Genomic DNA, 57,671 nt, shown 5'->3' on the forward strand with positions numbered 1-57,671 from the left:
TAAAAATTATACCTGTAAAGTTATTATTACTATATGATTGAAAATTCTCTGTACCTGCAGTAGTTAAACTTGTATTTGTTGTAGAACCTCCAAAACGTGGGTCAAAATTACTGTCTGTTGCATTTGTGTATGTATCGCTAAATATTGAAAGTACATTTTTAGCATCTTGAGTAGGTACTGGAGCTTTTGGAAATTCTCCTAAAGAGTTTACCGTTAAAGAACCTTTAGCATCTTTATCATTTAGCTTAGCCGTAATTTTAGCAGATCCTTTACCTACAACAGTAATAATACCATCTCTTGTTACAGTTGCTACAGAGGTTTTTGAGCTTAAAAATGTATAATACCCACCTGCTGCATCAATAGATAAATCTTTTCCATTGGCTAAATTAACGGTTTGCGTTAAGCCAGTAATTGGTATTTTACTTTTATTAAAACTAGTTACTACTTTATCTTCTCCATTAAAAATGAAAGGTCTAGACTGAGCAATAGTACCTAATTTTTCATATTTTAATTCATCAATCCAAAAAGTGTTTACAACATTATCATCTTTATCTCTTGCTCCCTCTGCATACCAAAACATTCCTTTTGCAGCGGTTAATTTTGAAGTATTAGGAATAGGTATTGTATATTTTACCCATTTGGTAGTAATTGGCAAATTCTTTCTAGTTACCCTGTATTTGTTTTTGTTTTCTCCGTTTAAACCAAATCCAATTTCATTGATATCACCAGCAGTAGAAGCTTTTGCCCAAAAGGTAAGCGCATCATATTCTGATAAATCTCTAGGAGAGCTAACTGGAAAGTTAGCACCTCCATAACCTACACCAAAAGCAGGTATGTCAAATCTCATAGAAGCAGAACCTAAATATTTGGTTTCTGTATCTACACTAAAAGCTTCTTGAAATGAATCTCCAAAAGGTTGATAATCTAACCCTGCACTAAATGTATCCGTAAACACATTTGGGTTATTAGAAAAAGTTGCTGGCACTGCATTATCAGAAAGTTCTCTTTCGCAACTTATTGCTGTAAAAAACAACAGGACTAGCAGGAAAGTAATTTTTGAATCTATATATTTTCTTGTTTTCATGTTCTTGGTATTTATTATTTTCCAATATTTATATGAATGTATGTTCTAATTTCCCACTCAGAACCATTTGGAAAACCAACTGAACTAACTGTGGGAGAAGTTGCAAATGCACTAGAAGTACTATTTGGTGTATATCTTGGAGAATATTGATCTAATGACCTCCATATTCCTCTAATACCCATTTTTGTATTCGGCAAAATAAACCAGTTTGGTTTGCCTAATGTTGTAGATAAATCTAACATTAATTGTGCTGGATATGTTAAGTTAAAATCTCTATGATAATCAAAAGGCCCCCAATCATTAAATTTTGCTTGGGCAACAACTTTTAATTTATTGTAAATTAATCTTACATCTCCACCACCTCTATTAATTAACCTAGAGTTACTACCATTAGATTGTCCGTTTCCATAATATAGGTTTGCAATAAATCCAAAATCTGGACTCATTTTAGAAACAATTCTAGAATTAATTTCCCATAAATCTTCAGCAGGTACAGAATTAGGAAATGCAAATGAAGTACGATTGCTTAAGAAACCAATCCAAGCATCTTGTGTTGTTGGTAAATGACGATACACAAAACCTAAATTGAATGCAAATTTTGCATCTTCTGCTCTGTCATTATCCCAAGCATACATCCAAGAACCTGGTGTTGGATCGTAAGAAAATAAAATCTCTCCTGCTGTTGTTTCTCTATTTCCTCTTACTGCAAAAGGATCTGATTGAATATTTCTTAACGGAACACCAACTGTTTGTCCTTGGTTATTTACATAAGAAAATCCGTTAGGAATTGCACCAACTAAAGGTTTTTGCCATAAGAAATTAGGTGCAATTTGTAAATTGCCAGTATTAAAAGTAAAACCTGTTAAAAAGTTAACTTGATTTCCACTACCAGAATCTTTTAATTTCCATCCTGTAAAAGTGGTAGTTGCATCTGCCCCACCATTGGCAACTAAGCCCATATAAGCAGATTGTGCGTACCAATTAAAGGTTCCTTTTGTATATGTTACTTTTAATTTACCACCCCAGTTATCTGTAGATTGAATTAAATCTTTATACCCTTTATCAAAACCTTTAACATTCTCTACCATATGAAATTCTCTACCATTTAAAGGTTGACCTCCCCAAATAGCACCAAGCTGCCATCCGAAACTACCATAATCTCTTTCTATAGCTAAAGTAGCTCTTCTTGTTTTTGGTAAAGGAACAAATCCTGATGTTTGTGCTTCTGTATTTTCTGATACATCTTCATGATAAATACCAGTAACATCGTAATGACCCAATTTCTTTCTATATTTTAACAATATTGCTGGGTTTGCTCCCCACCATAATTGCGGCCCAAATGCAGCTTTTAAACCTTTTAAAGCACCTTTACCATCTGCTTCTATTCCTAAAATTTCTCCTCCATAGATATCAAGGTTAGGTCCGTAATTTGCTTCTGGATAAACACCAAAGAAGTCGCCTTCATATTGCCAATGATAATGACCTGTTCTGTAAAAACCTCTAACATCTGCAATGTCTGTTTTCCAGTCGAAAGATGCATTGTACACATTTATTCTGTTTACGTCTGTTAAAGTAGCATTGCCATTATCTGTTTTAACTGTAACAGGGCGTGCTCTGTTTTCGTAAAAAATTTCATCAATAGGATTATCAGCAACATTGCCAATAATATTAAAATTTACTTCTGCTCTCATATTAGCACTTGGTTGTCCTTGCACACCAACATAATACGATTGCATATGGTCAAAACCTGTTCTACTTGGATATCCTGTAGAATTTGCAGCGGGTTTACTAGGCGTTTTTAATAGAGTTCCGCCGGTATTAAAAGTTGTAAACTCTGCTCTTAAATTGCTTAAACGAATTTTTTCGTTTCCTCCCATTGCAGCTTTATCTCCTCTTGCTCTTAAAACACCGTCCATTAAGCTAATATTAGAAAAATGATTGTTTACATCTGATAATGAAGTTCCTTTTTTATAAGGATTTATACTGTGTGCTTCTTTTAGAGAATAATAAGCAGCTCTAGGATATAACGTATATAAGCCTTCAGAATTCGTTGGTCCTTTTGCACAAATACCAAACCATTCTTCGTTCATATTATTACTTCCGTCTTTTGTATCTATATAATATCCTCCATTAGACCAAGAAGCTCCATTATCATGAACTTCTAAGTTTTTAGTTTGACCAAGTTTCCACCAACCATCACTAAATTGAAAAGTAAAACCACCAATAGAATTGTTTGTTTTGCCTAATCCAGCAGCATTTTGGTAAATTTCTTTCCAGTTTTCTACCATAAAAAATGATTGCATTTTCTGATCTTCTTGATTCGTTAAAGCATTAAAAGCATCTGCACCAAATTCAGTAAACATTACTGGTTTGTTCAGTTTATTTTTAATTTTTTCAAAAGCATCTCCAAAAGATTTACCACGATACATATTAGTACCATAGATATCTACATTCTTACATTCTTCTGCAACAATATCAATAAATAAAACATCGCCATTACAAATTGCTACAGGATGATTTTTATCTATACTTTTCATTAAAACAGCTGCTTCATCCATCAATTTATACATTGGTCTTCCTCTTTTTTCTCCAACAGCTCTTTTTTGTTCTTCGCCTTCTGGAAAATCTTCAGTTTCTGCACCTGCCCAAAATAACCCGTAGTTATTTTCATTACCTAATAAAAATAAAAGTAGCCCTGAAGTACCTTTATATTTAGTAGCCATTTCTTTAGCATCAGAAAGTAAAAGTTTTTTAGTTTCTGGATCTCTATAATCTGTAACAGGTGTCCAAACACCATTTATTGTTAAACCATATCTACCAAAAGAATGGTTTAGCATTGTATAAATACCATAAGTTTCATAAATATATGTAACCCATTTTGGTTGAATACCAGTATATACTCTAATTGTATTTACTCCCATATTTTTTAGTAAACCCATTTCTGCATCTAAAGCTGCTTTTATTACATCTTCAGATTGATTCCATAAACTATAATTAAAGTTTGTACCAATTGGAAAGTAATCCCAATTCATACCATTAATCATAAATGGCTTACCATTTACCTCTAACCACGTTCCTTTACTTTCGTTAACAACAGAAACTTTACTAGCCTGTGCATAGAAATTTAAAGTACATAAGAAAAGTAGTAATCTTAAAAAATTGTTCTTCATAATTTTCTTTATTTAATTATGATTTAGCTTTACTAAAAAGAAAAACAAAACCGAATGTTTAAATCTCATACTTTTTAATGAAAAAATTAAAGCACTATAAAAGCATAAAAAAGCACTCTAATTAAATCTACAACTTTCTAATTTTGAAAGTTTTTTATATTAATTAAATTGAAATAACTCTTTTATTGCCTAGCCAATTTAAATGACCAGTGACCACCACCTGCAACTTCAATATCAATTTCTAAAACATCACCATCTAATTTAGCTATATAAGTAACCGAATCTGGAGCTGCAGAAGGACTTGCCAATTCCGCACCATTTATTGCTTTTGGTAATCCTAAATAAACTCCTTTTCCTTCAATTTTGATTGTACCAGCTGTTGCATCGTAAGTATATTTCCCTTTTGCAGATCCATTATGAGGAAAAACAGGAGTAGCACATCCTTCTGGGTCATTACCTTGCCATTTTTCTACCCAAGTTTCTGATCCTAATTTATTTTCGAAAGATCCATCTGCTTTAAATACATATTCATCATCAAATAAACAAGCTCTTGTTGTTACATCTGCTTTACTATTTGACCACCAAGAAATATTATTTAATGCTGGTCCTACACCTAAAGCTCCTGCTTCTGGAGCTAATTTCCAAGTACCGACAATTGTTGGAGCAGCTTCTTTAACCAATTTAAATGACCAGTGACCACCACCTGCAACTTCAATATCAATTTCTAAAACATCACCATCTAATTTAGCTATATAAGTAACCGAATCTGGAGCTGCAGAAGGACTTGCCAGTTCCGCACCATTTATTGCTTTTGGTAATCCTAAATAAACTCCTTTTCCTTCAATTTTGATTGTACCAGCTGTTGCATCGTAAGTATATTTACCTTTTGCAGATCCGTTATGAGGAAAAACAGGAGTTGCACATCCTTCAGGGTCATTACCTTGCCATTTTTCTACCCAAGTTTCTGATCCTAATTTATTTTCGAAAGATCCATCTGCATTAAATACATATTCATCATCAAATAAACAAGTTCTTGTTGTTACATCTGCTGCACTATTTGACCACCAAGAAACATTATCTAATGCTGGCCCTACACCTAAAGCTCCTGCTTCTGGAGCTAATTTCCAAGTACCTTCTAATGGACTTGAACTACCTCCTCCTGGTGGTGGAGCAACAACATAAGTTACTGTGTGTTCTTTTGTAATACTTACATCATCTACGCCTTCTAAAGAAGCTGTTACTTTTATTGTATACGTTTTTGTTTCTTTTGGATAATCGTAAGTTACCATTGGTCCACTTGTTTTAAACATATCTGTATCTGAATCTGGAGTTGCTCCGAAATCTACAGTATATACAATGTTTCCATTTCCGAAAGCGGTTGTAGGTACTACACCTGCTTTTGTTCCGTCTGAGTTTAATGTAGCTATTACAAAATCTAAGCCTGTAATTGCTGCTATTTCGTTATTATCTTCATCACAAGAAACTGTAATGCTTAAGAATAATAGTAATAGGAAATATGATCCTTTTTTTAATAAATTCATTTTGTTTTGTTTATTATTTATTTTAAAATTTTTTAATAATTTGGGTTTTGCCCCCATCTATCAACTGCATTCGCTAATTGTAATTCAATTAGTGGTATTGGAAAAATTTCATTTTTATTTTCTGTAAAAGTTACGCTATTAAATGCTGCTGGTTTAGAGGCATTAAAAGCTTCAAAAGCTGCTTTAGCTTTACCTGTTCTTACTAAATCGAAAAAACGATGTCCTTCTCCTGCTAATTCTTTACGTCTTTCTAAATAAATAGCATCTAATAAAGAGCCTTCTGCCGCTTTATAATCTTTACTATTATCACCAAAAGCCCTTGCTCTAACTTCGTTTAAATACTTTTCTGCATTTGCTGTAGAACCACCACTCTGAACTTCTGCTTCTGCAGCCATTAATAATACATCTGCATAACGAATTGCTCTATAATTATTTGGATGATTTAATGGGTCTGAACCAGTTCTAGTATCTGCTTTACGTGGCAAATATTTACGGTTAAAGAAACCTGTATCATCTCTACCTTGAGAATACTTATCTTGAGCGTTTCTTAAGTCTAAAAAAGTAACTTCTCTTCTTTTATCATTTGCATCAAACAGATCATATAATTGTTGTGTTGGTAAATTAAAACCCCAACCTGAGCTAAAGTCTGTTCCATCATAAGGGGATCTTGGTCCGTTAAACTGTACAAAATAAGAACCTTCACTACAAGTAATGCATTTCCAACCTGCTGGTTCTACACCTGTATATTGAATTTCAAAAACTGCTTCTACACCGTTTTCTCCACTAGTTTCAAATAAGTTCATATAATCTGCACCTTGTACTAAACTATATTTACCAATTACTTGCCCTAAACTTTTTACTGCTTCTGCAAACATAGCATTATCAAAAGTACTATGATATAAATAGACTTTACCTAAAAGTGCTTGTGCAGCTCCTTTTGTTACCTTGTATTTAGCACCTTGTACTGCTGGTAAGTTTTTTATAGCTTCTTTTAAATCTTCTTCTATTAAACTATATACAGCAGCAATACTACCAACTCTATTCATTAATAAATCATCTCCTGCTACAACTCTTTCATCTTTAATTCTTTTTACGCCATTTCTTTCTTCTACTTTTAAAGGGATGTCTCCAAAGAATTTAGCCAATTCAAAAGTATAATACGCTCTTAAAAAATAAGTTTGTGCTATAATTTCTTCTTTACCAGCAAAATCGGTTTTATCTTTAAATTCTAATATATAATTAGCTCTATTGATACCTGTGTACATTAATTTCCAAACCTCTCTTAACTGTTCTGCATCTGCAGGCGTATGAATCATTGAATTTATATTTTGTAAAACAGGTTGATCATAATTAAATGAATCTCCACCTGCAATCATATCATCAGAAGCAACAACACCTACTAATACATTTTGAAAAGTTGCTTGTAATATATCGTAAGCACCAATTAATGCTGCTTTATATTCTTCTTCTGTATTAAAATAATTATCAGAATCTGGTCCTGCTGGTTTTAACTCTACAAAATCATCACATGCTGAAAATGTGAGAAGCAGTATAAATAAATATTTAATTGTTTTTAAATTTTTCATTATCTATTCTTTAAAATTTTATATTAACACCCAATAAATAAGAAGTAGCAACAGGATAAAAACCTCCATCAATTGCTCCTCCTAAAGGAGCTCCTGAATTTGCAGAAGGATCAAAACCCTTATAGTCTGTAATGGTGAATAAATTATTACCTGTTACATAGATTCTTATTTTATCTAAACCTGTACCTTGCAATTGTTCTTTTTGTAAAGTATACCCTACTTGTGCATTTTGTAAACGAACAAATGAAGCATCTTCTACATAAAAATCAGAAAACAAGTCTGTATTTACTGAACCTCCTGAAGCTGCTCTGGGTACTAAGTTACTAGTACCTGAACCTTGCCATCTATTTAGCATATAAGTGCCTCTATTGGCATATAAATCTACACGTTCATAATTTCTTATCATATCGTTACCTATAGAAGCAAATGCATTTGCGTTAAAATCTATATTCTTGTAGGTAAAACCAATATTAAGTCCCATAGTTAGCTCTGCTATTGGGTCACCAATATTTGTTCTATCTGCATCTGTTATTACTCCATCACCATCTGTATCAACAAATTTTAAATCACCTGGTTTAACACCGTTATGATATTTCTTATCTTTATTATCTATTACACCATCTTTATTTGTATCTGTATTTAAAGCATCAATTTCTGCTTGTGTTTGATAGATTCCAGCTGTTTTATATCCATGGAAATATCCTAATGGTAAACCTGGTACCATACGCGTAATATCTGTTTGACTAATTCCTACTCCGAATTCTCCTAAAGCTGGCGCTTTTCTACCATTTAACGATAGCACTTTATTATCTAAAGCTGTTAAATTAAAGCTCATATTAAAGTTAAAATCTTCTGTAATGTCATCGTTATAAGCAATTAGAAATTCAAAACCTTCGTTTTCTACTGACCCTGCATTTTCTAATGGGTCTCCAGAACCAGGACCTCCAGAACCTAGCACACCTGCAGCTTGAGGTGTTATTAATAAATCTTCAGTTTGCTTATTAAAATAATCGAAAGAAAAACTTAGTTTATTATCTATAAATTTTGCGTCGAAACCAACATTTAATGATTTTTGTTTTTCCCATTTAATATTTGAGTTTCCAAATTTTCCGAAAGCAGCACCAAATAATAAATCTTTTATAGCCAAGGCATTACCTGGAGCATATACTCCTTCTCCATCTAATAAAGTTATATAAGCAAAATTTGGAATTCTATCATTACCAATAACTCCATAACTAGCTCTTAATTTTAATGAATTTATAACCTCATTATCTTCTAAAAATGGTTCATCCGAAACATTCCAACCAATAGAGCCTGAAGGAAAATAACCAACATTATTATTATTTTTAGGCGAAAACTTTGAAGATACATCTCTACGCAAAACAGCTGATAACAAATATTTTCCTTTATAGCTATACTGTAATCTTGTAAACAAAGAATATAATCGTTCTTCAAAACGATCTTTACCTAACTCAACTTCTTTAGGGTTTATACGAGGCTCTACTGTTCCATCAATTTTATCTCCTAAATAACCACTTGCAAAAGCATCAGAAACAGAATTGCTATTGTTTTTTAATTGTTCACCTTTAACCCCATAAAAACTTCCTTTATTCCTAAAAATTGAAGTTCCTAATAATATTATAACATTATGATCTTCATTAAATGTATTGTTATAATTGATATAGTTATCCCAGGTATAATCTGTAAAAATATCGTTATAATCTTCAACAAAATTTTTCTTTCTAGAACCTTGTTTAGCATAGTTATTACCATAATTAACAATAGGCTCAAAACGATCATACAACACTGTTGCATAGTTTATCTGGAATTTAGAACTTGCTGTAAAATGCTCTAAAAAAGTGTAATCTAAACCTAAAGTACCACTATACTTATCTATTTTTGTTGTATTGTAAGTATTTGCAATTTGCGCTAAAGGGTTTCTAATTTCTGTTTGTGAAATATCTTCTGCTAAAGAAAAATCTCCTTTTTTATCATAAACCAATAAATCTGGATTCATATTTACAGCATTATACAACACTGCACCAATACCACCTTCTAGTAAATTATTTTTTGTTGAATTTGTAAATAAACCAGTTGTTGATAATTTTAAGTTTTTTAAAATATCGTAATTAAAACCTAATCTAGCAGTATTTCTAGTATAATTAGATTTACCACCGCCTACAATACCATCTTGATCTAAGCGTGAAATACCAAAAGTATACGTTGCTTTTTCTGTACCTCCGTTAGCACTAAAGTTAATATCAGAAATTATTGCTTGTTTAAAAACTTCATCTTGCCAATCTGTTCCTTTATTTGGATACACAAAAAACTTTGTTTTATCAGCTGCATCATTTACATATAAAGCAAAATCTCTTGGATTTAATAAATCAATTTTTTTACTAGTAGTTTGAAAACCTGTATAAGCATCTAACTGAAACTTTAATTCAGATTCTTTTCTACCTGTTTTAGTAGTAATTAAAACCACACCATTTGCAGCTCTTACACCATAAATACCAGCTGTTGCATCCTTTAAAACATTAATACTTTTAATGTCGTTCGGATTTAATACTGATAAATCTTCAATAACATTACCATCTACTAAAATTAATGGTCTACTATCTCCGTTTGTAGATATACCACGAATTCTAATATTAGATCCACTACCTGGAGAACCAGAAGCCGATGTGATATTAACCCCAGAAATTTGCCCTTGTAAAGCTTGCTCTACTCTTGTTGGATTCAGTTTTTCAATAGCTTTAGAATCTATTACAGAAACTGCTCCTGTAACTTCTTTCTTCTTTTGAGTACCATAACCAACAACAACAATTTCATCTAAAGATTCTGCAGATTCTTCTAAAGAAACATTAATTGTCACTTTATCTACTACAACTTCTTTTACAGCATATCCTAGATAATTAAAAACTAGAATAGCTCCTTTTTTTACATTAGAAAAACTATACAATCCGTCAAAATCTGTTTCAGTTCCTGTAGTAGTCCCTTTAATTAAAATACTAACTCCCGGGAGAGGATCTCCTGTTTTAGCATCCTTAACAACTCCTTTTACATTTAGGGTCTGAGCAACAGACATAAACCCTATAAACAAAAAGAGTAATACTGTGATTTTTTTCTTCATTTAATTAAGTATTTTTGTTTGATAGGTAAATTTAGAGTTAAATATTTGTTAAGTCACGAAAAAACACCTCAACAAAAAACATACAACACACAACATTCTTAAAACACCTATAAAGCTTAAGAAAAAATTAACAATTGCAGTAGAAAAACTTACCAGTAACTCACTTTGTTGTGGCAATGTTGTGTAGAAAAGAAGAACTGATGAGATGCTAAATCTCTAATATGTAATCTGTTAAGTTAGAATTATGAGATAAATTCATCTTTTTTCTTAGCCTATACCTTTTAACTTCAACACTTCTTGGCGATATATTTAACAAAGGAGCAATCTCTTTTGAAGACAAATTAAGCCTTAAATACGCACACAAACGCAAATCATTTGGAGTTAATTTTGGATGCTTATCTTTTACTTTTTTCAAGAAGTTTTTATCAGCGTTGTTAAATGCTTCTTGAAACATTTTCCAATCATCTGTATTGTTAAGGTTTTTATCAATAATTTTTACAACATTAGCTATATTCTTTTCTCCACCACTAGCTAACTCATTTTTTATTGTACTTAAAAACTCATTCTTCTTAATGATATTCATAGTAGAAGTTGCCAATTCTCTATTTTTACTCTCAATATCACTTCTTAGCTTATCATTATTTAATTTAATGATTTTCTGATTACTTTCTAACTCCTTTAATTCAGACTCTCTCATTGCCTTATTCAGCATATCTTCCCTTTGTTTCTTATAATACCTTTTAGATAAAATATGAACCATATAAAAAGCCGCTAAGAACAACAATACATAAATAGTAATAAAAGTGTTTGATAAATACCAAGGTCTATTAATTTTAAAACTATAAATGGCTTCATTAACACTTAATTTACCTCCAACAACTGCTCTTACTTTAAATTTATAACTTCCGTAAGAAAGGTTTTCAAAAAGAATAGAATTTGATTTTACAGGTTTACTCCAATTCTTATTAACACCCTCTAACTGATATTGATATTTTGTAGTAATTACTTTGTTAAAATTTGGTGTGCTATAAAAAAACTCAATGTTATTGTGCTGAGAATCAAAAGAACCTTTATTAGACAAGCTTAAATATTGTCTAGATTCATCTCGTTTAAAACTATTTATTTTATTTATTTGAATTCTAAAACCCGAATACTCTTTAAGTTTTTTTAAATCAACTTTTATATATCCTTTTGATGTTCCTAATAAATATATGTCGTTATTGATATGAATAATGTTTTCATAACCAGAGGCTGCTTTTGGAATATCCTCAGAAATTGTGATTTTTTCAATTTTTGGTTTATCACTTAATTTACCTGGCGATAAATATTTCATATAATCTTTAGAAAAAAACCACAGTTTATCACTCGAAGTATTATGCACCAATTTACCAGAAATATAAGTATCTTTAGAAATTAACTCACTATAAAGACTATCTCTTTTAAATAAATCTAACTCTTTATCATAACGAAAAACACCTTTATTTATAGCATATAAAACTTTATCTTGATATTTTATGATACTAGAATGCACTCCCTTTGAGAGCGTTTTTTCAATTTCTAAATTAACAACCTCTTTTAACTGATTATCGATAGTTAACTTAAAAACCCCCTTATATTCATGATTCACAAAAAACCTATTTTTACCTATATAAACAACATCTTTACTTGAATTATTAAATCCTTTTATTTTATTACTTAAACTCCAACTTAAAGCATTTTTTTTCAAAACATACAAACCATCATAACAACCTTGAATTATAGTGTCATCAGCAATTTTTAGCAAACTCCATGTTCCTTGTTTATTAAAAATGCTTTTTACCGTATTTTTATTTATAATTAAAGTTCCTGAATCATGACCACAAAACAATGTACCATCAATTTCCTTTAAGCTCCAAACCTGACCTTGAGTTTTATCTATAAATTGAAACGGATTATCTGAGCGAACCTTCTTAAAAAACAATCCTTGATTTGTACCAATATAAATATTATCACCATAAACTATAGAAGTATAAATAGTTCCTAAAAAATCATTTTTAGTATTATAAAATTTAAAAGGCGATGTATTATTAATGCAATTAATACCATTATCTAAGCCCAACCAAATATTACTATTATCATCTTCAAAAACAGACAGAACAGTACTATTTGCTAAGCCCAAACTTTGATTAATTTGATAATTAAGATTACCTTTTTGATTTAGACAAATTATACCGTTAGAAATAGTACCAATAGCAAAACTTTTATCTTTTAATTGCTTTGCACTATAAACGGTTTTCCCTTTTAAAAGACCATCTGCTAAGGTTTTCCATTTTTTAGGTTGATGATTCTCTAAAATAAAAAACCCATTTTTTTGAGTTAACAAGAGAAGCTGATTATCTTTCTTAAAAACATTTACAATAAAGTTATCTCTAACTAATTGATGATCAGAAACCAGTTTTGGCTTACCATTTTCTATTTTAAACAAACCTTTATTATTTTCGTGAAAATAGATAACATCTTCAACTTTTGATAAACTATTAATTTTATTTTCTGTGGTAATAATTTTAATAGATTTAGAATCTAAATTATACAAATAAATTCTTTGCAAAGATTTAAAAAGCATCCAACCATCTACTTCTACAATACTCCAAATTTGCTCATCTTCTAGCATTTTAATGTCAAAATCTTTTACTATAGAATTGTACTCAAAAACACCAAAATCATTTCTTTCCCAATAACCAAACCCCATATAAAAACCTGTAAAAACTTTACCTTTAAAAGCTTTTACTGACCTCATAATAGTTTCATTAGGAGTTTTATACAATTCCCAGGAAGAACCATTGTACTCTAGTAAACCTTTATTATTTGCTATGTAGATGTATTTATTTTCTGATTGGGATATAGACCAATTTTGATTTTCTGCTCCAAGATCTTTAACATTAAATGTATTAATAGGTGGCAATTCTTGCGAACTAACAAACCCTTGAACAAGAAACAATACACCTAGAATAAAATAATTAGTTTTTCCCATACCTGTAGAATTACACAATTGTAGGGTTCTAATTTACATTAATTTGAACAAAATAAAGACTATAAAATGTTTTTGTATGGTTTTTGTATAGGTTAAAAACTATTTAAAAAACCGCAATATAAAAAACATAAACACTAAAAAAAACAGTTAAAACCCAACACAACACTATATAAAAACGCTTATGCTTACTTCTTAAAATAAACTCTTTTACTTGTTTCCTTTTTTGTACAACAATATAGTTTTACCAAATAATAAAACAGTAGAATATCAAAAAAAAAGCTATCTACACCATTTCTTTATCTAAAATAGAAAAATAAAGTTTATCCTCAGTTATGATTTCTTTTTATGTTAAAATAGAAAGGAAAAGAAGGAGGTTTTATTACAGCCATTTTTATGAAGAAATGGTATTAGATTTCCGATTTCTTGGGAATAACAATTTCAACAGAAATCTCGACCTAGAAACACAAGAAATTCTTTTCCTTTAAAAAATGATCTATGTTATTTAACCTTCTTTAGACTTATTGCAAATCCACCACCTGCTGCTAAGTTAAATTTTAGTTTGGTGTTTTTATCAACTTTAATAGTTTTTATACTAATATCTAAAGGATTATTATTCCAATGAGCAGTATCACCATCCTTGTAGATTTTAGCTTTATATACTTGATTTTCATCTAAAAAATTGAAATCAATTTCTAATTCTCTTGCATTTTCATCAGTAATACTTCCTAAAAACCAATTCCCTGTTTTGCGCTCTTTTCTTGCAATAGTCACAAAATCACCAATTTCGCCATTCAAAACTCTTGTTTCAGACCAATCTACACCTACATCTTTAATAAATTCTAAAGGCTCAGGATTTGCTTCATAATGTTCTACCAAATCTGCTGCCATTTGTACAGGACTATAAATAACCACATACAATGCCAATTGATGCGCTAATGTTGTATTTACTTGGTTTTCCTTTTTATATTCATCAAATTTGATGTTAAAAATACCTGGAGTAAAATCTATTGGACCTGCTAACATTCTTGTAAATGCTACTATTGATAAATGTTCTGGCGGATTTCCTCCATCTTGAGACCACGCATTAAACTCTTGTCCACGCAAACCTTCTCTAGAAATAATATTAGGATAGGTTCTTCGTAAACCAGTAGCTTTTATTGGTTCATGCGCATTTACAGCTACTTGGTATTTTGCTGCTTTTATAGCTGCGTTGTTATATTGATTTACCATATACTGCCCATGATGATATTCGCCTTTTGGTAAAATCTTACCAACATAACCAGATTTTACAGTATGCATACCATATTTTTGCATTAAAGCATAAGCAGTATCTTGTTGCTTTTCATAAGTTTGTGTTGCTGCTGATGTTTCATGATGCATAATAATTTCTACACCTTTTTCTTTCGCATATTTAGTAACTTCCTCTAAATTATAATCTGGATATGGAGTAACAAAATCGAAAACACCTTCTCTATCTTCAAAACCAATCCAACGTTCCCAACCTGTATTCCAGCCTTCAACTAAAACGCCTCCAATATTATTTTTTGCAGAAAAATCTATAAAACGTTTTACATTTTGGGTTGTTGCACCGTGTTTTCTGTGGGCTTTTCCTGTGTCTTTCCATTTGCCATCCACCATTTCCATTCCATAATCCCAAGAAGATTTTCCTAAATGCATTTCCCACCAAATTCCAGTATATTTCATTGGTTTAAACCAAGAAACATCACCTAATTTATTAGGCTCATTTAAGTTTACAATTAAATTTGATTGAATTAAATCTGGCGCATTGTTTGTTATTTGTATGGTTCTCCAAGGTGTTGTAAAAGGCAGTGTTCTTTTTACTTTATAAGCTGTATTTCTAGAACCAACTAAATGGCTTTTTAATAAAAGGTTTTTAGTATCAACCTTTAAAGTCATTCCTGAATAATCTACCAAAGCTGCTTCATGAAAACTTAAATGAGTGCCGTCTTTACCAACCAAAGTTACGGGTGTATTTACAGCATTTTCTGGAATATAAGATTGTGCTAAATTTGTTTTAGAAATGTACGATTTTGCATCTATTGCCGATAATTTTGTTGTACTGTACAAGTGTTCGTAAATATCCCAATCACCAGGAATCCAGAAGGTTTTATAATCTTCTGTTAAATTAAATTCTGTATTTTCTTCTTTGATAAAAACTTCTTTTAAGTTTTCTTGTTCTGGAAATTCATATCGAAAACCAACACCATCATTATAAATCTTAAAAATGATGTTTAATTTTCTTTTTAAATCGTTTTTTTCTTGAAGTTTTACTGTTATCTCTCTATATTTATTTTCAACATTTAACTGTTCTCCCCAAGGCATTTGCCAAGTTTCATCTACTGTTTTTGGCTTTTTTACTTGTGCTATAAAACCTTTGTCTAAAGCTGGCGCATTTGTGAATTCGAACCCAACATAAGAAGTATCTATTATTGATTTTTCTTTATAGTTGATGGTATAAAAAAACCGTCCTTCTTGGTCTAAATGAAATTGCACAGCAATGTTTTCATCTAGAGATTTTACTCCTGATGATTTTACAGCACAAGAAATGACAGTTAAAACAAATACCCCATAAAACAATAAAATTTTACTTCTTTTCATTACTATATTTTCTCTAATAAAACAATATCAAATTTCGAATTAACAATAACTTTTCCATCTTTGACTTTTACAGTTTGATCTGAATAAAAATCGTTTAATTGTTCGCCATTTTTAAAGATTGATGATACATTAATTCGTTTTTCTCCTTTTGGCAAATTGATGCCTGCAATGATTTTATCGTGATTTCTAACTCTGGAAAAGACGAGTCCATTATCATCTGAAATCAATTGATGTTTTCCTGCACCAACAGCCATATGATTTGCTCTAAACTGCCCTAATTTTTGCCAATGTTTTAAAACCTTTTTTGTTTCTTCATTTTTTGCAATATCATTCCAATTCATAAAAGAACGTAAAGTTGCATCTCCTATAGCTCCATCAATAGTTAAATCTCTTGCAGATTCATCTCCATAATAAACTTGTGATGTTCCTGATGTTAATAACAACATTGTAGCTGTTTTGTAAGGTATTTTTCTTTCTTTATCAAAAGGATTTCCATCATCATGTGAAGTCATATAATTTAAAACTCCATAGCCTTTTAAATTGGTATTAAGCAATGAATCGTATTTGTAAAAAACATCTTTTTCTGCCATTTGTTTGGCATTCCATTTGATTTCAAAATTGATAAGACTGTTAAAAGCTTTGTCAAAATAGTTGACTTTTTTATCGCCAAAATCAAACGCTTTTCCGTGAGAAATTGCATAATTATACACTTCGCCCACTAAATAAAAATCATTATCATCTAACACTTTATCTGCATTATTTTTCTTGTATTGTTCAAAAGCAAAATCGCATTCTTTTTTAAATTCCTGCCATACAGATTCTTCTGTATGCTTCACTGTATCAACTCTATAACCATCAATTCCGAATTCTGTAATATAATCTGTCAACCACTTTATAATGTAAAAACGTGGCGCTTTTGGGTAACCTGTTCTCTTAAAAAATGCATCCAATTCTTTGAGTTCTTGTTCATATCTACCTTCTGCTTTCCATTTTGATATCAATTGTGGAGGCAATTCTACATTTTTATTGCTTTCGGTTTTAATATCTGGTAAATTCTTAACCAAGGTACAAGAAACTGTATTTTCGTAATTATCATATTTACATTGCGGCTCTGTTCTTACCCAATCTACTGGCCAAACTGGGTCTTTTTCTGTAACTGGACCTGTGTGATTGATAACTGCATCTAACAAAATTCTAATTCCGTTTTTGTGTGCAATAGCAACCAATTTTTTTAAATCTTCTTTGGTTCCAAAATTTGGATCAATTTTGGTCCAATCTTTCGTCCAATAACCGTGAAAACCGTAGGTTAAACCTGTTCCTTCATCTGTACCACCGTGAATTTGCTCAACAATTGGCGTCATCCAAATGACGTTAATTCCTAATTTGGTAAAATAACCCTCCTTTATTTTTTGGGTAATTCCTTTAATATCTCCACCTTTAAACCCACGTAGTTTCCCTGTTTTTTGAGTTCTATTAAAGTTGATATCATTGGATCTATCTCCATTATTGAATCTGTCTGTCAATAGAAAATAAATGTTTGCACCTTGCCAAACGAATTCTTTTTTAACAGTTGGTTTTGTCTCTTTTTTTTCTGTAGTTGTTGGCTTACAGCTTATTATTGTTGATAGTATGATATAAAAAAAGATTTTTTTCATATGTATTTTTAAGTTTAAAACCTCAAAGGTTTTAAAACCTTTGAGGTTTGATTAGTTATTGTATTTGAAGAATAAAAGATTCTAGTGACTGTAAATTGATATTCACTTTTCCTTGATTATTAGAAACTTTAAAATTAAAAGATTTTTTTTGATACAATTGGTCTTTTAGTACATAAGTCCCATCTTTTAAATTCCATTTATTTATAATTTCTGATGGAATTTTTAGTTCAAATTCATAAGATTTTTCAGCATCAAAATTAGAAATTACAACCAATTTTTCGTCGTCAGAAAAACGAATAAAGGACAAAATTTTGCTAGTATAGTTTTCTGTATTTTCTCTATTATATTGATGTATATCTTGATAATTTCCCATCAAAGCATCAGAAGAAATCGTAAAGTTTAGTAATCGTTTATAAAAATCTCTTAATTCTAATTCTTCTTTGGTAGATTGCCCACCATCAAACGTTTTATTATTTACCCATCTTTGTAATGATGGCACACCTACATAATCGAAAATCGAAGTTCTTGACGGGCTTCCAAATCCTGCATTTTCTGAGCCATCTTCACCAAATTCTTGCCCAAAATAAATCATAGTGGGTGCTGTAGAAATTGTTGCAGAAACTACCATTGCTGGTTTTGCTTTTAAAGCATTTCCAGCAAATTCTGGACTTGCAATTCTTTGTTCATCATGGTTTTCTAAAAAATGAAGCATATTGTGCTCAATATCTTTTAGATCTTCTTGAATTGGAGGAATATTATCTGTTAAACCATATCCTTGCATAATATGTTTAATAGTATCATACAGCTGAACTTTGTCATATAGATAATCCATTTTTCCTTTTTTAATATAATCTCTATATAAAGAAGGATTATACACTTCAGCTAATAAAAAAGCTTCAGAATTTTTCATTTTAATAGCTGAATTCATAAAACTCCAAAACTCTACAGGCACCATTTCTGCCATATCATATCTAAATCCATCTACACCTTTTGCTAACCAATACAGTGCAATATCTCTAAATTTTATCCAAGAATTTGGTACGGTTTTGTCTTTCCAAAACTCAAAATGTTTTTTATAATCTTCGTTTTCAAAACCAGCTGGCAATTCATCAAAATCTTTTTTACCTTCGGGTGATACTCCATAATTTACTTTTACGGTTTCATACCAATCGTAAAAACTAGGTTTTGGAGAACGCGCTCCATTTCCTGTCCATTTTGCAGGGTTTTCATCAAATTTACCATCCGCTAAAGAATGTTTTTCTCCTCCTAAAGGTTTGTATCCGTTTAAAAAATCAGGAACTTCAAAAGGCGTATTTGGCACATAATAAAAGTTATTATCTTTATGATAAGCCACTGTTTTATCATCATCTGCACCAAAATCTTTTGTTCCTTCAGGATTAGACAAACTTTGATAATTTCTTGCCACATGATTGGGAACAATATCAATAATTACTTTTAAACCAGCTTTGTGAGAACGTTTTATTAAAGCTTCAAATTCTTGCAAACGATTTTCAACATTTACCGCTAAATCTGGATTTACATTGTAATAATCTTTTACTGCGTAAGGAGATCCTGCTCTCCCTTTTACCACATCTGGATCATCATTAGAAATGCCCTGTTTTGTGTAATCGCGAATTACATCATGATGCGGAACACCTGTATACCAAATATGTGTAATTCCTAAATCTTTAATTTCTGATAAGGCTTTGTCTGTAAAATCATTAAATTTACCAACACCATTTTCCTCTATAGTTCCCCAAGGTTTATTGGTGGTATTTGTATTACCAAACAAACGTGTAAAAACCTGATAGACAACAGTTTTTCTGTTGTTTTTAGAATGCTCTTGCATAGTCACTTTCTTTTCTTTTTTTTCTGTTTTACATCCTGAAATCACTAAAATGATTAACATACTTAAAATTTGTATTTTTTTCATAATTCAGGGTTATTTTGTGGTTATTTTAATTTTTAATTCTTTTTTAGGATTCCATTTTACAGGAATAGTCAATGTATTTTTTACTGTTGAAATTCGAACTTTTTTTCTACCTACTTTTACCTTTTTTGGATTCCAATTGATGTTATGAATGATAAGAGTAATTTCTTTTTCTTGCGGATTCCAATGCTTACCAAATTTGGCTTCAAAATTAATCTCTAAGCATTTTTTTGAAAACTCAGCCCCAAATTCTAACAACTCATATTTTCCTTTTTCAAAAGCATTTGCAGAAAGACCATCATCATTGTAAAAAGTTCTTTTGCTTTCTTTTTTTAAATCAGATAAGTAATAATGTAGCTCTAATTTATCTGCCTTGTAATTATCTGTAGTTTGTACTAAATCTGACATTAAAACAAATGCGCCTTCTCTTACATAGGTTGGAATTGACTTTTGATTTACTTTAACAATTTTAGTTTGTCCTCCTTCAACTTTTTTATCAGAATAAAAATTAATCCAGTTGGCAGTTTTTGGAAAATAAATTTCTTTGGTTGTTACTGAATCTTTTAAAATTGGCGTAATTAAAAAATCTTTTCCCCATAAATATGTTGATGAATTTGCTAACAATTTCTCATTACCTTCTTCAAAGAAAATAGGACGCATTAAAGGTGTTCCTTTCTGATTGTTTTCGAATGCCAAATTGTAATTGTAAGGTAATAATTTATAACGCAATTCAATAGATTTTTTTGCTAATCGTTTTGCTTTTTTACTTCTAAAAACAGGTTCGCTTGCCACATCTTCTTGCGCATGAGGTCTGTAAATTGGCTGAAAAACACCATATTGCAACCAACGTGTATATAAATTATCATCTAAGTTTGCACCTGCAAACCCACCTAAATCAGAATGCATATATGCCAAACCTTGCATTCCCATTTGTAAAGAAATTTCTGGTTGACTTTGCAAACCTCCCCAAGTTCTGTTTACGTCTCCAGACCAAGGAATCATTCCAAAACGTTGCGAACCAGAATATCCTGCTCGCATTAAAATAAAAGGTCTTTCATTCGGGAAATCTTTTTGATATCCTTCAAAGATTAATTTTGCCCAATTATGACCATAAATATTGTGAATTTCATCAGCCTTTTTATCATCGTTAAAAGTTACCCAAGAAGGCAAGACTTCGGGCTCACCTAAATCTCCCCAAAGTCCTTTAATTCCTAAGTTTAAAACATTGTTTTTGTAAATATTCCAAAACCATTTTTTTCCTTTTTGTTTAAAAATATCTACAATTCCTGTTTCGCCAAAATAGAAATTATATTTTGCGGAATTTCCTACAGAATCTTTTGCTAAAATTTGTTTTTTATCAGCATCTTCCCATTTTTTAGATTTGGTAACAACAAATGGTTCTGTTATTAAAACTGTTTTAACTCCTTTGTTTTTTAAGCGAGAAATCATTCCTTTCATATCTGGAAAAGAATCTTTATAAACTTCTAAATTCCCCATAGTTCCTTTTAGAGTTTTTCCAAACCAGTATAAATCTAGAATTACAGCATCTACAGAAATGTTTTCTTCTTTAAATTTTGCAATTGTATTTTCTGTTTCTTTTTGAGAATGATAGCCAAATCTACTTGAAAAATTACCTAAAACCCATCTTGGAGGTAAAGGTTGTTTGCCTGTTAAATTGGTGTAATTATCTATTAAATCTAACCAAGAATCCCCCACAATTATTTGATACGTTTTACGCCCAGAAATGGTTTCATAGGTTAAGGAATTGTCTTTTTTGCTATCTAAATCTAAATAACCAATAGGTGCGTTATCAAAATGGATTGCATATTTTTTTGATGATAATACCATTGGAATTGTAAAATTCATCAATTTAGAATGCGTTTCGTAACCATAATGTGCTTTGTTGTAAAGCCTTAAACGATTTCCTCTTCTGTTCATTCCTAAAGCTCTTGCTCCTGTTCCGTACAAAACTTCATCTTCTGTAAGACTAAATCTTATGGTTTCAAAATCATTGTTTTTTTGATAGCCATTTTTTTCTGAAGTAATTTCTTTTCCTTGATACCAATAAGAAATATGAAATGGTTTTTTATCAATTTTTATTGAAATAGCATCTGTAAAAAACTTTAGTTGATTGCTGTTTTCTTCAAATTCAATTTTATCATATTTAGACTTTAAAACTACTGCGTGAGATGCTTCTCTACTTTCTTTTTCTCCTTTTGGGACAAAGGTAGTTTCTGTAATTTTGGGTGTGTAAAAGTGGATTTTATAACGCCCATCAGAAACATTTATTTTAAGTTGATTATCATCAAAATTTGCATCAATAAAAGTTCTTTCTTTGATGGTTTCTTTGAACAACCACAAAATCGTTTCTTCAAAATTTGTTCTCCAAAGTTTTTCATTGTGTTTGCCTTCTGGAACAATTTTAGACTTGATGTTTTCTGTAGGAAAACCTTGATTTTTTAAAATATCAACAGCTTTATTCATATCAACAACAGTCTGACTAATTTCATCAAAACCTGCTTTATGTCCTTCTTTTCCACCTGCTAAAAAGTACATTTTGGTATCCTGTAAATTGCCGTGTTTTTTTGTAAAATCATTAATTTCTGGAGAGAACCAAAACGCTGGAGAATACACACCAATTTTACCAAAAACCTGCGGATGTTTTAAAGCTGCATAATGAGAGATTAAGCCTCCCATAGAACTCCCAATTATCGCTGTATTTTTTTTATCTGACAAGGTTTTAAAATTCTTATCTATATAAGGTTTTAAGGTATTTACAACAAAATCTAAATATGCATTTCCTTCTCCTCCTCCATATTTTTTATTTTGCCAAGGAGCATATTCGTCTAAACGTTTTTCTCCTCCATTATCTATACCAACAACAATGATTTTTAAGTTTTTGTCTTTAAATAATTTATCTAAAGTTTCGTCTACATTCCATTCTCCTGAATAGGAAGTATTTGTATCAAAAAGATTTTGACCATCGTGCATATATACCACAGGATAAGATTTATTAGAAACCTTATAATCTGAAGGTAAATAGAGCCAAATTCTGCGTTTTCTGTTTAATTGAGGAATGTAAAAATCTTTATTTAAAATTGATACATTTTTAGAAATTGTTGGTACTTTTTTCTGGTCGAATAAATGAATCCAACCAGCAATTTTTACACTAATTGTATCATTTGATTTTTTAAAAGTATAAGAACGATTATCTAGACTTCCTCCAGTATTATCAGATTCTGCTGTTTTCCATGAACCTTGCGTAAATTTAAACAGCATACTTTCATCTTTTTTTGGCAAAGTGATGCTGTAAAATCCGTTAACTAATTTTAGTTGGTAATCTTTTAAACCTCCTGACCAACCTTCAAAATCGCCTGAAATAAAAATTGATGCATTTTTGGGCGTCTCTTTTGGAAGCTCTTTTACAACAATTGTTACTTGTGCAAAAAGACTTAAACTGCAAAATATGAGTACTAAAAAAAAGAGGTTTTTCATTATTTAATATGATTTTTTTGGCAGCTTGAAAACAACTGTGTGAGGTTTTGATTTGCTACTTTCTGCTTTTGAGATAAAAGTAGTTTATAGTTTTTCATATTAGTTATTCTTAATCTAAAAAAACCTCAAAGGTTTTAAAAACCTTTGAGGTTTCTACGTGTATTATAATTTTGTTGTTAAAATAAGGCTTCCTTCTTCTTTTAAATCAATTGCATCATCCCAAATAAATTCTTTACCTGTAATTATATTTTTTAAGGTTTTTCCTTTTAAACCAACTTCTGCATAGCGTTTTAAATCGATGGTAATAGGTTTGTTGTTTTTGTTGATGATATGTACAACCGTTTCATCATCTTTTATTCTAAACAAAAAATACGTTTTCATAAAAGGTGCAAAATGAATTGTTTTTCCATCTTGAATAGCAGCACTATTTTTGCGATAATTCAACACTTTTTTGGTAAAAGATTGCATTTCTTTTTGTTGCTTTGTTAATCCTTCTCCTGTAAAAGCATTTACTTTATCACCTTTCCATCCGCCAGGAAAATCGGTTCGTATTAATCCGTGATCACCAGGATTTGCTGTATCATTCATCAAAATTTCAGTTCCGTAATAAACTTGCGGAATTCTTGGTAACATCAACAAATAACTCAATGCCATTTTTGCTTTTGTAGCATCTTCTTTTACTTCTGTATACAATCTACTTTTATCGTGATTGTCTAAAAAAACCATAATGTCTTTTGGAGTAGCATAGTGAAAATCGTTGGCTAAACCTTCGTACAATTTTACCAAACCTTTGTCCCAAGATTCATCTTCATTAATGCCATCTATAATGGCTTTTTGCATTGGGAAATCCATAGTAGATTTTAAATTAGATTGATAACCATCTTTGTTTTTTGCACCTTTTTGCCAATAACCAACTAACAAAGGATTGTAACTCCACTCCTCTCCAACAATAGAAAAATTAGGATATTCTTTCATTATTGCTCCTGCCCAATTGCTCATAAAATCTTTATCTGGATAAGGATATGTGTCTTGTCTTATTCCGCCTAAACCTAAAGTTTCTATCCACCAAATAGAATTTTGAATGATATATTTTGCCATAAACGGATTTCGTTGATTTAAATCTGGCATTGTAGCTACAAACCAACCTTCGTTATTTCCTTTTCTATCAGCTTCTGAAGCGTAAAAATCTTGATTGGTGGTTCTTCTATGATTAGAATTAATGTTCGTTTTCCAGTTCCAATTATCTATATTGTTTTCGTAGTTTTTTTGATGGTTTACCCAATCAGAAAAAGGCAAATCTTTCATCCACCAATGTTCTAATCCACAGTGATTAGCCACTTGATCCATAATGAGTTTTATTCCTTTTTTACGAAGTTTATCCGCTAATTCTTTATAATCGTCCATAGAACCAAAACGTGGATCTACTTGATAGTAATCTGTAATTGCATAGCCGTGATAAGAACCTTTTTGCATATCATTGGTTAACACTGGAGTTGGCCAAACTGCCGTAAAACCTAAGTCAGAAATATAGTCAATGTGATTAATAATTCCTTGTAAATCTCCTCCATGACGTTTGTATCCGTCAGTTCTATTAATGGTAGTTTCTTTTAATTTTTTGTTGATGTCATTGGTTTCATCAGCATTTGCAAAACGATCTGGAGTGATTAAATAAATAGCGTCTGAACTATTAAAACCAATATATTCATCAGCAGATTTTTCTCTACTTTTTAACTCGTAAGTATGTGTTTTTTTTGTACCATCTTCAAAGGTAAAAATGATGTCAAATTTTCCTTGCTTGGTAGATTTATCAATAGTTAAATCGATAAACAAATAATTTTTACTTCTTGCTTTATTTACTTTTTTAATAGTTACACCAGGATAAAAAATATTGGGTTTTGAGTTGCCAATATTTTCTTCTTTTACTAATAATTGTAATGAAAATTCTTTAAAATTAACCCACCAATGTGGAGGTTCTACTCTTTCTATAGAAGTATTTGAAACAGAAACTTCAGTAACATCTTTTTTAGTTTCCGTTTTTTTACAGGAAATTGTGGACACAAAACAAATTAGTAAAATAATCTTTAATAGTTTCATTATTTTTATGTTGAAACCTCAAAGGTTTTTAAAACCTTTGAGGTTTGAAATTAATTAGTCTATGTCATTATACTTTTTGTAAACTATTAGGCGTAAGTGTTATATACGCTCCATTTACAAGAATATTAATTTCTTGTTTCCCTTCTAATTCAAAATGAGTTCCTTTTTGACTCACATTTACAGTAATAACTTTATTTCTAAAGTTAATTTTAAATGAATAAGAGTTCCATCCTTTAGGAATTTTAGGTGCAAAAGAAAGTGTATTATTTAGCACTCTCATCCCTCCAAAACCTTCTACAATACTCATCCAAGTTCCTGCCATAGAAGTAATATGCAAACCTTCTTCTACTTCGTGATTGTAATCGTCTAAATCTAAACGAGAAGTTCTTAAATAGAAAGTATAAGCTTGTTCCATTCTATCTAACTTAGCTGCTTGAATACTGTGCACACAAGGAGATAATGAACTTTCGTGAACCGTAAATGGTTCGTAAAAATCGAAATGACGCTCTAATTCTTCTGTAGAAAAATCTTCTTCAAACATATAGAAGCCTTGTAAAGTATCTGCTTGTTTTATGTAAGGAGAACGCAATATTCTGTCCCAGCTCCATTTTTGATTGATGGGTCTTTGACTCTTATCTAAATTTGCAACTGTAATTAATTCTTTATCTAAAAAACCATCTTGTTGTAAAAATATATTATGTTTTTCTGAAAAAGGAAAATACATATTATCCGCTACATTTTTCCATTGAGATAATTCCTCTTCTGTGAAATTTACTTTTTCTTGAATTCTAATGTAATCTGAAATATGATCTTTTTTTACAATATCAATATTTTCTAAAGCGTAATTAATACACCATCTTGCAATGTAATTTGTGTACCAATTGTTGTTTACGTTATTTTCATATTCATTTGGACCAGTTACGCCCAAAATCATAAATTTATTTTTATCTGTTGATAAATTTGCTCTTTGATGCCAAAAACGAGCAATACCAATTAAAACTTCTAATCCTTTTTCTGGAATGTAAGAATAATCATCTGTAAAACGATAGTAGTTGAAAATTGCGAAAGCTATGGCTCCATTTCTATGAATTTCTTCGAAAGTAATTTCCCATTCATTATGGCATTCTTCTCCGTTCATTGTTACCATTGGATACAATGCTGCTCCATTAGTAAAACCTAATTTCTCAGCATTTTCTATAGCTTTATCTAAATGTTTGTATCTGTATTCTAATAAAGTTCTAGCTACAGACTGGTCTTTAGTTGCCATATAAAAAGGAATACAATAAGCTTCTGTATCCCAATACGTGCTTCCTCCGTATTTTTCTCCTGTAAATCCTTTTGGACCGATATTTAAAGTTGCATCTGTACCTAAATAAGTCTGATTTAATTGAAAAATATTAAAGCGAATTCCTTGTTGTGCTTTTACATCACCATCAATAGTAATATCTGATGTTTCCCAAATTTTAGCCCAAGATTGCTTTTGCATTTCTAACAAGGCATCAAAACCAAAACTTACTGCTTTGTCTAAAATATCTTTTGCTACTGCAACTAATTCATTTTTATTGTGATTTCTATCAACCACATAGCCACCAAATTTGTGGATTGTAATTGTTTGATTTTGTTTGATTTCTTGTTGATAAGAACACGAAACTGAATTATTTGTTTCTTGATTGTAACAATCGGTTAGAACTTCGTTATTATTAACAAAAAGTCTTGATTGCATAAACGTACAGGTATAAAAATGAGTTTTCATTGTACGTGCTTGAATAAATGATTGCTGATTGTTTTGAGCAACTTCTAAAACATCCCAAAATTTATCATCCCAGTTTGTGTCTTCGTTTGTAATACCAGCATCTAAGTATGGAGTAAAGGTAATTTTAGCATCAGCATTTAATGGAGTAACGCTATATTTTATGGCTCCTATTTCATCTAACTCTAAACTTAAAAAACGTTTGGTATCTACTTTAATTTTGATTCCATTTTGTAATTCAGCCTCAAAACTTCTAGACAACCAACCTTCTTTCATATTGAGTTCTCTTGTAAATTTTGAAACGGATTTACAGTTATGCAAATCTAAATCTTCATCATTAATCTGAACGTTAATTCCTATCCAATTAGGAGCATTTAAAACCTTTGCAAAATATTCTGGATATCCGTTTTTCCACCAACCAACTCGTGTTTTATCAGGATAATAAACTCCTGCAATATAACTTCCTTGAAAAGTGTCTCCTGAATATTTTTCTTCAAAATTAGCACGTTGTCCCATTGCTCCATTACCAATGCTAAAAAGGCTTTCTGAAGATTTTACCGTTTGAGTATCAAATCCTTGTTCGAGAATAGACCACTCATTTGGCTGTATATAATCTTGATTCATTTTTTTCTTTTTTAAGAGAAAAGAATAGAGTTAAAAAATATAGAAAAATCTAAGTTTTTTATTTTCTTGTTTCTATCTTCTCTTTTCTTACTTATCTATTAATTCTTTAATAAAATTGGTGCTGATTTCGGTAAAATCTGTAAAGTTGAATTTTGCTTCTGACAATACATTTTTATCACCAATACCTATACTTATCATTTCTGCTGTATTTGCAGCTTCTATACCTGCAACAGCATCTTCAAAAACCACACAATTATCTGCATTTACGCCTAACTGTTTTGCTGCTAAGAGAAATACTTCTGGGTCTGGTTTTGCTTTTGTAACATTATTTCCATCAACAATTGTATCAAAATAATGTAATAAACCAACTTTCTCTAAAATAGGTTGTGCATTTTTACTTGCCGATCCTAAAGCAATTGGAATTTTATTTTCTTTTAAAAATTGTAATATTTTAGGAACATCTGGTAAAATTTCTGATGCATCCATATTTTCTATGTACTCTAAATAATCAACATTTTTGTCAATCATCCAAGTATCAAATTGTTTTTGTGTGGCTTCTATTTTGCCAATGTCTAATAAAATTTCTAAACAGCGTTTTCTACTAACACCTTTAAATAATTCGTTTTGTGCTGTGGTAAATTCGAAACCTAACTGATTTGCTAATTTTTTCCAAGCTAAATAATGATATTTGGCAGTGTCTACAATAACACCATCCAAATCAAAAATAAATCCTTTTTTCATTTTAATTTGTTTGTACTACATCATCTACATCTTTTACTTTGTAGACTAAAGCTGCAGCAATTAAAAAACTAAATCCGCTAATAACCAAAGCAAAAATTGCTTCGTTGTTATAAGCGTACTTTACTAATGGACCACCAATTAAAGCGTTGATTATTTGGGGGATTACAATGAAGAAATTAAAAATCCCCATATAAACTCCCATTTTCTTTGCAGAAATTGAACCCGCTAAAATTGCATAAGGCATTGCTAAAATACTTGCCCAAGCAATTCCAACTCCTATCATAGATACAATTAACCAATTTTCATTTGGCATAATATAAATTGATAAAAGCCCTAAACCTCCAATAATTAATGATATTGAATGTGTTTTTTTTCTACCTATCTGTTTTGCTATATAAGGCAAAGCAAAAGCATAAAATGCAGATACAAGGTTATAAATTCCGAAAAGAATTCCTACCCAATCTCCCGCATTTTGATATGTAGAACTACTACTATCTGTGTGTGGCAAACCATAAATATGTTGCGCAATTGCAGGTGTAGCAAAAACCCACATTCCAAAAAGACCAAACCAAGAAAAGAACTGAACCCAACTTAATTGACGCATTGTAGTTGGCATTTTTTTGAAATCATCAAAAATATCCATCAAACTTGAATTCTCTTCTACAATCTCATCTTCAGTTTCGTTATCAAAACTTGCTAATTCTTCTGGTGAATATTCTGTTGTAGTAGTAACTGTAACTAAAATTGAGATAATTAAAATAACAGCTCCAATAATAAAAGACCAGATTAAGTTTGCAGGAACAACTCCTTCTGAGGTTTCATTAGAAACACCAAACCAGTTTGTTAACGCATATGGCAACCAAGAACCCACAACAGCTCCAAAACCAATTAAAGCAGTTTGCACGCTAAACCCTAAAGTTCTTTGATCTGTTCTTAAATTATCGCCAACTAAAGCTCTAAAAGGCTCCATAGCAATATTAAAGGAAGCATCCATTATCATTAACATTCCTGCTCCAACCCATAAAGCTGGCAAAAATGCAATAAACATATCTGCTTGTGGCATTAATATTAAACCAATAGATGCTAAAATAGCTCCGACTAAGAAATAAGGTTTTCTTCTACCAAATTTACCCCAAGTTTTATCGCTATAATGCCCAATTATTGGTTGAACTATTAACCCCATTAAAGGTGCAATTATCCAAAACCACGAGAGTTCGTGAACATCTGCTCCAAAAATTTGTAAAATTCTACTTGCGTTGGCATTTTGTAGGGCAAACCCCATTTGTATTCCTAGAAATCCAAAACTCATATTCCAGATTTGCCAGAAGCTTAATTTACGCTTTTCCATTATCGAATATTATTAATGAATATTACGATAAGTGTTTTAGACTTATCAATTACTAAAAGTGTGGAATGTAATTTACTGATAAATCTTTTAATGCATCAAAGGTAATTTATTTTTATAAATTGATAAAAATTAACGAAAAAAATCTACGACGACGGTTTCGTTAAAATAAGAAGTATTTAAAAAAGTTACGACGACGGTTTCGTAGATTCTCGTAGTTTTAAATCGCTAGAAATTACTATTTTTTTAGGTTTAATGTCTTCAGCCTCTTTTTCAATTCTTTCTATAAGAAGTGCTACAGATTGCTTGCCCATAGTAAAACCATGTTGTGCTATTGTTGTAATAGAAGGTGTAGAATATTCTGATATTAAACCATCTGTAAAACCAATAACAGCAAGGTCTTCTGGCACTTTTAATCCTTTTTCTTTAGCAACTCTCATTGTTTTTGCTGCATATATTTCATTTACTGCAAATACTGCATCTATATCTTCATTAAAAACTTTTTTTATTTGTTCTTTAATATTTAGTTCTTCATCAATTTCAACTATTAAATTTTCATCAGTTTTAATATAATCTTCTATTAAAGCTTTTTCATAACCTTGCCTTCTTAGCGCTCCAACATTTACGTGGTTTGGTGTAGTAATTAATGCTATTTTTTTTCTCCCATTATCTAATAAATGTTTGGTTGCTTTATAGCCTGCACCTACATCATCTACAACTACTTTATCACATAAAATATCATCTACAACTCTATCAAATAACACCAAAGGAATCTCTTCTGAAACCAAGTCTTTAAAATGATTAAAGTCTTTATTCTCTAAGGTTTCGCTGGCTATGGAAACGATAATACCATCTACACTTCCGTTAGATAAAACCTTTAATGTTTCTACTTCTTTTTTGTGTGATTCATTAGAAAAACAAACCATAATATTATACCCTTTTTTATTGGCTCCATCTTCAATCCCCATAATAACTGTAGAGAAAAAATGATGCACAATTTTAGGGAGAATAACACCAATAACTTTTGTTTTTTGATTACGCAACTGAAGCGCTAAACTATTAGGTTTATAATTGTAATGATTCGCAAAAGCCTGAATTCTTTCTTTAGTTTCTATACTAATTTCATGACTATCCTTTAAAGCCTTAGAAACCGTAGAAGTAGAAACCCCTAATTCTTTTGCTATTGTTTTTATCGTAATTTTTTGCTTCATTATTTATTAAAATACAAATTTAACTGTTTTTTATTTGATAATATAATGATATTCTAAGCAGAAAAGTTGTTAACACGAAAACGTTTTCGTGACTTTTGTCATATTAAAAATACCCTTATAAAACCTATATTTACATAGTGGAATGTAAATTTATTGTTAAACCTAAAATCAAATTTACAGTTATTATTTAACAAATTATACATGAAAAAATTTAAATTATTGTTAATTGGGATTCTTTTGACTTCGTCGTTTACTATGTTTGCGCAACAAACAATAAAAGGTGTTGTAAAAGAAAAAGCAACAGGCGAACCTTTGCCTGGTGTAAGTATATTGGTTAAAGGTACTACAAGAGGTACTCAAACCGATTTTGATGGAAACTTTTCTTTAGATCGAGTAAAAACTGGAGATGTTTTAGTATTTCAGTATTTAGGCTATGCCAACAAAGAAATTACAATTAGAACTAATTTTAACTTAACAGTAGAATTAGATGAATCTGCACAACAGTTAGATGAAATTGTTGTTGTAGGGTATGGTAGTGTTAAAAAAGAAGATTTAACAGGTACTACAGATTTATTAACAAGCGAAGACTTTAATAAAGGACCAATAGTGTCTGCTCAATCATTAATTAGTGGTAAAGTTGCTGGTGTAAATGTTGTATCTGGAAGTGGTGCTCCTGGTGATGGACAAAGCATTAATATTCGTGGTACAGGATCATTATCATTAACTACACAACCACTATATGTTATAGACGGAATACCATTAGACAATGGTGGCGTTGGTGGTTCTAGAAACCCTTTAAACTTTATCAATCCTAATGATATAGAAACTTTTGTGGTATTAAAAGATGCCTCATCTACAGCTATTTACGGTTCTAGAGCAGCAAATGGTGTCGTTTTAATTACAACTAAAAAAGGAAAAAACAAAGACTTTAAGTTTAATATTAGTTCTCAAACTACAGTTTATAGTTTAGTAGATAAAATTGATGTTTTATCTGCAAAACAGTTTAGAGGTTTAATAAACGATATTGGTACTCCTGCTCAAAAAGCATTATTAGGAAATGCAAATACAGATTGGCAAGATGAAATTTATACTACAGCAATAGGACAAGACCATAACTTTAGTGCTTTAGGTAGCCTTTATGGTGTACCAATGAGAGTTTCTTTAGGATACTCTGAACATGAAGGAATTTTAAAAGGAGATAACTTACAACGTACAACAGCTTCTTTAAGTTTAACACCTACTTTTTTAGATGAACATTTAACAATTCAATTAAATGCTAAAGGTATGTACACAGAAAACAAATTTGCAGATAGAGGAGCAATTGGTGGTGCTGTTAGTTTTGACCCAACACAATCTGTTTACGATTCAAAATCTAAATACGGAGGGTATTTTGCTTGGTTAGATTCAGGTACTGGTAATCAACATAACCTAGCACCTACGAATCCTTTGGCTTTATTAAACTTAATAAATGATACTGCAGAAATTAGACGTTTTGTTGGGAATACTAAGATTGATTATAAAATACATGGTTTTGAAGATTTGACAGCTACCATTAATTTAGGTTACGATACTTCTAATAGTCATGGAAGAAAGATTACATCAGAATTAATTCCTACATCAGATGCTACATTTAACGGATCGACAACAAGTTATACTCAACAATCTTACAATAAAGTTTTTGATGCTTATGTAACCTACAATAAAACTTTAAACGAGAAACATAATATTACAATTGCTGGTGGTTACGCGTACCAATCTTTTGAATATGATAATTATGACTTTGATAGTGAGAAAAAAGAAGATGGCAACACTTTTGAATTTATAGATAAATCTAAAAATGTATTATTATCTTATTTTGGAAGAGCAAATTACAATTACAACAGCAAATATTATTTAACTGCAACTTTAAGAGCAGATGCATCTTCTAAATTAAATCCAAATGACCGTTGGGGAATTTTCCCTTCTTTTGCTGCTGCATGGAGTATTCATAAAGAAGATTTTATGGAAGATTCTTTTTTTAACGAACTAAAATTACGTGTTGGTTATGGTGAAGTAGGTAATATTAATGGTTTAGGAGATTATCAATTTTTAACTCGTTATCAAAAAAGTGAAGATACTGCTGGATATCAATTTGGAAGTGGTTTCTTACAAACTTACAGACCAGAACCAATCAATAAAAATTTACGTTGGGAAGTTGGTAAAACAGTTAACATAGGTATAGATTATGCTTTTCTTGATAGAAGAATTTCTGGTTCAGTAAACGCTTATGTAAAACAAACCAATGATTTAATTGCTAGCTCTTTGGTAGATCCGTTTACAAACTTTGGTAATAGGATAGATGCCAATATTGGTAATATGGAAAATAGAGGAATAGAATTTAATTTTAATGCTACCCCAATTAGAACTGAAGATATAGAATGGTCTGTCAATTACAACATTTCTTTAAACGATAATAAAATCACCAAGCTATCTGTAGACCAACCTCAAGGTGGAATTTCTACAGGTGTTGGTAACAATGTTCAAGTACACAGACAAGGACAAACAGCTAATAGTTTTTATGTTTTCCAACAAGTTTATGACGCTAAAGGCTTGCCTTTAGAAGGTGTTTTTGTAGACAGAAATAAAGACAACATTATTAATGATAATGATAAATACATAAAAGGGAATCCTTTTGGTGATATTTTAATGGGATTCAACACAAATCTTAGCTACAAAAATTGGGATTTCTCATTACAATCTAGAGCAAGTTTTGGTAATTCTATGTATAATGATGTACAAGCAAATAGAGGCATTAGAGCAAATGCTACAAATAATAGCATTTTATCTAATATACATTCAGACTATTTTAATAGTGGTTTTAAAGTAATAAACGATAAAACTGCTTTGAGTGATCATTTTATACAAGATGCATCGTTCTTTAAAATAGATAATATTACTATTGGTTACACTCTAGAAAAGTTAAAAAACACAACCTTTAGATTCTATTCATCATTGCAAAATGTGTTAACGATTACAGATTATAATGGCTTAGACCCAGAAATTAATTTAGGTATAGACAATAATTTTTACCCAAGACCTAGATCATTTGTTTTAGGTGTAAACATTGACTTTTAATAAAAAATAAGAAAAATGCAAAATAAACTCAAATATTTAATAGTAATGATGATATTCTCTCTAGGGATTGTATCATGTCATAAAGACTTAGATCAAGATCCAATTGATCCTGACAGTTTTACTGAAAAAGATGTATTTGCTAATGCTACAGAAGCAAAAAGTTCTCTTGCTAAGCTTTATGCTAGTTTAGCATTAACAGGTCAAAAAGGACCAGCAGGGAAACCAGATATTTCAGATATAGATGAAGGTTTTTCACAGTATTCAAGAATGCTTTTCAATTTAAACGAATTAACAACAGATCATGCTGTAGTTGGTTGGGGAGATGCAGGTTTACCAGATTTACATGGCTTATATTGGTCTGGAAGTAATGATTTTACTGAAGCAATGTATTATAGATTAGCACAAGAAGTATCTTTCTGTAACTCATATATAGACAATGCCTCTGCTTTAACAGATGCTGAAGTAAGTAAATATATTGCAGAAGCTCGTTTTTTAAGAGCATTTGCTTACTATAACTTAATGGATTTGTATGGTAATGTACCTTTAGTAACTGCTGTAACTACAGAATTACCAAAACAAGCAACAAGAGTAGAGTTATTTAACTTTATTGAAAAAGAACTAATAGAAATTCAAGATTTATTAGCAGATAGTGGAGCTAATGAATATGGTAGAGTTGACAAAGTTGCATCTTGGGCTTTATTATCTAAACTTTATTTAAATGCAGAAGTTTGGACAGGTACTGCTAAATATAAAGAAGCAGTAACATTTTCTGAAAAAGTAATGTCATCTTCTTATAGCATCAACACTAATGATGTTAACGGAAATGGAAATGCTTATGATGAATTATTCTTAGCAGACAATAATTCAAATGGAGCTCAAAGTGGGTTTATCTTTACTTTAAACTTCGACGGTCTTAGATCTCAAACTTATGGTGGTAGTACTTTCTTAGTACATGCTGCAATCGGAGGTAATATGAATGCTAAAGACTTTGGTGTAAACGGAGGTTGGGGAGGTTTAAGAACTACTAAAAATTTAGTAAATAAATTTAAAGTAGGTGCTTCAACCATTACTGCATTAAATAATAATTTAGGTACACTATCTAAATGGGGGTTGGTTGGAGATGCAACCGTAAATGCTTGGGGTGGTCCAGATATGGAAATGTATAAAACAGGAGCAAACACTTTTGCTTTATACGCAGAATTAAAAAGTGGAGAATTAAAGTTTAGATTTGATGAAGACTGGGGTAATAATTATGGAGACGATAATGCAGATGGTTCATTAGAAGCAAATGGCAAGAATATTCCTGTTTCACAACCAGGCACATATTTTGTTACTTTAGATTTAAACACTTTAACTTACTCTATAAAACCTTTTTCAGCAGATAAAAGAGGAATGTTTCATAAAGATGGACAAACTTTAGAAATAGAAGAAATCCCAACTTTTGAAAATGGTTATGCAATAACCAAATTTAAAAACATAGATTCTAGTGGAAAACAAGGCTCTGATACAAGTGGAAATTTTGTTGATACAGATATTCCTTTAATTAGATTGGCTGAAATTTATTTAAACTATGCTGAAGCTTCTTTAAGAGGTGGAGGTGGAGATTTAGGTACTGCTGCTACTAAAATTAATGAATTAAGAAAAAGAGCCTATGGAAACACTAGTGGGAACATTACTAGTGGAGACATTACTTTAGAGTTTGTTTTAGACGAAAGATCTAGAGAATTATATTGGGAAGGACAAAGAAGAACCGATTTAATAAGATATAAACATTTTACATCAGATACTTATTTATGGCCTTTTAAAGGAAATGCTAAAGATGGAGTTAGTGTAGATTCTTTTAGAAATATTTTCCCTTTACCAAGTAATGCAATAACCACAAATCCTAATTTAACTCAAAATCCAGGATACTAATAAATAAAGAAATGAAAAAAATAATTAATTCATTATTCGCTCTAATTCTTTTCTCAATTGGGTTTACCAGTTGCGAAGACATTAGTGATCGAGTAATTATAAATCAGAATGTAGAAAAATCTACAGAACTTGTTATTAAAGAAACAGGTAAAATTGTACTTTTAAAGGCAAATAAAGATGCTAAAGCTCTTAATTTAAACTGGGCTAATCCAGACTTTGGTTTTAATGCTGCACCTACCTATAAAATTTTAATAGATTTAGCAACAGGTAATTTTAGCAAACCAGCAACTATAGATGTAGGCAATAAATTAGAAAAATCTTTCTTAACCTCAGAAATTAATTCAATTGCTTTAGGTTTAAAAGCTAAAGCTAATACTGCTACAGATATATCTATTAAATTACAAGGTTTTATAGGAGATCAATTATTAATTGATTCTGAAGCTAAAACAATTAATATTACACCTTATCCTGCTCTTGTAGATTTAAGTACTACATGGGGAATTGTAGGTAGTGCAACTCCTAATGCTTGGGATGGACCAGATGTTCCTTTTTTCAAAACAGATGCAGATAAAGTTTATGCAGCTTATGTACATTTAGCAGATGGAGAAATTAAATTTAGAGAGAATAACGATTGGTCTAATAATTACGGTGATACTGGTGTAGACGGAACTTTAGATGCAGCAGGCGATAATATTAAAGTAACAAAAGGTACATACTATATTACTCTAGATTTAAATAAACTTACCTATACTATAACAAAATCAACTAAAGACATTTGGGGCTTAGTTGGTAGTTCAACTCCAAATGCTTGGGATGGACCAGATTGGACTCTTTTTCCAGCAGGTAATGATATATATATAACTTATGTAACCTTAAAAAAGGGGCTATTAAAGTTTAGACTAAACAATGACTGGGGTAATAACTATGGGGATATAGGTGCAGACGGAACCTTAGATAATGCAGGAGACAATATAGAGGTAACTCAAGGAAAATATAAAGTTACTATGGATTTATTTAATAAAACCTATACATTAGAATCTAAATAATAACATATTCAAAGGCTATCTTTCTTATTAAGATAGCCTTTGTTTTTTTAATAAAAAACTAATGAAAAAAATTACTTATTTACTATTTCTTTTCGCTTCTATTTGTTACAGTCAAGTAACCATTAGTCCTAGCCCAATTGAAATAAATAAATCTATAACTATTAGTATTGATGCGGGTAGTTCTGCTACAGATTGTAACAAGTTTAGCAGTCCATCTAAAGTATATATGCACGCTGGTGTAGGAGATGAAACCAATGCTTGGGGAACAAAAGTTGTTGGTAACTGGGGGAAAGATGATGGTGTTGGTAAGATGAACTTTAACAGTTCTACTAGCAAATGGGAAATAACTATTGTACCAAAAACATATTTTGGTTTAACAGATGAGCAAGCTTCTAGTATTACTAAAATGGGAATGGTTTTCAGAAATGATTCTGGAAATCAAGAATTTAAAGACAATGGTTGTAAAGATTTTATTTTTAATGTTGGTTCTTTTCAACTAACATTAAACACACCAACTAAAAAAACTACCATTTTAAATTCTGGTGATGCCTTAAATATTACAGCATCTGCAACATTGAATGCAGATTTTAGCCTAAAAGCTAATGGTACTGTTATCGACCAAAAAACGAGCATCAAAAGTTATAGTTATGCTACCACTGTTACTCAAAGTACCACTTATGTTTTAGAAGCAACAAATAACGGAGAAACTAAAAGTTCTTCTTTTAGTATCATTGTAAAACCAACTGTAACAGTAGCAGATGTACCTTCTGGTATGAAAGATGGTATCAACTTAAATCCTACAGACAATACAAAAGCAACATTGGTTCTTTATGCTCCTGGTAAAGAGTATATACACGTTATTGGAGATTTTAGCAACTGGGGAGTTAACGACAATTATTTGTTAAAAAAAGATAGCGCTGGTAAAAGATTTTGGATTGAACTTACAGGTTTAACACCCAAAACAAATCATATGTATCAATACTTAATAAATGGTACTTTAAGAGTGGCAGATCCCTACTCTACTGTAATTCTATCAGAATACAATGATCAATATATTAACGCAACAACATATCCTAATTTACCAACCTATCCTAAAGGAAAAACAAATCACGCAGTTACTTTATTAAGAACTGGAGATGAAGCGTTTAATTGGCAAGCTACATCGTATGTAAAACCAGCTAAAACAGATTTAGTTATTTACGAACTTTTAATTAGAGATTTCGACGCTTTACATAGTTATGATGCCGTAAAAGCAAGATTAGATTACTTACAAGAATTAGGAATTAACGCAATAGAATTTTTACCTGTTATGGAGTTTGATGGCAATGAATCTTGGGGATACAACCCTTCGTTTCATATGGCATTAGATAAGTATTATGGCAATGTAAATTCTTTTAAACAATTAATAGACGAATGCCACAAAAGAGGTATTGCTGTTATTATTGATGTTGCTTTTAATCACGCAACAGGGCAAAACCCATACTACAGAATGTGGAATACAGACAATGGCGGTTATGGAGGTAAAGCAAGTACAGATAGTCCATTTTTTAATCAAACTGCAACACATTCTTATAGTGTTTTTAATGATTTTAATCATAGCAAACAAGCAACTAGGGATTATGTAAAAAGAGTATCTCAATATTGGATTGATGAATACAAAATTGATGGTTTTAGATGGGATTTAACAAAAGGATTTACACAAAACTGTTCTTCTGGTGATGCGTGTACAAACGGATATCAACAAGATAGAGTTGATGTTTTAAAACAATATGCAGATTATCAATGGGAAAAAGACCCCAATTTTTATATCATTTTTGAACATTTAGGAACCAATAACGAAGAAACGCAATGGGTAAATTATAAAAATGGAATTATGGTTTGGGGCAACCACAACCATCAATATAACGAAGCAACAATGGGTTTTGGTAGCAATGCTAACTTTAATTGGATTTCTTACAAAAACAGAGGTTGGTCTAAACCTGGTAATGTAAGTTATATGGAAAGCCATGATGAAGAACGTTTAATGTATAAAAACCTTAACTACGGTAATGCTAACGGAAGTTATAGTATTAAAAACCTAAATACAGCTTTAGATAGAATGGAATTAGCTGGTGCCTTTTACTTTACGGTTCCAGGACCAAAAATGATTTGGCAATTTGGAGAATTAGGATATGATATTTCTATAAATCAAAATGGTAGAACAGGTAACAAACCCATAAAATGGGATTATCTATCTAACCAAAATAGAAGAGACCTTTACAATACTTGGGCAAAACTTATTAAATTAAGACAAAAATATGAAATTTTTGAAGCCACAGATTTCACTTTAGATGTTGGTAATGCTAATGGTTTAAACAAAATTCATTTAACAAATCCTGCTGCTGCAGAAATACAAAACGTCGTTGTTATTGGTAACTTTGGCGTAACAACACAAAGTATTGCCCCTTACTTTCAGCAAACTGGTACTTGGTACAACTTGTTAGACGACAATGCAACCATAACTGTTACAAACACAACAGCACCTATAACATTAGCACCAGGAGAGTTTAAGGTTTATGCTAATAAACCAGCCTCGCTTTCTACAGACGATATTACTTTAGAAAAAAATATATTACAATTATATCCAAACCCTGCTTCTAGCTCATTTAGTTTATCTAAAGAAGTATTAGGAGTAAGTATTTTTGATATTACAGGCAAACAAGTTAAACAGTTCACTAAAAATAACACTAATTCATATTTAGTAACTGATTTAAACAAAGGAATTTATTTTGTAAGAATTAAAGAGAATTCAAATAAAACAATTACAAAAAAATTAATTATTAACTAATCTAAAATTAAACACATGAAAAAAAATTATTTATCATTCGTCATTTTTTATTTTTTTATTATGACATCTGCTTTTTCGCAATGGGGGCATAGATATGCTACAGAACAAGCAGACCAAAACTTAACTGTAGCTACTGCAACTCCATTTACAGTTTCTGTAGAATGGGGAGAAGGAGACTGGACTAGCTCAGAATTTGGATATGGTACAACTACAGATGGATCTGGTTGGACTTGGACAAATTTGCCTTGGTTTGAAAATGGATCAGGAAGTAATAAAAGATGTAAAACAGATATTACAATCAGTACATCTGGTGTTTATTATTATGCGTATAGATTCATAAAGGGAGGAGCAACTACATATCAACATGGTTCAGATGCTTGGTCTGCTAATGCTAGTACATTAAGTGCTGTAAGTACTATTTCTGCTTCAACTACAAAAACTTGGACAGGTACTACAGACACAGATTGGAATACTGCTAGTAACTGGAGTCCTTCAGGAGTACCTAGTTCTTTAGACAATGTAATAATTCCAATGGTTTCAAATCAACCTACTGCTTCTGGAGCTGTAACTGTTAATCAAGCTACATTAGCATCTGGTGCTTCATTAATAGCAAACTCAACTTTTGCTGGTAATATAATTTACAATCTAAATATTTCTGACACAAATTGGCATTTAATTTCATCACCAGTTGTTGGAGAACAATATGATAATGCTTGGGTTAGTGCAAACTCAATTGCTTCTGGTGTTAACAGTAATAGAGGTATTGCTACTTATGATAATGGCGCACCTGATACAGATACTGACGGAGGAGGTTCAGATACCGCAACTGGTCATTGGAGATATTTTCAAGCAGGTGGGGCTGCAACTACATTTGGAGCTGGTGTAGGCTATTCTTTAAAAAGAACTGCTTCTGGAGACTATACATTTACTGGAACTTTTCCAACATCAGATGTATCTCCTGCAATAAGTCAAGATGATAATAATTGGAATCTAATTGGAAATCCTTTTCCTTCTTATATTGATATTGCTGCATTTATTACAGCTAATAACGCAAATTTATCTGCAAGCTTTAAAGCTATTTACGTTTGGAATGCAAGTGGAAGTTCTTATACTGAATTAACTTCTGGTTATGTGCATCCAGGACAAGCTTTCTTTATAAATTCTAATGTTGCTAGCGGAAATGCATCAATAACAGAAGCAATGCAAAGTCATCAAACAGGTGTTACTTTTTATAAAAATGCAGCTCCTTCTATTAATTTAAAACTTTCTGTTGGTAAATTAAATAAAGAAACAAAAATTAATTACATCAATAATAAAACAGACGGATTAGATCCTGGTTTTGATATTGGTATGTTTGATGGTGTTTCTTCGGATGCAAGAATCTACACTTATTTATTAGAAAACAATAAAGGAATTGCTTTTGCAAGACAAGCAGTATCGAATTCTAATATTGAATCTAAAGTAGTTCCTGTAGGAATTTCATCTAAAAGTGGAGGAGAAATTACTTTTACTGCAGATGCTTTAAATTTACCAGCAAACTTAAAAGTCTTTTTAGAAGACAGAGTTAATAATACTGTAACACGTTTAGACGAAGCTAATGCAGCATATAAAACTACTGTAAACAGCGGAGAAACTAATGGTCGATTCTTTGTACATACTAAAGCTTCAAGTGTTTTAAGTACTGAAGATAGTTTATTAGAAAGCGTTAGTGTTTATGCAAGTAATAACAATTTAAAAATTGTTGGATTACAAAAAGGGAAAACTTCTGTTTCTTTATTCAATGTTTTAGGTAAAAAAATAATGAATACTACTTTTAATGCTGCAAATGTTAATACAATAGAACTACCAAATTTAGCTTCTGGTGTTTACATTGTAAAACTACAAGCTACTAACGGAAAGTTGAATAAGAAAATCATTTTAAAATAATTTACGAGAATAAAATTTTTATATCATGAAAAAACAAACAGAAAAACAAAATAAAAATCAAGAAATTACTCGTAAAGACGCTCTTAAAAAAATAGGAAATTACGGTAAATATGCAGCATTAACTGCATTGGGCACATATATGATTTTAAACCCACAAAAAGCACAAGCTCAAAGTCCAGAAGATCCTGGAACAGGGTTTTAAATAATTAATAGTTTTTTTTGAAAAGCCAGTGTATATATACACTGGCTTTTCTTTTTATTTTATTTTATTTTACTAAATAATCCATATTAAAAATCACTATTTGTAGTTTTTAAAAAAAAACAGTAGATTTGCTGTGTTTCCCCCTGCTTTATTAAAATTCTTTTTTATGAAAAAAATGTTTTTTCAAGTATTCGTATTTGGGGTAAATCGATACTTATCAACAGTAAAAATAACAGCAGTCTTTTTATTACTTTTTGTTATTTCGTTAAGCACAAAAACTTATTCGCAAACAATACCAAGTACTGGTTCTTCTGCAACAACTTGTGGTGATTGTACACCAACTGGTTGGATAGACACAGGTGGTACACCAGACATATCTAATAGAACAATTACAGGAGGTGAAGGTTCTACAGGTGGTGGTGCAACTTGGGTATCTAGCCCTTTACCTATACCTCCTACTGGTCATTCAACTTGGATAACCTTAAGAGATGTTGGCCCAGATTATCCTGAAGAATCTGTAACTGCAAAAATTGGCAACCTAGAGACTAATAAATATTACACTGTAACTATTTATGCAATGACAAGCATCAGTAATCAAGATGGTGGTACTGGAAATAATGTATATTATGCAGGTACCTATATGAATAAATTCGATTATCAAATAGATACAAATCCTAGACAAACAATCATATCTATTTCTAAAGAAAAATGGACTATTGCTAAAACATTTTTTGTAGGCACACCTGATGTAAATGGAGAAGTATCTATAACCCTATATCCTAGAAATGATGGTGGTTTTACTGCTGCAGGTCAAAACACTCAACTTTTAGAAGCAGTAAATATTGCCATAGAAGTAAATGCAGTAGATGAAGTAGATACAGATGGAGATGGAATTCCAGACACTATAGATATAGATGATGATAATGATGGTATTTTAGATACTGTAGAAACAACTGTTGGCGGAACAACTTATGACCCTTTAGGTGATGAAGATGGTGATGCCCTACCTAATTATTTAGATACAAGAGATGACGGTACTGGTGATGGAAGTACAACAAATTATGATGATATTAATGGAGATGGTGTTCCAAATATTTTTGATTTTGATAACGATGGTATTCCTAACCTTTTAGATTTAGACGCAGATGGAGATGGTATTCCAGATATTATAGAAGCACAATCTACAACAGGTTATATTGCTCCAAACGGAGTTGTAGGTGCAAATGGTTTAGATAGCGCCTATGAAAGCGGAAATGACACTGCTTCTGCTAATGGATTAGGTGGTGCTGGTGGTGCTGGTTTAATAAACTTCGAAAGTTCAGGCAATCCAGATTATTTAGATTTAGATTCTGATGGAGATGGCGTTTCGGATACAATTGAAGCAAATATTTCTCTTACAGGAGAAGTTGGTAAAAACGGATTAGACAATGCCTATGATAATGGAGATAATTATACCGACACTAATGGTAATTTTGATAATACGCAATTAAACAATTTCCCCAACACGAATGCAGCAGATTCGCCAGACGATGTAAATTGGAGAGATGCCACTACCACCACAGGTAAAGATACAGATGGAGATGGTATACCAGACTCTGTAGATATAGATGATGATAATGATGGTATTATAGATACTGTAGAATGCGCAACTGCTAATGTTAGTGCTAGTAATGCATCTTCTGTTCAAAGTGCTACTAGCGTTACAAATTCAGGAAATTCAATTGGTTCTGATAACTCTAGAGCTGGTTTAAATGCCATATCTGATATTTTAATATTAGATTTAGGAAGAGTTGTTCCAAAAAACACAATCATAGAAATAGAATCTCGTGTTACTAACAACATAGATCACGTAATGAAAGTGCAGCAATCTACAACTACTACAGAAATTAGTTTTACAAACCCTATAATTTATAACTGGGTGGCAATAGACACAGAACAAAACAAACAGTATAAACTATCTGCAGATGCAAGATATATTAGAATAAACCTAGAAGTAGCTGGTGCAGGTGGTGGAGAGTTGCAAATAGACAATGTTCTTTATCAAGGATTTACTGAAGTTTGTGATACTGACGGAGATGGTGTACCTAATATTATAGATTTAGATTCAGACAACGATGGTATTCCTGATAATATAGAAGCACAATCAACCACAGGTTATGTAGCGCCAAGTGGTCCAGTAGGTGCAAATGGTTTATATAGTATATATGAAAATAACGACACAGCTGGTGCTACTGGTTTAGGAGGTGTTGGAGGAACTGGTTTAATTAATACTGATAGTGCTAATGACGCAATACCAGATTATTTAGACTCAGACTCTGATAATGATGGTACTTCAGACAGAATAGAAGCTAACCTGTCTCTAAGTGGAGTTTACGGTGCAAATGGATTAGATACTAATTATGATGTTGGTGATGGTTACACAGACACCAATGGTAGTTTCGATAATACACAAACAGACAACTTTCCTGACGCAGATTCAGATGTAAATACAACTGGAGATGTAGATTACAGAGATGCAGACTCTTCTTTTAAAGATAACGACAATGATGGTATCCCAGATGCAACCGATTTAGATGATGACAATGATGGTATTTTAGATACAGAAGAAAGTATTTGCCCTACAGGAACAGATGCCGCAAATCCTTTTACGTCCTTAGAACAAGCTAGAACAGTAACTGTAGCTGGTATCCATTATTTTAATATTGATGGGCAAGCATTCTCAACTTATGTAGATGCTAATGGTTTTGTACAAGTTGCCATAGATTTTGGTAATGGCTCAGGAAATTTACCGCAAGGTAATTCTTTAACAAATGCTACAAGAGGTATTCTATCTACTGCAGCTTTAGCTAAACTAACAAGTGCTTCAACTTTAAGAATTTCTCACTCAGGTGGTAATTTAGATATTACATCAACCAATGCAACTTTATTAACTAGAATTACAACCAATACAACCTTACACCAAGGTACAGCAGATAATGCTATAAATGATACTTGGACAGGAACCAATGCAACTGCAATAACAGTAGATGCTAGTTGTACAACAACAGATGGAACTTCTTTACATCAAAATATTGCACACCTTTGTGGTAATACTTCTGGGTTTCATTGGATTCCAAATACTGGAATACAAAGAATTAGATATAGTGCTGGTGCAAATAGTGGAGAAATTGGTAATACAGAGAGTTTTACACTTTGGGTGCAAGCACCTACTAGTACCTGCGAAACAGACACAGACGGAGATGGTATTCCTAATCATTTAGATTTAGACTCAGACAACGATGGTATTCCTGATAATATAGAAGCCCAAACTACAACTGGCTATATTACACCAAATGGAGTTTTTGATGCCAATGGTGTAGATACTGCTTATACTGGTGGTTTAACACCAGAAGACACAGATGGAGATGGAGCAAAAGATTATTTAGAAAATGATTCAGATAATGATGGTGTTTTAGACAACATAGAAGCCAATATTGTACTCTCTGGTATTGTTGGCACAAATGGTTTAGATAACAATTACGACAATGGAGATAACTATACAGATGTAAACGGAAGCTATGACAACTCTCAAGCCAACAACTTTCCAGATGCAGATGGTGATGTTTTCTCAGGAGGTGATGTAGATTATAGAGATGATACTTTTACAAACGATAAAGACGGAGATGGAATTAGTAATGAAGTCGATCTAGATGATGACAATGATGGTATTGTTGATGCAATAGAAATAGGCTCTTGTACAATTCCTGGTTCTGCCCCTTTTATATGGGAAACTCTTTATCAAGTAATTTCTCCAAACGGAACATTAGTTACAGATGGAGATGATCCAACAAGTGTTTCTCAAAAAACAGTACAAAATGTTGTGGTAACTTTATCTAGAACCACAAATGTTGCTAGTGATAGTAACTATAGAATAAATGATGTCATAACAACAAATAGTTCTTACAATTTAAACCAACGTGGAATTTCAAATGGTCTTTCAAGACATAATTTCGATTTTAGTGATCCTATTTATGGTTTAACTTTCACATTATATGATGTTAATATAGACAATGGTCAAACAGTAGATAATGTAGAGATCATCCTTACAAAACAAGATGGCACAACATATACGCTTCAACCTGCAGATTACACCTTAGGTACAGCTCATACATACAACACAAGTACTAAATTATTTACAGGTACATCTACTGATACCGGAGCTGTATCAAATATTACAATCAACGCTATACCAGCTTGGATAATTAAAATGCAAATTGTGTATAAAAATTCTGGAACTGGTACAATCTCTGGTCATCAAGACATTGCTATTGGAGATTTAAATTTCTGTACACCTTTAGATTCTGATAATGATGGCGTTTTTGATTATATAGATTTAGATTCTGATAATGATGGTATTCCAGATAATTTTGAAGCACAATCTACAAACGGTTATATAGCACCTTCAGGCAGCTACAGTTCTACAGGTATAGATTTAGCTTATGGTTCTGGTGTAACTCCAGAAAACACAGATGGAGATTCAGATGCAGATTATTTAGACCTAGATTCAGATGGAGATGGAACTTTCGATATTTTAGAATCTGGTCTAACAACTATTACTCCAAACTCTGGTGGTAGAGCAACAGGAGCTGTGGGTAACAATGGTCTATTAAACACGCTAGATAATGGAGATACTTATAACGATGTAAATGGTAGTTTTGACAACACTGTTAAAGACAACTTTACAGATGGAGATAGTGATGTAAATATTGGTGGAGATTTAGATTATAGAGATACAATTGTTGGTGTAGATACAGACAAAGATGGTATTGCAAATAGCACAGATATAGATGATGATAATGATGGAATACTAGACATTCAAGAAAGTGGAGGAAATAACCCTGATGGTGATGAAGATGGTGATGGAATCCCTAATTATAGAGATAATTCTGATGGTGGTAATGGAGGCGATAGTAGCTTAACAAATTATACAGATACAAATAATGATGGTATTCCAGATGTATATGATTTTGATAATGATGGAGTTCCAAACCATCTAGATATAGACGCAGACAATGATGGTATTCCAGACAATGTAGAAGCTCAAGGTACCAATGAATACCTAGCTCCTACTGGCACAGACACAGACAATGATGGTTTAGATGATAGATATGATACAGACTGTACAGGAGCAAATTGTGGCGGAATAACAGGAATAGACACCTCAACCCCTATCAATACAGATAGTGGTATAGATTCTGCACCAGATTATTTAGATTTAGATTCAGATAATGATGGAATTCCAGACATTCAAGAAAATGGAGATTCAGACAATTCTATAAGTGGAAATGACACAGATGGTGATGGTTTAGATGATAATTTTGAAGGATCAAATCTAAATGATGGATATGATGTAAATGATGAAATTAACACACCAGCATCAGATTTACCTGATACAGACTCAGATTTACCAGGAGGTAATGTAGATTACAGAGATAACACAAATGACCCTGTAATACCAGGCGTAGACAATAGTATCTTATGGTTAAGAGCAGATATTGCTGTAACAGGAACAACAACTGTAACAAGTTGGGTAGACCAAACAACAAACCCATTTACTGCAACAGCAGTAAATGGTCCAAACAAAATTGACAACGGAATTAATTTTAACCCTAGTTTAAATTTTGATGGCACCAATGAATTTATGCAAATTACAGGTGGTATTCTTGGTAACAACGCATCTATATCAAGTATTTGGGTTTATGCTGTAAGTAAAACAAATATAAACAACTATGCATATAACGTATCACAAGGAACAGGAAATACAAGATTTTACTTTTTAGCACCAAATAACGGAAGCAATTTCGCATTTAAGTTTGGTTCTCAAACTGCAATCTCATTACCTTGGGGTGCTAATACTGGTGAGTTTAATTTATGGAATTCTGGATCTAGTACAACTGCTGCATCTACCCCTTCAACCACAAACAAAGCATTATACAGAAATGGTTTAAGAATTGGTACAGATAATTTAGGCTCTTCTGTTACAAGTAACTCTAGCCAAAATCTTTTTATCGGTTCTTTTAGCTCTACTCAGAGTTTTATGAATGGTGAAATAGCAGAAATAATGGTATTTGATGCCGTACCTACATCACAACAACAACAACATATTCAATCTTATTTAGCTATAAAATATGGTATTACTTTAGATATTGCTGATAATAATACCAATATAGTAGAAGGAGATTATTTGTTAAAAGACTTAAATACTAAAATTTGGGATTATACAGCAAATAGTACTTTCCATAATGATGTTGCTGGTATTGGTAGAGATGATGCTATGGTTTTAAATCAAAAACAATCCAAATCAATAAATTCTGATGCAGAAATTACAATAGGTTTAAGTACTATTGCCGCAACAAATGCTGCAAACGTAAATACTTTCTCATCAAACAAAGATTTCTTGGTTTGGGGTAATAATAATGGTGTAATTAACACAGTATCTACATCAGAATTAATATGTGCACCAGAAAAAACGATTGGAAGAATATGGAAAATTGTAGAAAATGGATCTGTAGGTTCTGTTCAAATTGCAATTAACCAATCAACTCTTAATACACCTTTAAATACTGCAAATACTTTAAAAGTACTTAAAGTTGCAGATGATGCAGCATTTACAACAAATGTAGACTATGTTCCGCTTACAGCTACAACTATAAACGCTACTGCTGTTTATGCTGCTAACTACGATTTTAACGGAACCAAGTTCTTTACTTATGGTGAAATCAATGGAATTTTCTGGAACGGAGCAACAACAAATGCCGCTGACAGATGGAAAGGCGGAAATAGTGCAAGCGTAACAGGAGGTCCAAGTACAAATGCTGCAGATGTAGATAAAGTAATGGTTATAGATGCAGAAGGAACTTCTAATCACGCAACTTTAGCAGAAAATGTAGAAGTAGAATGTGTGTGGATTAAAGAGAATTCTAAATTAATGGTTCAAAACAATAAATATTTAGAATTTGATGAAGATTTTATTTTAGATGGAAAACTAAAATTAATGGGTAATGGTCAATTAATTCAGACGCATACAGGTTTATCAAATGTACAAGGTACAGGTAAATTATATAGAGATCAGGCTGCAAAAGTACCAAGTATTTATAGATATCATTATTGGACCTCACCTGTAAGAGAATTAAATAAAGATACTTTTAGAGTTGGTCAAGTAATGTTTGATGGAAATGAAGCAACTTCAGAATCTTCTTCTTCTAGGCCAATTAATTGGACAGGTAATGGTAATATTTATGATGGCCAAACCGGAACAACAAGTCCAGATGTTCCTATTAAAATTGCACCTTACTGGATTTACACTTATTTAAATGGTACTTCTCAGTCAGAATGGTTACAAAAATGGGCAACAGGTACCATAGAAAGAGGGCAAGGATATTCTATGAAAAGTACAGGAAGTCCAACACAAAACTTTACTTTTATAGGTACTCCAAATGATGGTTCCATCACCTTTAACTTTACAGCAAACAAAACGAGTCTTTTAGGAAATCCTTATCCTAGTGCTTTAGATGCAGTTAATTTTATCAATACAAATATTAACGAAATTAACGGTACATTATATTTCTGGGAACATACAGGAGAAGACAATATTGTTCCTGCGTCTTCAGAAGGGCACAATCTAACAGGGTATCAAGGTGGTTATTCTCAAAGAAATATTGCTATGGGGGTTGCAGCAAATAGTGTTCCTACAGCTGCTCCTATACTGTTTGATTGGGAAAATGCAACTGTTAATGGCAGCCAAGTAACTCAAACAAAAGATGATATTACAGCAACTGTAAGTTTATCTACAGGAACAATTACACTTAATGACTTTAGTCCATCAGCAAGTAATATTGTTGTAAACAACAATGGTTTAAGCACTTATACAATGACTGTTAACTTTAGCCAAAAAATAGATTTAGAAAGTATTGAGCTTATTAATGATGTTCTAGGCACTACTCCTTTAAGTGTAATTATACAGCCAAATGCTGGTATAGCAAGTACTACAACAACAATAACCAATACCGCATCTGTTATCGTTCCGAAAACTGTTGCTGTTTCTTGGAAAGATATATCTTCATTTACAATATCTAGTGCTTCACCTTTTAAACTAGGTTTAAATGATATAAAATTAAGAAAGGGAAATTTACCAAGTTTGGGAAGTGGTTCATATCACGCACCAAATAGATATATTGCTGTAGGTCAAGGATTTTTTGTTTCTGCTTCTGCTACGGGTGGTACAGTTAGGTTCGAAAACTCAATGAGAGCATTTGAAGATGATAATTATACTACTGATGGTTCTGGGGGTGGTTCTGGTACCTATTTCTTTAAAGGAAACTCAAAAAAGAAACAAGAGATTAAAAACCTGCTACCAATTCTAAAGTTAGGTTTTAATTACAAAGAATCTAATGATATAAACTTACACAGACAATTGGGTATTTCATTTAGAAGAGGTAATGATTTTAGGTTTGATAATGGCTATGATAGTGAAATTTACGATTTAGGTGCAACAGATTTCTATTGGAGTTTTCCTGAATATTCTGATAAAAACTTAATTATTGCTGGGGTATCAGAAATAAATAATTCAACTAGAGTTCCTTTAGTTTTTAATATTGATACTGATAATCCTATAGCAATACAAATAGATCAAATTAAAAACATCTCTAGAAAAGTATATTTAGAAGACGCTCTGAATAAAAAGTTTTATGAATTGACACAAGACAATTTAATAGAATTACAAATTGCAAAAGGTGTTTATAAAAATCGTTTTTATCTAACATTTGGTAATAAAAATTCATCATTAGATACACCAGATAATATTATAAATGATAAGCTTACTGTATTTATGAATAATAAAGCTAAAGAACTAGTAATTCATAATAAAGAAGCTCTCAATATTAAAAAAGTAGAAATATTTAATATTTTAGGAAAAAAAGTGGCATTCTGGAAAAACGTTGATTCAAAATCAATAAATAAATTTAATGTTAGTAATTTATCTACTACTGTATATGTAGTTAAAGTCAGCACAGAACAAGGCTTAGTAACTAAAAAAATAATTATTGAATAAGTTTAAAAGTATTTTTATTCAACAAAAAAAGAGCAGAAATAATCTGCTCTTTTTTTTTATCTTAAAATAAATTAATATATTAGCGCAATTATTATCCTAGTTGTAGGGTAGTAATGCCCCCTAAATGAATTACTTTATGACCCCTAAATCTAAAAGTAAGTGGTATTTATTATCGCTTAATACTTTATATTATAAGCATATTTTTAAAATAAAAGGATTATTATTAATTATAATTTTATTCTCTTTTAATTATTCTTATACCCAATATGTAATAAGTGATTCTGCTGTAAATGGGAAAACAATAACAACCAACTCAGGTACATTTTATGATTCAGGAAATACCAGTGCAAAATATTCAAATAATGAAAACTACTCTGTAACTTTTAAATCAAGTGATGGAAACCCCATTAAAATAAATTTTACTTTATGGGATGTAGAAAATAACAGTTCTTGTAGCTATGATAAATTACGAATCTATAATGGTACAAGCAATACCTCTACATTAATTGGTACTTTCTGTACAAATTCACCTGGTACTGTTCAATCTTCTAATGCTAATAATGCATTACATATAGAGTTTATTTCAGATTCATCAGTTGTAGAAGATGGTTGGGAAGCTACTATATCTACAGCCGCACCATTAATACCAATAACAGTAACTGCAGATGCCAAAACAAAAAATGTAGGAGAAGCAGATCCTGCATTAACCTACACTATAACTTCAGGGAGCTTAGCAAGCGGAGATGCTTTATCTGGAAACCTAACAAGAGTAGCAGGAGAAGCAGTTGGAAGTTATACAATAAACCAAGGAACCTTAAACAACTCTAAATACACCATTACTTATGTTTCTGCACAATTTACAATTACAGAGAAAGATACAGATGGAGATGGATATGTAGATTCTGTTGATATTGATGACGATAATGATGGTATTTTAGATACGGCCGAAAACTGTATTAAACCCGGAGCAGCTACCCCAGCTTCTGATGCAGAAAATTGGGTGGATGGTAATTATAGTGTTTTTGGCATTGGTAATAATACAAACGGAATTGGTTATCAAGAATCAGGCTTTCAACAAGCTGCATATAATAGAGGTATGAGTTTAACAGTTTTAGACGATACATCTACCAATTATGCTACAGAAAGTCCAGCTTCTAGCTCATCACCTTTAAGCTTAAACGATAAAGTTTATTTTGGTATCAATCCTACTACAAGTTCTAACGATGGCGTAGTTACTTTAACCTCTAATTATTATGCACCTGACTATAACTCAAGTACAAATGTAGGGTGTTCCTCTACTCCTAATGGTAAAAATTCTGAATTAAGAACTACTACTAGTAGCGAATTTTCTTCTGGAGATTCATCAAGAGCAATATATATTGTACCAGAAAGAGGAGCAATCACAGGAAATTCATACTCTGTTCATATCAATTTTAACACCTCTATTTATGCTTTTAGTTTTGATATCAATGATGTTTTTGATACAACACCCGGAACAGTAAATCCAACTTATCAATTAGAAGTTTTTGCAGACGGAAAATTACTCGCTTATATGACTGCAGCAAATTTTGGAAATGATATTACGGGTACTATGAAACTCTACAGAGGAGATAAAACTACTTTAGTAAACGGTAGTATTAACATAGGTAATCAAACAGAAGCAACTATAGGTTTTATAAATAGTACAGCCATATCTCATATAGAAATTAAAACTACAATCGTTACTGGTGATACTAGCAAATGTGCTAGAGATGCTCACGGTTTAGATAGCTTTGCATATTCAAAATCTCCACAATCTTGTTTTGCAGATGATATAGATTTTGATGGCGATGGCATTACAAACGATAAAGATTTAGATTCTGACAACGACGGAATTCCTGATAATATCGAAGCGCAAACAACAATAGATTATATTACACCAAACAACACCTACAATTCTTCGGGTTTAGATACGGCTTATGGTAGTGGTTTAACAGCAGAAAACACAGACAATAATGGTAATGCAGATTATGTAGATTTAGATGCTGACAATGATGGTACTTTTGATATTGCAGAATCAGGAGCTGGTATTACTGATGCAAATTCTGATGGAAAAACAGATGGTGCTGTTGGCACAAACGGTATAGACAATACATTAACAACTGATAACTATACAGATGTAAATGCAAATATAAATGACCCCACGACTTTAACGGATATAGATGGGGATGTGCTCACGATAGGTGATGTAGATTATAGGGATACTCACCTATCTGGCACTCCATTAATAACACAAATTTTTCATACATCTTCAGACAGAGTTATTGAAATCAGCAATATTCATCCTACAAATACTATTTTAGGAAAGAGTATAAAATTATCGTTATTCTCAAATAAAGCAGCAGGAAATCAAACAGGAGTAATTCCAGATGCTGTATATGTAATTCCTTCAGACATAAGCCCAAATTCATCTATTGCAATAACCAATACAGGCTCAGCACATACTGGCGTAATTAATGATGCAATAACTAATTTTTCTGACGGTAATGATTATATACTTCTTACCCATCCTAAAGGATTTTCCTCTGGTTCAACCACTTGGAAAAACAGATACGAAACCACTTATAGTATTACAAATACTACCTCTTATGTAAGAAATGACGAAGTTTCTGCAACCAACAAAGATTATACATCTTCTGAGTGGATTGCTTTTGTTGATGATAATTTAGACCCTCACAGAGATTTAGGTTCAGGAGGACCACAAAGACACCCACACGCTCCATTAATTTCAGAAATAACAAGTGCAAACTCAACATCAAATTTAAAAATTGGAGTTCATAAAATAAACCCAACCAACAGAACAGGTAAGAGTTGGAGCAATGGATTTCCTGATAAAACCAGAAGAGTAAATATTCAAGAAAATTATAACCTTTCTTCAAAACTTTCGGCAAGAAAATTAACTATTAGTAACGGAAGTAAACTTACAATCTCTAATAATTTGTTAGTGGTTACTGATAATATTACACTAGCCACAACCAATGATGAAATAAGATTAGCAGGAACCTCTCAACTAATACAAACACATACAAACGCTACTAAAATAAGTGGTTCAGGTAAACTTTATGTAGACCAAAATTCTGAAACTCCGAGTAAATTTAGGTATAATTATATGAGCTCGCCTGTTGTTAGTAGCGGAAATACTTTTACCTTAGAAGATGTTCTAAAAGACGGAACAATACCAACATCAAGCTCATCTACCGCTGTAAACATTAACTTTATTGGTGGTTTAGATGGTAATAAAACAACACCCATATCAATTGCATCACGTTGGATTTATACTTTTGCAAGTTCAGACGGTTTAGTTTCTAATTGGATTCAGAAAAAAAACACAAATTCAATCTTAAATACTGATGGCTTTACAATAAAAGGTCCAGGCGCTACTCAAAACTACACTTTTGTAGGTACACCAAATGATGGTACTTTAAATACAACCATTGGCGCAAATGAATTTTACTTGTTAGGCAACCCTTTTGCATCAGCAATTAGCGTAAAAAAGTTTATAGAAGACAATACCAACTCTATAAACGGAACCTTATATTTTTGGCAACATGCTAGTGAATTAGATGCAGATAACGGACATAGCTATAGAGGTTATGTTGGTGGCTATTCTACAAGAAATATTGCTATGGGTGTAGAAGCTAGTAACCAATCTTTAACAGGTGCTTATAATATTACTAAAGAAGCAGAAGCTGCAACATTAAACGCTGCAACCATTGTAAATGATGCTGGGACAAGTGTTGTTTTGTTAGACAATATAGATGAGTCTGTAAAATTTGAAAGAATTTCTAGAGGAATAGATATCTTAAGAATAAAATACAAATCATTAACAGGAAAAAATATAAGTCTAAATTTAAACGGAACAACTATTAAAACTATAAATTTTCCTATACAAACCACATATACTACATTAGAAATACCAATTTGTATTGAACAAGGAAACACCATTTCTTTAAAATCTAATGATACAAATAGTGTTCATATAGACAATATCGTTTTAAAAGATGATGATGGTAAAATAAGTTGCTCATTTCATACAGGCTCAGGTTTTACTTATATAGAACCCAAAGAATATATTGCCATAGGTCAAGGTTTTTTTGTTGGTGGTGATACAGATGGTGGACCTATTGTATTTAACAATAGTCAAAGAGAATATATACAAGAAGGCGCAAAATCTATTTTCTTTAAAAACAAAACAAAACAAAGAAAAAACGTATTACCTATTATAAAATTAGGGATGGAGTACAAGGTTTCTGAGGATAAAAAATTACGCCGACAAATAGGAATTTCTTTCAATAAAAATAATTCTTTTGATTATGATAATGGATATGACAGCACAATATTCGATTTAAACAATACAGATATTTATTGGAAATTTTCTAATAATGATGCAAAATATGTAATTGCGGGTGTTGGAGAATTAGATGATGAAACCTTATATCCGTTAGAAATTGTAAAAGAAAAAGATGGAGAAATTGCTATTCAAATTGATGAATGGAACATCAAAAACAAAGAATTATATTTATTTGATAAAGTTTCAGAAATTTCTTATCCTTTAAAAAACAAGAAAGTAACTTTAAATTTAGAAAAAGGGAATTATAAAGAGCGGTTCTTCATTACTTTTACTAAGATAAAAGTTAGCTTATCTACAGATAAAACTTTAAATAACGATGTTGCTATATTTTACAAAAGCGCATCTAAAGAAATAAAAATTATACCATCAAACAAAATTGCATTAGAAAAAGCAGAGTTGTACAACATTCTTGGACAAAAAATAAAATCTTGGGATTTAAGTAAAAATAAATACCAAGAAAATAGTTTACCCTTAAAATTTAAAACTAAAAAAATACTAATTCTTAAACTCTATACAAATAAAGGAAACTTCTCTAAAAAAATACTAATTAAGTAATAAAAATCCCCTAAACCCCTAAACCCTAAACCCCTAATGATTACTTTTATAAAGGCTCTTTTACTAGATCCGCCACCACCTACGCCTGGACCTCCAGGACCTCCTGGTGTGCCAATTGATAATATTACTATTTACCTTGTAATAACTGCTTTTTTTATAGCATATAAATTGTTACACACAAAAAACAGTACAATTAATAAAGAAAAAAGTGTAAAAGACTACTCAAAAAAAGATGCAATAAGAGAATTATTGGAGTAATTCTCTTATTTTTTTTATAGTAAAATCTAAATCTTGTTGCGTTGTATATTTAGAAAAAGAAAAACGAACAGAAGTCTTGTTTGCTTCTTCTTCTTTTAAAATTTCCGATAAAACATGTGAGCCTTTATTGCTTCCACTTTGGCAAGCACTACCGCCAGAAACTGCAATTCCGGCTAAATCTAAGCTAAAAAAAAGCATATTATTATTTACAGGAAAACGAGCATTTAAAATAGTGTAACTACTACTTTCTAAATTAGATGAAACACCATTAAACTGAATCTTTTTAGATATTCTTTTTAATTCAGAAATTAAATATAATTTTAAATTTTCGATGGTTTTTTTATCCATCTCTATTCTAGAAACGGCAATTTCTAATGCTTTTTCCATTCCTAAAATAGCGTGCACATTTTCTGTACTAGACCTTGCTCCTTTTTCTTGATCTCCACCATATAACATTGGTAAAATTCCGAAACCTTTTTTAAAATACGCAAAACCAACACCTTTCGGACCGTGAAATTTATGAGCACTTGCAGTGATAAAATCTACAGGATTTTTTTGTAAATTAATGTGATAATGACCAATTGCCTGTACTGTATCTGAATGAAATAAAGCATCATAATTTTTACACAATTCACAAACTTTATCTAGAGGTAAAATATTGCCAATCTCGTTATTAACATACATTAAACTAACTAAAGTTTTATCTTTTGATGATGCTAATAATTCTTCTAAATGATGAAGATTTACACAACCAAATTCATCAACATTTACAAATTCTACACTAATATTGTAAGTATCTTTTAGGTAATTACAAGTATGCAAAACTGCGTGATGTTCAATTTTAGATGTTATAATTCTTTTTACTCCTAAATTTAAAACGGCATTGTGCAAAATTAAATTATCTGCTTCTGTACCACTACTTGTAAAAATGATTTCGCTTGCAGAAATATGAAAGTGTTTTGCAATATTTTTTCTAGCAGTTTCTACTGCCGATTTTGCTTTTCTTCCAAATTGATGTATAGAAGATGGATTTCCGAAATTATCTTGCATAGAAGTATGCATTACTTCTAAAACCTGAGCATCAATTTTTGTGGTAGCTGCGTTATCTAAATAAATAGAATTCATTCTGCAAAAATACGATTAATTAGAGTTCTGAAAAATATAAACTTCTGTGGCACCCAAACCATATTTTTTGTAAGAAGCATCGTAATATTTAACAGAATATTTATTTAGAAGTCTTTGTAATTCAGCCTTTAAAACGCCTTCTCCTACTCCGTGAATAAACACAATTTTAGAAATTCTTTTAGCAATTGCAAATTCAATTTTTCTTTTTGCAGTATCTATTTGCAAATTTAAAATATCG

26 protein-coding genes (2 of these 26 only partly in view) are annotated in these 57,671 nt (G+C 31.3%); 9 read left to right on the forward strand and 17 right to left on the reverse strand.

What is annotated here, in order from left to right:
- From ACY2RX_RS07760 to ACY2RX_RS07830, 15 genes are all read right to left on the reverse strand, one after another.
- Window positions 1-1,084, reverse strand: the 5' portion of a protein-coding gene (locus ACY2RX_RS07760; protein WP_490103397.1) for an immunoglobulin-like domain-containing protein. Its footprint begins 314 nt before the window's first position; the window shows 1,084 of its 1,398 coding nt (coding positions 1-1,084); it begins with the start codon at window positions 1,082-1,084; the stop codon falls past the left edge of the window.
- Window positions 1,085-1,098: 14 nt separating this feature from the next.
- Complete coding sequence (locus tag ACY2RX_RS07765; RefSeq protein WP_490103398.1) at window positions 1,099-4,254, reverse strand: glycoside hydrolase family 2 TIM barrel-domain containing protein; 3,156 nt, start codon at window positions 4,252-4,254, stop codon at window positions 1,099-1,101.
- A 182-nt stretch (window positions 4,255-4,436) separates the two neighbouring features.
- Complete coding sequence (locus ACY2RX_RS07770) at window positions 4,437-5,795, reverse strand: hypothetical protein (protein ID WP_490103399.1); 1,359 nt, start codon at window positions 5,793-5,795, stop codon at window positions 4,437-4,439.
- Window positions 5,796-5,827: 32 nt separating this feature from the next.
- Entirely contained in the window at window positions 5,828-7,381 is a 1,554-nt protein-coding gene (locus ACY2RX_RS07775; protein WP_490103400.1) for a RagB/SusD family nutrient uptake outer membrane protein, read from the reverse strand.
- A gap of 10 nt (window positions 7,382-7,391) precedes the next feature.
- Window positions 7,392-10,514 (reverse strand): SusC/RagA family TonB-linked outer membrane protein, encoded by a 3,123-nt coding sequence (locus tag ACY2RX_RS07780; RefSeq protein WP_490103401.1) that lies wholly within the window; start codon window positions 10,512-10,514, stop codon window positions 7,392-7,394.
- Window positions 10,515-10,722: 208 nt separating this feature from the next.
- Complete coding sequence (locus tag ACY2RX_RS07785; RefSeq protein WP_490103402.1) at window positions 10,723-13,524, reverse strand: helix-turn-helix and ligand-binding sensor domain-containing protein; 2,802 nt, start codon at window positions 13,522-13,524, stop codon at window positions 10,723-10,725.
- A gap of 498 nt (window positions 13,525-14,022) precedes the next feature.
- Window positions 14,023-16,143: a glycoside hydrolase family 97 protein gene (locus tag ACY2RX_RS07790; RefSeq protein WP_490103403.1), complete on the reverse strand. Its 2,121-nt coding sequence runs from the start codon at window positions 16,141-16,143 to the stop codon at window positions 14,023-14,025.
- 2 nt (window positions 16,144-16,145) lie between these two features.
- Window positions 16,146-17,798 carry an alpha-amylase family glycosyl hydrolase gene (locus ACY2RX_RS07795; protein ID WP_490103404.1) on the reverse strand — a complete coding sequence of 551 codons (1,653 nt, stop codon included), beginning with the start codon at window positions 17,796-17,798 and terminating at the stop codon, window positions 16,146-16,148.
- Between the two features lie 55 nt (window positions 17,799-17,853).
- Window positions 17,854-19,731, reverse strand: a complete 1,878-nt coding sequence (locus ACY2RX_RS07800) for an alpha-amylase family glycosyl hydrolase (protein ID WP_490103405.1) — start codon at window positions 19,729-19,731, stop codon at window positions 17,854-17,856.
- Window positions 19,732-19,740: 9 nt separating this feature from the next.
- Window positions 19,741-23,223 (reverse strand): TIM-barrel domain-containing protein, encoded by a 3,483-nt coding sequence (locus ACY2RX_RS07805; protein WP_490103406.1) that lies wholly within the window; start codon window positions 23,221-23,223, stop codon window positions 19,741-19,743.
- 162 nt (window positions 23,224-23,385) lie between these two features.
- On the reverse strand, window positions 23,386-25,317 hold the full coding sequence (locus tag ACY2RX_RS07810) for a glycoside hydrolase family 13 protein (RefSeq protein WP_490103407.1): 1,932 nt from the start codon (window positions 25,315-25,317) through the stop codon (window positions 23,386-23,388).
- A gap of 67 nt (window positions 25,318-25,384) precedes the next feature.
- Complete coding sequence (locus ACY2RX_RS07815; RefSeq protein ID WP_490103408.1) at window positions 25,385-27,691, reverse strand: glycoside hydrolase family 65 protein; 2,307 nt, start codon at window positions 27,689-27,691, stop codon at window positions 25,385-25,387.
- A gap of 87 nt (window positions 27,692-27,778) precedes the next feature.
- Window positions 27,779-28,432: a beta-phosphoglucomutase gene (pgmB, locus tag ACY2RX_RS07820; protein WP_490103409.1), complete on the reverse strand. Its 654-nt coding sequence runs from the start codon at window positions 28,430-28,432 to the stop codon at window positions 27,779-27,781.
- Between the two features lies 1 nt (window position 28,433).
- On the reverse strand, window positions 28,434-29,780 hold the full coding sequence (locus ACY2RX_RS07825; protein ID WP_490103410.1) for an MFS transporter: 1,347 nt from the start codon (window positions 29,778-29,780) through the stop codon (window positions 28,434-28,436).
- A 185-nt stretch (window positions 29,781-29,965) separates the two neighbouring features.
- Window positions 29,966-30,988 (reverse strand): LacI family DNA-binding transcriptional regulator, encoded by a 1,023-nt coding sequence (locus tag ACY2RX_RS07830; RefSeq protein ID WP_490103411.1) that lies wholly within the window; start codon window positions 30,986-30,988, stop codon window positions 29,966-29,968.
- A gap of 201 nt (window positions 30,989-31,189) precedes the next feature.
- Between ACY2RX_RS07830 and ACY2RX_RS07835 the strand changes: the two genes are divergently transcribed.
- The 9 genes from ACY2RX_RS07835 to ACY2RX_RS07875 all read left to right on the forward strand — a co-directional run bounded on the left by ACY2RX_RS07835 (window position 31,190) and on the right by ACY2RX_RS07875 (window position 56,308).
- Window positions 31,190-34,102 (forward strand): SusC/RagA family TonB-linked outer membrane protein, encoded by a 2,913-nt coding sequence (locus ACY2RX_RS07835; protein ID WP_490103412.1) that lies wholly within the window; start codon window positions 31,190-31,192, stop codon window positions 34,100-34,102.
- A 15-nt stretch (window positions 34,103-34,117) separates the two neighbouring features.
- Window positions 34,118-36,016: a RagB/SusD family nutrient uptake outer membrane protein gene (locus ACY2RX_RS07840; RefSeq protein ID WP_490103413.1), complete on the forward strand. Its 1,899-nt coding sequence runs from the start codon at window positions 34,118-34,120 to the stop codon at window positions 36,014-36,016.
- Window positions 36,017-36,027: 11 nt separating this feature from the next.
- Window positions 36,028-37,062, forward strand: coding sequence for a SusE domain-containing protein (locus ACY2RX_RS07845; protein ID WP_490103414.1), 1,035 nt, complete (start codon window positions 36,028-36,030; stop codon window positions 37,060-37,062).
- Between the two features lie 61 nt (window positions 37,063-37,123).
- Complete coding sequence (locus tag ACY2RX_RS07850; RefSeq protein WP_490103415.1) at window positions 37,124-39,889, forward strand: alpha-amylase family glycosyl hydrolase; 2,766 nt, start codon at window positions 37,124-37,126, stop codon at window positions 39,887-39,889.
- 15 nt (window positions 39,890-39,904) lie between these two features.
- The gene (locus ACY2RX_RS07855; RefSeq protein ID WP_490103416.1) at window positions 39,905-41,815 is read left to right on the forward strand and encodes a T9SS type A sorting domain-containing protein; all 1,911 of its coding nucleotides are present in this window, start codon (window positions 39,905-39,907) and stop codon (window positions 41,813-41,815) included.
- Window positions 41,816-41,840: 25 nt separating this feature from the next.
- Window positions 41,841-42,017 carry a hypothetical protein gene (locus tag ACY2RX_RS07860; protein ID WP_490103417.1) on the forward strand — a complete coding sequence of 59 codons (177 nt, stop codon included), beginning with the start codon at window positions 41,841-41,843 and terminating at the stop codon, window positions 42,015-42,017.
- A 166-nt stretch (window positions 42,018-42,183) separates the two neighbouring features.
- On the forward strand, window positions 42,184-51,105 hold the full coding sequence (locus ACY2RX_RS07865; protein ID WP_490103418.1) for a DUF8202 domain-containing protein: 8,922 nt from the start codon (window positions 42,184-42,186) through the stop codon (window positions 51,103-51,105).
- A gap of 124 nt (window positions 51,106-51,229) precedes the next feature.
- Window positions 51,230-56,050: a DUF8693 domain-containing protein gene (locus ACY2RX_RS07870; RefSeq protein WP_490103419.1), complete on the forward strand. Its 4,821-nt coding sequence runs from the start codon at window positions 51,230-51,232 to the stop codon at window positions 56,048-56,050.
- A gap of 36 nt (window positions 56,051-56,086) precedes the next feature.
- Window positions 56,087-56,308, forward strand: a complete 222-nt coding sequence (locus ACY2RX_RS07875) for a hypothetical protein (RefSeq protein WP_490103420.1) — start codon at window positions 56,087-56,089, stop codon at window positions 56,306-56,308.
- Here ACY2RX_RS07875 and ACY2RX_RS07880 read toward each other — a convergent pair.
- Together ACY2RX_RS07880 and ACY2RX_RS07885 are read right to left on the reverse strand one after the other, a co-directional pair.
- Window positions 56,297-57,433 (reverse strand): cysteine desulfurase family protein, encoded by a 1,137-nt coding sequence (locus ACY2RX_RS07880; RefSeq protein WP_490103421.1) that lies wholly within the window; start codon window positions 57,431-57,433, stop codon window positions 56,297-56,299. The genes ACY2RX_RS07875 and ACY2RX_RS07880 overlap by 12 nt on opposite strands.
- Before the next feature lie 15 nt (window positions 57,434-57,448).
- A protein-coding gene (locus ACY2RX_RS07885; protein WP_490103422.1) for a DUF8465 domain-containing protein crosses the window boundary here: on the reverse strand, window positions 57,449-57,671 show its 3' portion. 323 nt of this gene lie beyond the right edge of the window; 223 of the gene's 546 nt are visible here — the last part of the coding sequence; its start codon lies beyond the right edge, outside the window; it ends in the stop codon at window positions 57,449-57,451.

This window comes from Polaribacter sp. 2405UD43-2, from assembly GCF_058147125.1.

Bases quoted from the DNA above. Each gene is read 5' to 3' on its own strand.
- ACY2RX_RS07765 (WP_490103398.1), bottom strand. From the start codon at position 4,254: ATGAAGAACAATTTTTTAAGATTACTACTTTTCTTATGTACTTTAAAT.
- ACY2RX_RS07770 (WP_490103399.1), bottom strand. From the start codon at position 5,795: ATGAATTTATTAAAAAAAGGATCATATTTCCTATTACTATTATTCTTA.
- ACY2RX_RS07775 (WP_490103400.1), bottom strand. From the start codon at position 7,381: ATGAAAAATTTAAAAACAATTAAATATTTATTTATACTGCTTCTCACA.
- ACY2RX_RS07780 (WP_490103401.1), bottom strand. From the start codon at position 10,514: ATGAAGAAAAAAATCACAGTATTACTCTTTTTGTTTATAGGGTTTATG.
- ACY2RX_RS07785 (WP_490103402.1), bottom strand. From the start codon at position 13,524: ATGGGAAAAACTAATTATTTTATTCTAGGTGTATTGTTTCTTGTTCAA.
- ACY2RX_RS07790 (WP_490103403.1), bottom strand. From the start codon at position 16,143: ATGAAAAGAAGTAAAATTTTATTGTTTTATGGGGTATTTGTTTTAACT.
- ACY2RX_RS07795 (WP_490103404.1), bottom strand. From the start codon at position 17,798: ATGAAAAAAATCTTTTTTTATATCATACTATCAACAATAATAAGCTGT.
- ACY2RX_RS07800 (WP_490103405.1), bottom strand. From the start codon at position 19,731: ATGAAAAAAATACAAATTTTAAGTATGTTAATCATTTTAGTGATTTCA.
- ACY2RX_RS07805 (WP_490103406.1), bottom strand. From the start codon at position 23,223: ATGAAAAACCTCTTTTTTTTAGTACTCATATTTTGCAGTTTAAGTCTT.
- ACY2RX_RS07810 (WP_490103407.1), bottom strand. From the start codon at position 25,317: ATGAAACTATTAAAGATTATTTTACTAATTTGTTTTGTGTCCACAATT.
- ACY2RX_RS07815 (WP_490103408.1), bottom strand. From the start codon at position 27,691: ATGAATCAAGATTATATACAGCCAAATGAGTGGTCTATTCTCGAACAA.
- pgmB (WP_490103409.1), bottom strand. From the start codon at position 28,432: ATGAAAAAAGGATTTATTTTTGATTTGGATGGTGTTATTGTAGACACT.
- ACY2RX_RS07825 (WP_490103410.1), bottom strand. From the start codon at position 29,780: ATGGAAAAGCGTAAATTAAGCTTCTGGCAAATCTGGAATATGAGTTTT.
- ACY2RX_RS07830 (WP_490103411.1), bottom strand. From the start codon at position 30,988: ATGAAGCAAAAAATTACGATAAAAACAATAGCAAAAGAATTAGGGGTT.
- ACY2RX_RS07835 (WP_490103412.1), top strand. From the start codon at position 31,190: ATGAAAAAATTTAAATTATTGTTAATTGGGATTCTTTTGACTTCGTCG.
- ACY2RX_RS07840 (WP_490103413.1), top strand. From the start codon at position 34,118: ATGCAAAATAAACTCAAATATTTAATAGTAATGATGATATTCTCTCTA.
- ACY2RX_RS07845 (WP_490103414.1), top strand. From the start codon at position 36,028: ATGAAAAAAATAATTAATTCATTATTCGCTCTAATTCTTTTCTCAATT.
- ACY2RX_RS07850 (WP_490103415.1), top strand. From the start codon at position 37,124: ATGAAAAAAATTACTTATTTACTATTTCTTTTCGCTTCTATTTGTTAC.
- ACY2RX_RS07855 (WP_490103416.1), top strand. From the start codon at position 39,905: ATGAAAAAAAATTATTTATCATTCGTCATTTTTTATTTTTTTATTATG.
- ACY2RX_RS07860 (WP_490103417.1), top strand. From the start codon at position 41,841: ATGAAAAAACAAACAGAAAAACAAAATAAAAATCAAGAAATTACTCGT.
- ACY2RX_RS07865 (WP_490103418.1), top strand. From the start codon at position 42,184: ATGAAAAAAATGTTTTTTCAAGTATTCGTATTTGGGGTAAATCGATAC.
- ACY2RX_RS07870 (WP_490103419.1), top strand. From the start codon at position 51,230: ATGAATTACTTTATGACCCCTAAATCTAAAAGTAAGTGGTATTTATTA.
- ACY2RX_RS07875 (WP_490103420.1), top strand. From the start codon at position 56,087: ATGATTACTTTTATAAAGGCTCTTTTACTAGATCCGCCACCACCTACG.
- ACY2RX_RS07880 (WP_490103421.1), bottom strand. From the start codon at position 57,433: ATGAATTCTATTTATTTAGATAACGCAGCTACCACAAAAATTGATGCT.